The organism is Nocardia spongicola (assembly GCF_047200775.1).
In the GTDB taxonomy this organism is placed as follows: Bacteria; Actinomycetota; Actinomycetes; order Mycobacteriales; family Mycobacteriaceae; genus Nocardia.
The window spans coordinates 1-56,089 of the sequence record NZ_JBJZOO010000022.1 but is presented as its reverse complement, the minus strand read 5'-3'; the positions used below and the strand labels follow the sequence as shown (position 1 = coordinate 56,089).

Sequence of the window (56,089 nt, the reverse complement as noted above, 5' to 3'; positions counted from 1 at the left end):
TATCCGGACCGCGGAAGCGGCCGCCGAGTTGATCGCGGCGGGCGCGACCAGGCTCGGATTGTCGAGGCCTCGTGCCGTGCTGGACGGTTTTCCGGACTGACCACCGGCCGCGACCATGCTGCGGGCTTACGGACCGGCAGGTGGGGCGCGGAAATTCGATCAGGATGTGATGCGGAAGAACAGCTTTCAGCAAAGCACTGCCGTATCTCCCTGGGCGGGCTCCAGTTGGGTGCGACCGCCTGCGAGCTTGACCTCGATACCGGAATCGGTGACCCGTACGTCGGTTGCCTTCATATCGAGCGGGTAGTTCTCCAAGCTCTGCGTGAAGGTGTCCAGAATGCTCTGCGCCAGATCGGAGGGCAGGCCGATGCCGAGCAGTCGCGCCGATGTCGTCTCCATCCGCACCGCGCCATCCTGAATCCGGGGCTTCAGCTGGAGTTGACCGATACCACCGAGTACCGACAGGGTGAGCGTGCCGGAGGCAGCGGAAGAGCTCACATCGCTGACCAATCCGCCGAGTGTCTCCTTGATGCCCTCATTGCTCCAGTCGACATCGGCGGAGGAGCTGCCGACCGAGCCGCCGTTCTGCTCGTCGACCTCGACATCGTGCAGTACAGCGTGGACCTCCATCCCGATGGCCGGACCGAACTTGGTGTCATCACTGTTCACCCGTACCGAGGAAACCTTGCCATCGATCAAAGTGATCAGCAGTGGCTTGGGACCGAAGCGTACGGTGATCTTCGATCCCATCTCCTTTTCGAATTGGGAACTGATACAGCTCGCCACCGAGTGCCTGGCGTACAGCTCTCCGCCGACAAGGAGGGTGGCGAGCAGGGTTACTACTACCGCTAGTGCGATCAGCAGCGTGCGCCGGCTGATCGTCGAGGTGGACGGAACTGTTGTACCCATAGGGCCGATTCTTCCCGACCTTTCTGTGTTGTCTCTGTGGAGGCATTGAGGGGTTCGAACGTGATATGTAACACAGGAGCCGAGCGTAGTCTGGTGCGCATGGCCGGTGATACGGCGAGTCGCGTAACCGGATCCGCGGAACAAGGGTGGCGGGTGCTGCGGAGGTGGGCCGGTCGGCACGCCGGTTTCTTCACTATCGAGCAGGTATCCCGCACCGGGTGCACGGCATACGTGCGGGCCGGTCTCAGCGATGGTTCGGTGATCAGGGTCGGGGTGGGCGTGCTCCGATTATCCGGGTGGCCGGAGGGACCGTTCGACGAATACGCGATGTGGGCGGCATGGTTCAACGGTGCCGCGGTGTTCTCGCATCAGAGCGCGGCGGAATTGCATGGACTCGGCAGACTGCGCCCACGGTTCCTGCATCTGTCGGTGGCCGCCGATCGTATGCCTGCGACATCCCGGTTGGTGGTGCTGCGCCGCGTGCCGAGCGGTGCCGATGTGGAATCGGCCGGCTCGTTCCTGGTGACGACACCGGTACGCACCGTACTCGACCTGGCCGAATCCGATATCGGACAAGCAGCCTTGAACGAGGTGGTAGCCGACGCGGTCGCCATCCATCGCTGCGCGGGCACGGAGATCGCCGCTGCCGGGACGCGATTGTCGCCGCGCGCTGCGAAAAGAATGTATTCGGCGCTCACCGCGGCATAACCGGAGCGGTCAGGAATCGGTGCGGTGGCCGGGGTGAACCATCACGGAGGGGACCACGGCCGACCATGGCACGGACAACACATTGTCGCGTAGCCTGCGGCGGTAATGACGGATCGGGAAACCGTCCTCGCGTAGCAACCGCGCGGCCGCCCGCCAACGGATTCGGGGACCGAAGGGCGCCAGCGGCGCGGCCCTGGCCCAGGCGAGGTCCGCGGCGGCGAGCAGGGTGTGAATCGGCTCACCGGGGATATTGCGGTGAATCAATGCTTTGGGCAGCCGTTCGGCCAGATCGGATGGCCGCTCGACGGTGAACGGATCCCAGGCGAGGGTGAGTGAACGCGGGCCGTCTTTGTCGAGCAGCACCCATGCGCATCGCCTGCCCAGTTCGTCGCAGGTACCGTCGACCAGCAACCCGTCGGGTGCCAGCCCGGACCGGATGGTCGACCATGCCTCGGGGACCGCTGATTCCGGATACTGCCGCAAGACATTGAATGCGCGCACCAGGACCGGCCGCAGCCCGGCCAGCTCGAATCCGCCGCGAGCGAAGGTGACACCGTCCCGGCCTGGCACCACGCGCTGCGGGTCGATCTCCAGTCCGACCACTTGTATGTCGGCGCGGATTGCACGCAGCCGAGTGGCCAGTTCGAAGGTGGTCCATGGGCTCGCGCCGTACCCGAGGTCTACTACCAGCGGCTCGGTCGCATCGCGCAGGCGTGCGGCAACGAACTCGTCGTTGATCAGCCAGCGGTCACTGCGACGGAGGCGATTGACGGCAGTGGTGCCGCGGGTGATGGTGCCGACCGGCTTGGTCAGCGGGTGGGGTGGTTTTCTTCCAGCCACTGTGCCGTGAACTCGGCCTCTGCCCGGAACAGGTCGATCACGTTGATCAGCATCAGCTGTTCCAAGCGCGGTCCGACCATGGGGATGAATACCTTGGCTTCCGAGGAGAAGCGCATGGTGCAACCGGTTTCGGTGGGGAAAAGGCGCATGGTGCCGCCGAGGCTGCCCGGACCGGCCGGAATGGACGCCGAGTACTTGCCGGTGGTCTCGTCCAACCCATAGGCGCTGTAGCGCTCCTTGCGCGTGATCACCATATCCTTGCGGATGATCGTCTGCGCGATCTCGGGAAGCATGTCACGGGGGAGAATATGCAGCAGTTCGATTTCGATGCCGCTATCGCCTGCCTCCAGCCGGTTCACCTCGTTGCGTGGTGTGTGCTTCCGCATTTCCGTCATCCGTGCTTCCCAGTAGTCACGACTCGACAGCGCCCCGTACAGCTCTTTCGTGGTGTGCAGCGGGTAGCGAGCGGAGTAGTCCAGTCGGCGTGCCATGGGCCAACACGTTACTGGGTCCGGAGCGGGTACTCCGACGGGTGGCGGTATGCGGCGGCGGGAACCCGGCGTATGGCTGTCGGGGCGCATACGCCGGGTTCGGATCAGCGCGCCGCGAGCCAGCCCGCGGTGAATTCCGCCTCGTTCTTCAGCAGCGCGGTGAGGTGCTCGGCGATCGCTTTCTCGATCTTGCCGCCGAACAGCGGGATCTTCACCTCGATGGTGCCTTCGGCGGTGACGGTGGCACTGTCGCCGCCTGTCAGCGTGAGGGTGCCACGTACCTCGGCGGGCGCGCCATCGACGCGTGCTTCGAAGGTGCCCGTATCACCGGTCCACTGTTCGACGCGCGGAATGATCAGGTCGCCGGGGCGCACCGCGGTGATCGCGGCAGGCAACAGTTCGGCGGCGATGGACTGCACCATCTCGGCGCGCACCTGCTCACCGCTGATGGTGAGTGATTCCAGGCGGGCGTCGAGGCCGCCGACCTGCGCGAGGCGATCCTTCCAGTACTGGTCGTCGGCGAGGGCCGCGCGCACAGCGGCGGGGGAGTGGGAATAGCGGGCCGTGTACGCCAGCGGTGTAGCCATGAGCCGACACGCTACCGTCTGGTCGTGCGAAGTTCACAAGTAGTGCTGTCGGATCTCCTCGCAGGTACCGGCGCGCGGCTGGGTGCCGATGCGCGGCTGGCGGAGCTGACCACACTGCGGGTGGGTGGGCCCGCTGTGCTGGCTGAGTGCACGACGACCGAAGCGCTGGTCGCGACGGTGCGTGCGCTGGACGCGGCGGGTGTGCCGCTGCTGCTGCTCGCAGGCGGTTCCAATCTGCTCATCGGTGATGACGGCTTCGACGGTGTGGTGGTCCGGATCGCCACTACCGGTATCGAAATCGGCGCGGATGGCGTGGTCGCCGAGGCCGGCGCGAACTGGGACGAGGTGGTCCGCGCGACGGTCGATGCCGGGTTCGGCGGGCTGGAGTGTCTATCGGGCATCCCTGGTTCGGCGGGAGCGACACCGGTGCAGAATGTCGGCGCCTATGGCGCCGAAGTGGCGAACCTGCTGCGCGGGGTGCGGCTGCTGGACCGGGCCAGTGGTGAGATCCGCTGGGTGAAGCCGGCGGAACTCGGGTTCGGTTACCGCACCAGTGTGCTGAAGCAGCATGCCGGTGCGGTGGTGCTCGCGGTCGAATTCGCACTGCGCACCGACGGTTCCAGCGTGCCGCTGCGCTTCGGTGAACTCGCTACCGCGCTGGGTGCGGAGGTCGGTGAAACCCGCCCGGCCGCACAGGTCAGGGCGGAGGTGTTGCGATTGCGGGCGGGTAAGGGCATGGTGCTCGACCCGGCCGATCACGACACCTGGAGCGCGGGTTCGTTCTTCACCAACCCGGTGCTCACCCCGGACCAGGCGGAGCGGGCTTTGGCAGCGATCGCCGCCCATATCGGTGAGGTTTCGGTGCCTGCCTACCCGGTTGCGGACGGGATCAAGTTCTCCGCGGGCTGGCTGATCGAACGCGCGGGTTTCGGTAAGGGTTTCCCCGGGGACGAGGCGCAGGCCCGGCTGTCGACAAAGCACGCATTGGCATTGACCAATCGTGGCGGTGCCAGTGCGGCCGATCTGGTGGCACTGGCCAGGACAGTGCGGGACGGGGTCGCCGAACGTTTCGGCATCCGATTGGAGCCGGAACCGGTGATTGTCGGCGTCACGCTCTGAAGCACCGGCATCGGCGCTATCAGCTGCGGCAACAGACCAGGCGGCATATTCCGCGTAGATTCGACCAGATGAGCAACCGTCTGATGATCGGCCGACCGGTTGCGGTGCTATCGGCTGTGCTACTGGCTGCGGTCATCGTCCTGACCGCGGGCTGTACGGCTGATCGCGGTCAGGACCGGTCGCCGCGGGAAACCGGTCCGATCGCCGTGGCCGAGTTCCATCCAGGCGATAACGCCACCGATGTCAACCCGACCGCGCCGATTTCGGTGACGATCAGTCACGGCACGATCGATCAGATCGCGCTGACCAACGCCGCGGGTAAGCAGGTCCGCGGTGAACTCGCGCCGGATAAGCGCAGCTATACCATCACAGAACCGCTCGGATACGACGCCACCTACACCTGGTCGGGGACCGCGGTGGGAACCGACAGCAAGCCGATCCCGATCGAGGGTTCCTTCCACACCCTGGCACCGGAAAGCACCGTCCCCGCGACGATCAATATCGGCGACGGTCAGGAAGTCGGTATCGCGGCACCGATCATCCTGCAGTTCAAATCCACCGTAACGAACAAGGCGGCGGTCGAGCAGGCGCTGACCGTCACCACTGATCCGCCGACCGAGGGTGCGTGGGCCTGGTTCCCGGACGACGGCGGCTCACGGGTGCACTGGCGGCCGAAGAATTACTGGATGCCGGGCACTGGGGTGCATGTCTCGGCGCGGCTGTACGGCCTCGATCTCGGTGACGGCGCATGGGGCTACTCCGATCTGACCTCGGACTTCCGTATCGGTCGCAGCCAGATCGTCGAGGCGAATGCCCCGAGCCACCGTATTCAGGTGGTCCGGGACGGACAGACCGTCTTCGATTTCGCGGCCAGCTACGGGGAGGGGAACGAGCCGCGCAATGTCACCCGGTCCGGCATTCATGTGGTCACCGAGAAATACGAAGACTTCATGATGTCGAATCCGCCGTACTACACCGATGTCAGGGAACGGTGGGCGGTGCGCATCTCCGATAACGGCGAATTCATCCACGCCAATCCGGCGTCGTTGGCGGCGCAGGGCTCGGCGAATGTCACCAATGGCTGTATCAATCTGTCGCCTGCCGATGCCAAGGCGTATTTCCCCACTGCGCTTTACGGCGATCCGGTCGAAGTGACCGGTACTTCGATTCCGCTTTCAGCCGCGGACGGCGACCTCTACGACTGGGCCATCGATTGGCCGACCTGGCAGAGTATGTCGGCGTTGCCGAGCACACCTGTGGCGTCGACTATGCCGGTGCCACCGGGCGGCAACTGAACAGGTCGCGGTTGAACAGGTGGTGCTCGGACCGGTCGAGAGTGGCTAGCCGCGCCGGGCGAATCGGGACGCAGCCGCCTGATCGCGCGGTTGGATGATGATCTGGTCCAGGTTGACATGCGCGGGCCGGGACGCCACGAAGCCGACTACTTCCGCGATGTCCTCGGCGACCAGCGGGTCGATGCCCTCGTACACCTTCGCCGCCCGTTCGGCATCGCCGCCGAAGCGAACCAGGGAGAACTCGGTTTCCACTGCCCCCGGTGCGATTTCGGTCAATCGCACCGGCTTTCCCAGCAGCTCGCCGCGCAGCGTGCGGTGCAACACCGCTTGTGCGTGTTTGGCCGAGGTGTAGCCGGAGCCGTTGTCATAGGCACTGAACGCGGCGACCGACGTGATGGTGACGATCAATCCGTCTCCGGAGGCGATCAACGCGGGCAGCAGGGCTTTGGTGACGCGCAGGGTGCCGAGCACATTGGTTTCCCACATCCAGCGCCAGTCGTCCAGGTCTGCCTCGGTGACCGGAGCCAGGCCCTTGGCGCCGCCCGCGTTGTTGACCAGTACGTCGGCGCGTTCGATCGCCTCGGTGAACGAGCGCACCGACTCATCCGAGGTGACATCGAGTTCCAGTGCGGTGCCGCCGATTTCGTCGGCAAGACGACGAAGGCGGTCGAGCCTGCGCGCACCGACATACACGTGGTAGCCCTGTGCGGCCAGTTCCCTGGCGGTGGCTTCCCCGATACCCGAGCTGGCTCCGGTGACGACGGCGATACGAGTGCTCATGGCCTCGATCGTAGGTGTGCGGTTTCTGTCGCATCCGAGAGCTATCACGCTACGTCCGGTTAGCCTGATCGGCATGGCTATTCGGGATGTGGTCAGCGCGGACGGTACGACCATCGTTTATCAGGTGAGCGGCAAGGCCGACGCGAGGCCGCTGGTACTGCTGCACGGCTGGTCGGCGAATCTGCGCTGCTGGGGAGCCGCCGCCGATGACTTCGCCACGCGCTTCCGGGTGATCGCGATCGACCTGCGCGGCCACGGTTACTCGGACGCGCCTGCCGCGGGGTACGACGATCCGAAGAACTGGGCCGCCGACGTCGAGGCGGTGCTGACCGCGGAGGGCATCACATCGGGCGCGCTGTTACTCGGCTGGTCTTATGGCGGGATCGTATTGTCGGACTATCTGACTGCGTGCGGCACCGGTGCGGTCGCAGGCGTGGTCTATACCGGCTCGATGGCGAATATCGGCCCCCATATGCCTGGCGCGGCGACCGGAAGCTTGATGCAGGCGGCGATTCCTGGTGTCTTCGCCGAGAGCGCGGGCCACGCGGTACGCGCCTTCAGCGTATTCGGCAACGCCAACACCGGACCGGGTCCGGATAAAGGGCCGGATGCGCAGCGCCTGTTCGGGGTGAGCCTCGCCACTGCGCCCTCGGTGCGCAAGGCGCTGTTCTACCGGAGCGTCGACAACACCGACATGCTGCGCGCACTGGATATCCCGGTGCTGGTCTTGCACGGCACCGCCGACCGGGTCGTCCCGGTCGAGAACGGCCGCTACATCGCCGATATCGCCCCGAACGCGCACGCCTCGTTCTGGGAAGGCGCTCAGCACGGTTTGTTCATCGAGGATCGTTCCCGGTTCGTCGCCGAGGTGAGTGCGTTCGCCGAGCGTCTGTGATCTGCCGCACTTCTGCAATGTGATAGCCCTCACTCGATCAGGTCGGGGTGTCTGGGTCCGGTAAGTCGCCATGCACTATGGAGTGCGTGAGTCAGCGCCTGGATCTGCGGCCGAACCGTATTGCCGTGTTATCGGTGCACACCTCACCACTGGCCCAGCCGGGAACCGGCGATGCGGGTGGCATGAATGTCTACATCGTGCAAACGGCTATCGAGCTGGCTCGCCGTGGTATCGAGGTGGAGATTTTCACTCGGGCCACCGCCTCGGACATCCCCCCGGTACAGGAGGCGGCGCCCGGCGTGCTGGTGCGCAATGTGGTGGCCGGTCCGTTCGAAGGGTTGGACAAGTACGACCTGCCGACCCAGCTGTGCCCGTTCGCGGCGGAAGTGTTACGACAAGAAGCCAGGCAGTCTCCCGGTTACTACGATTTGGTGCATTCGCATTACTGGCTGTCCGGCCAGGTCGGCTGGCTGGCCAGGGACCGCTGGCGGGTTCCGCTTGTGCATACGGCCCATACGCTGGCGGCGGTGAAGAACGCCGCCCTGGCCGATGGCGATAGTCCTGAACCGGTGACCAGGGAGATCGGTGAGAAACAAGTGATCACCGAGGCCGATCGGCTGGTTGCCAACACCGCGGAGGAAGCGGGCCAGCTGGTCGGGCTCTATGGCGCTGCCGCTGAGCGCATCGATGTTGTACCACCCGGTGCGGACCTGGCCCGCTACTGTCCCGGAGACAAGAGCGCGGCGCGCGCGGCACTCGGTGTGCCTGCCGGTGAGCAGATCGTCGCATTCGTCGGCCGTATCCAGCCGCTGAAGGCGCCCGATGTGCTGATCCGCGCTGCCGCCGAGGTCGTGCGTATGGATCCGGCGAGCACACTGCGCGTGCTGATCGTCGGAGGTCCATCAGGTAGCGGGCTACAGCGCCCCGACGCATTGATCGAGCTGGCCGCCGAGCTCGGCATCACCGAGCGGGTCAGCTTTCTCCCTCCGCAGCCACCGCAGCGGCTGGCCTTGGTCTATCGTGCCGCCGATCTGGTCGCGGTACCGAGCTATAGCGAGTCCTTCGGGCTGGTCGCGATCGAAGCGCAGGCCAGCGGCACACCGGTGATCGCGGCCGAGGTCGGTGGGCTCGGCACGGCCGTGCGGCACGAGGTCTCTGGTCTGCTCGTACCCGGACATCGGATTACGGACTGGGCGAGCGCGCTGCGTTATCTGCTCGCCGATTCCGACCGGCTGTCTCGGATGAGCGAAAATGCCGTCGAGCATGCCGGGAACTTCTCCTGGGCGCATACCGCCGATGGGTTGGTTGCCAGTTACCGCGCGGCGCTGACCGGTTATCGCGAGGATCATAGGGGACTCGGCGGATACGGTCTCGCGCGCAGCCCGGTGCGCGCCGATGCTTACGGCGCTGTCTCCGGAGAACGCACTAATCTGGCTGAAGAACGGGCTGCCGATCTCCTCGGCGAGAGCAGCCAGGTCAGATCGCGGGCGCTGTGGCGGCGCCGGATGGGAGTACGCCGGTGAACGAGGCGCAGGCAACCGCGCACCTCATTGACGCGACGCTGCGGGAACGCGAGATCGAGTACACCAAACCCGGTGAGACGACTTTTGTCGTCGTTCTGCCCGGTGAGCGGAAGTTGCAGACCACGGTGATGCTCACGGTGGGTAAGCATGGGGTCAGGGTCGAATCGTTCGTCTGTCGTAAGCCGGACGAGAACTTCGAGGGTGTCTACAAGTACCTGCTTCGCCGTAATCGCAAGCTCTACGCGGTTGCCTACACTCTGGATCGGGTCGGCGATATCTACTTGGTCGGCAGGATGGCCGCTCATGCGGTCACCGCGGATGAGCTGGACCGGGTATTCGGTCAGATTCTCGAGGCCGTCGACGCCGATTTCAACGTGCTATTGGAATTGGGTTTCGCCGAATCCATTCGGCGAGAATGGAAATGGCGGATCTCGCGTGGCGAGTCGTTGCAGAATCTGCGTGCCTTCGAGCATTTGGTCGATTCCGCCGACGGATCGTGAACCGGGCGGAGGGGCCCGCCCGCTCGGTCCTGGTCCGGTGTGTGGATCGCTGTCGCTGCCGGTGATGCCGACCCCGATGACCCGGAGTGGTGGAGGAGTACGGCAGTGACGGTGCTCGCTGTGGACATCGGTGCGACGAAGTTCGCGGCTGGTGTGGTGCACCCCGGTCCGGTGGTTGGTGATGTGCGCCGCGTCGAGGTGCCTTCGGCCGGGGTGTGGGAGGCCTGCCGGAAGCTGCTGCTGGAGGTTGCCGGGGCAGAGCCGGTCACCGCGATCGGTATCGGTGCGGCCGGACCGGTGGATATACGTACCGGGGTCACCGGACCGTTGAATATCCCCGAGTGGAAATCGGGTTTCCCGATTGTCTCCGCCGTGCGGGAAGTATTTCCCTCCGCCGCGATTCGTTTCGCTGTCGACGGTGCCTGTCTCGCATTGGCCGAACAGCGTGTCGGAGCATTGCGCGGGGTATCGGACGCGCTCGCCATGACCGTGTCATCGGGTATCGGCGGTGGGCTCATCGCAGGCGGTGTTGTGCTGTTGGGGCGCACCGGGAATGCCGGGCATATCGGGCATATTGTCGTGCCGGGCTGGGATACTCCCTGTGCGTGCGGTGGTACCGGGTGCGTCGAGGCGGTCGCAGGCGGTATGGCGTCGGTGCGGTGGGCGCGTGCGCAGGGCTGGTCCGGTACCACCGGTGCGCAATTGGCCGAGGCCGCCGAGCGGGGGGAGGAGATCGCCGTCGCCGCCCTGCATCGGGCGGGCACCGCGCTCGGCACGGCAATCGCTTCCGCCGCGGCCTTGCTCGACATCGACAGGGTGGTGATCGGCGGTGGCTTCGCGCAATCCGGTGCGCCGCTGTGGGATCCGTTGCTTGCCGCGGTGCGCGAGCATGCTCGGCTCGGATTTCTGCGGCAGCTTGGCGTTGAGCAGTCCGGGATCACGCACGGTGCCACCCTGGTCGGTGCCGGCGTGCTCGCCACGGACGAAACGGTGCGCTCGGTGTAGCGCTGCGGGGAGCGAGCAGGTCCGGTAGCGGGAACCGCTGAGCTCCGGTCGAGGCCGCATGGAAGGATGGCGAGTATGACGTACACCCTCGTGCTGCTGCGCCACGGCGAAAGCGAATGGAACGCTCTGAACCTGTTCACCGGCTGGGTGGACGTGCACCTGACCGATAAGGGCATCGCCGAGGGCAAGCGCGCTGGGGAGTTGCTGGCCGAGCACGGCATTCTGCCGGATATCGTGTACACCTCGCTGCTGCGTCGCGCGATCTCCACGGCGAACATCGCATTGGATGCGGCGGACCGGCACTGGATTCCCGTGGTCCGTGACTGGCGGCTCAATGAGCGGCACTACGGCGAATTGCAGGGCAAGAACAAGGCGCAGATCCGGGACAAGTACGGCGAAGATCAGTTCATGCTGTGGCGCCGCAGCTATGACACCCCGCCGCCGTCGATCGACCCGACCAACGAGTACAGCCAGGAAGGCGACCCGCGCTACGCGGGTATCGAGGTCCCGGAGACCGAGTGCCTGCTCGATGTGGTGAACCGGATGGTCCCGTACTGGGAATCGACCATCTCCAAGGATCTGCTGTCCGGGCGGACGGTGCTGGTCGCCGCGCACGGCAATTCGCTGCGCGCGCTGGTCAAGCATCTCGACCAGATCTCCGATGAAGATATCGCCGGCCTGAACATCCCCACCGGTATCCCGCTGCGTTACGAGCTCGACGAGAATCTCCGTCCGGTGCGGCCGCGTGAATACCTCGACCCGGAAGCGGCCGCCGCGGGTGCCGCCGCTGTCGCCGGGCAGGGTGGTAAGTAGCCGTCGGTAAACGATCTCACCGCGCCGTCGCCCCTGTGGGTGGCGGCGCGGTGTTTTCCGGTCCTGCGCATCGCGCGATATGACACATGCGATATGACATATATCGTCCTGCGATATGCCCTATGCGACTACGGATTGATATTCGCGATTACTACCACTGCACGGTGCAATAATTCTGTGGATCGGTGTGCCGTGATCGACCTGACCAGCTCGCTGGATATGCACAGGGGAATGAAGTGCAGTTGATGTTACCCATTGTTCTAGTCCGGGGTCGGATATGTACACTCGGCTGACCCGAACAGCCGAGAGGTGGATCACGTCCGATGAAGCACGCGTTGCGGTTCGTGGTGGCGGTGGTGGCCATCACGGTGCTTGCCCCCTTTTTCACCGGTGGTGCCGTGGCCGCACCGCTGCCGACCGGCCCTGATGGTGGTGCCGCAGGCGCGGCGTGGGCGGCGACACACGACGCCCCGCAGGAGTATCCGAACATCCACATCCAGTGGGACGTCCCCATCACGATGAGTGACGGCACCGTCTTGAAGGGCAATATCTATCGGCCCGCGGATGTCTCCGGCCTGCCGATAGCCACTCCGACACCGACGATCGTCAATCTCACGCCCTATACCAAGCTGGTGTCGAATCTGTCCGATCACGCGCAGGCCGTTCCCGGCCTGTCCGACGCGCTGCTCGAGGCGTTCCGGCAGAACGATTTGAGCGGTACCCCGCTGTCCGGTGTCACCGACCTGACCAAGGCGTTCGGCGGTGGCGAGTTGCGCAGTTTCTCCGTCGACCGCCAGTTGATCAAGAGCGGTTACACCCAGATGGTCGTCGATGTGCGCGGTACCGGGTTCTCGCAGGGCACCTGGGATATGTTGCGCGGGCGCGAGCAGCAGGACACCGTCGAGGTGATCGAGTGGGCGGCACGGCAGCCATGGTCCAACGGGCGCGTCGGCATGAGCGGAATCTCTTACTCCGGGATCAACCAGGTGCAGGCGGCTCAGAAGCGTCCGCCCGCGCTGGAAGCGATCTTCCCGATCGTGCCGGGTGACGATCTGGTCAACGATGTGCTGGTACCCGGCGGTGGCTTCGGCCTCACCTTCATTCCGGTGTGGCTCACCGCGGTCAACGGGCTCAAGCACATTCCCGATCTGGCCTCGATCCTGAACGGGCAGCTCGACACCACGCTGCTGGCCGATCGCGCGCGAGACCCATGGACCTATATGGACGTTCTGCTCAATGTCTTGTCCACCGTGCGGATGGAGGATCTCCATCCGCAAGCCAAGCAGTTGCTCACCGACAGTTCCCAGTCACGTAAGGACTGGCTCGGGGATCCGAGCCTGATCCAGGTACCGACCTTCATCACCGGCGGATGGCACGATCTGTTCGCCTATTCGCAATCGAAGATCTACAACGAGATTCCGTTGCCCGCGGGGCAGAAGCAGTTGCTTATGGGCAATACCTATCACCTCAACTCGGGTAATGAGTACGGCAAACCGGGATTGCCGCCGCGGTTGGACATCCTGCAGCGAGCGTGGTTCGACAAGTGGCTCAAGGACATCGATAACGGTATCGAGCAGTATGGTCCGATCACATTGCGCCAGCAGGGCGGTGGCTGGATCACCACCGATTCCTTCGCTGCCCCTGGAGGCGAAACAGGGCCGGGACAGGCGGAGCATCGCAGGATGTACCTGTCGGCGGCGCCGAGTGGTACCGCGGCGCACAGCGTCTACGACGGCACACTCAGCCCGCAGGCCCCTGGTGAGCTCGCGCGCCTGACCGTCGCACCGGGGGTGAGCGGTCTGTGTTCCAATGACGCCGCGCAGGGCAGCGGCGGTGTGCTGTCGGTGATCGATGGCTGCGCCAAGGACTCGAGGATCCAGGAACTGAACGGCCTGACCTTCACCAGCGCTCCGGTGGCCGAGCCGACCACGATCTCGGGTCAGATCGCGGTGCGGCTGAACACCGTTCAGGATGCCGTCGACGGGTACTGGTCGGTCACCGTGAACGATGTCGCGCCGGACGGACAGTCGACGGTGCTGTCGTCCGGGCAGCTCATGGCCTCGCTGCGTGAGATCGATGACACCAAGAGCAGTAAGTCGGCCAATGGCGACTACACCGATCCGCGTCCGTTCACCTCGCTGGACCGGCGACAGCTGACGGTCCCTGGAGAGGCGACCACACTGGATATCGCGCTGCCTGCCACGGAGGCGATCCTGAAGCCGGGCCATCGGCTGCGCGTGGATGTATACGCGGGCAATTTCCCCAAGGGGTTGCCGATCCTTCCGATGCTCGTCGACACCGGCCTGCGGCCCCAGCACCTGCAGCTGGATCCGAACCGGCCGAGTTTCGTCAATATCCCGGTGCGCGGAAATCCGGGCTGGTAGCCCAAAGGCGTGGTCCAGGCGTGTGCCGCGTACTTTCCGCTGTCTCGGTGGCGGAGGTGGTACGGGCACACGCCGTGCCTGGTCGGTTGCCAGGCATGCTGTGCTATAGCGGGATGCTTATAGCGGGATAGCGAATACAGTGGATGGCACACCGGCACCTCCGATGCGGCACGGCGATATCGAACATTGCGTGAACATGTGGCCAACGGGGTCGGAAGGCGTTGTGACCTGCGCGGAACTTTATGCACCCGGAGTCGGTCGGTCGGTCGGCGACCGTACGATTCAAGTGTGAGTGTTCCGCAGGCCGTGCTGTTCGCAGTCCTCGCGGCTGTTGTCGGCTTGGCGGTAGGCGGATTGCTGATCCCGTATATGAATGCCAGGCAGGCCGCACGGCGGCAGGCCGAGTCGGGCCTCACCACCTCGCAGGTGCTCGATCTGATCGTGCTCGCTTCGGAAAGCGGGATCGCGGTCGTCGACGAGTATCGCGATGTAGTGCTGGCCAATCCTCGTGCGGAAGAGCTCGGTCTGGTCCGCGAACGCCTGCTCGACGAGCGTGCCTGGGCGGCGGTGGAGAAAGCCAGGGCTACCGGTGAGTCCGCCGAATTCGATCTCACTGCCAAGAACCCGGTGCCAGGCCGCGGCCGTATCGCCGTGCGGGGTATCGCCAGGCAGTTGTCGCGTGAAGAAACCACCTTCACCGTGCTGTTCGCCGACGACGATTCCGAGCAGGCTCGGATGGAGGCCACCCGGCGGGATTTCGTCGCCAATGTCAGCCATGAGCTCAAAACACCGGTCGGTGCGATGAGCCTGCTGGCCGAGGCGTTGCTGGAATCGGCGGAGGACCCGGAGGCCGTGCGTCATTTCGGACAGCGGGTGCTCGGCGAATCACGTCGGCTCGGGAAGATGGTGACCGAACTCATCGCGCTCTCGCGCCTACAGGGTGCGGAGAAGCTGCCCGAGCTCGAAGTGGTGGACGTGGACACTGTGGTGGCACAGGCGGTCGACCGGTCGCGTACCGCTGCCGAAGCCGTGGGTATCACGGTCAGCACCGACCGCCCGAGCGGGCTTGAGGTGCTCGGTGACGAAACCCTGCTGATCACCGCGTTATCCAATCTGGTTGAGAACGCGATCGCCTACTCACCACGCGGCTCGCATGTGTCGGTGAGCCGATCGCTGCGCGGCGAGCAGGTCGCGATGGCGGTCACCGATCGTGGTATCGGCATCGCCAAGGAAGATCAGGAGCGGGTATTCGAGCGGTTCTTCCGCTCCGATAAGGCGCGCTCGCGGGCTACCGGAGGCACCGGGCTCGGCCTGGCTATCGTCAAGCACGTCGCCGCCAATCACAACGGGGAAATCACCCTGTGGAGCAAGCTCGGTACCGGATCGACATTCACATTGCGCATACCCGCGCACCACGAAGCAAGCGCTGAGGACAGCGGTGCTGTGGTGCGCACGAAAGAAACCAGCCCGCGCCCCCTTGGCCCGGGCCGACCGAATGGTGTGGAGGCACGCAGATGACCAGTGTTCTGATCGTCGAGGATGAGGAGTCGTTGGCCGATCCGCTTGCGTTCCTGCTGCGTAAAGAGGGTTTCGAGGTCACGGTGGTCGGTGACGGGCCATCGGCGCTCGCCGAGTTCGACAGGTCCGGTGCGGATATCGTCTTGCTCGACCTCATGCTGCCCGGTATGAGCGGTACCGATGTGTGTAAGCAACTACGCACCCGCAGTGGCGTTCCGGTGATCATGGTCACCGCGCGTGACAGTGAGATCGACAAGGTGGTCGGCCTGGAACTCGGTGCTGACGACTATGTCACCAAACCGTATTCCGCGCGGGAGCTCATCGCGCGTATCCGCGCGGTACTGCGCCGCGGTGCCGGCGACGAATTGGACGGCGCCGGCGAAAATGGGGTGCTGGAAGCCGGTCCGGTCCGGATGGACGTCGATCGGCATACCGTCATGGTGAACGGCAAGTCGGTGACCCTGCCGCTCAAAGAATTCGATCTGCTCGAATACCTGTTGCGCAATTCCGGGCGGGTACTCACCCGCGGTCAGTTGATCGATCGGGTGTGGGGTGCCGACTATGTCGGTGATACCAAAACCTTGGATGTGCACGTCAAGCGGCTGCGCTCGAAGATAGAGGCGGATCCGGCCAAACCGGAGCATCTGGTTACCGTTCGCGGTCTCGGCTACAAACTGGAGGCATGACCGCCGCCTGTCGGTGGGTGAACCATCAGGTGGGCGGGTCGGTGGGGGTACGCATCCGCTCGGCATGCACAGTGGCGGGGTGGATGGCGATGAGGCCGAGCCCAGCACGGCGTTCGCAGTGCCTGGCCAGCTCGGCATAGGCGGGTGCGCCGAGTAGTTCGGTCAGTTCCGGCGCGTAGGTCTGCCAGACCGGCTTGCTGCCGACGTGCGCATCGGGGGAGCCGGAGCAGTACCAGTCCAGGTCGGCTCCGCCGGGACCCCAACCGCGACGGTCGTATTCGGTGATCACGGTGCGCAGGATCTCCACGCCGTCGGGCCGGTCCACCCATTCCTGGGTACGCCGGATCGGTAGTTGCCAGCACACATCCGGCTTCACCTCCAGCGGTTCGATACCACGGCGCAGCGCCATGGTGTGCAATGCGCAGCCGACACCGCCCGCGAAGCCGGGACGGTTGAGGAAGATGCAGGCACCGTCTACACGGCGGGTGCGAAGCGCGGGTTCGTCGTCCAGCTCATCGGATTCCAGATAGCCCTTTTTGGTGATTTTGCCCTCCGCATCGGTGGCCTCGTCCATGAGCTGCCAATCCTTGGGTGTGAGCATTTTCACAGCACGTTGTAGTCGCTTGCGATCATCGTCATCGGAGAGGAACGCACCGTGTGAGCAGCAACCGTCCGCCGGGCGGTCGGACAGGATGCCTTGACAGGCCGGTGTGCCGAATACACACGTCCATCTCGATAAAAGCCAGGTCAGATCGGCGACGATGAGATGCTCATCGTTTGCGGGATCGAGAAATTCGATCCATTCGCGAGGAAAGTCGGGATCGACCTCGGGGGCTGGAACAAGCTTTCCCGCTGGTATGGGCCTGGCCGGGCCGTTCGCGGATGCGCCTACCGTCACAGTTGAGGACGCTAACAGTTCGGTCGCCTGGGCTGAAGTGCCACGGCACCCAGTACCGTATTGATGTGCGGCTTGGGGTACTGGATGTCGGAAGCAATACGGTCCATCTGCTGGTGGTGGATGCGCATCGCGGTGGTCACCCCTTGCCTATGAGTTCCACGAAGGCCACGCTCCGGCTTTCGGAGAACATCGACGAAGCCGGTCGTATCACCGAGGCGGGCGCGCGGCGGCTGATCGACACCGTCGCCGAATTCGCCAGCATCGCCGAGACCTCCCGTTGTGTCGAGCTGATGCCGTTCGCCACCTCGGCGCTGCGTGAGGCGACCAATTCCGATGCGGTCCTCGCCGAGGTGCGCAAGTCGACCGGTGTCGACTTGCAGGTGCTTTCCGGCGTCGACGAGGCGCGGCTGACGTTCCTCGCGGTGCGCCGATGGTTCGGTTGGAGTGCGGGCCGCATTCTCGATCTGGATATCGGTGGCGGATCGCTGGAAATGAGCAATGGCGGTGACGAAGAACCCGACGTAGCGCTTTCGCTGCAACTCGGCGCCGGTCGGCTGACGCGGGAGTGGTTGCGTGAGGACCCGCCTGGTAAGCGCCGGGTGGCCGTGCTGCGCGATTGGCTCGACGCCGAGCTGGTGGTTCCGGCGAAAAAGTTGATCGAGCCGGGCAGGCCTGATCTGGCTGTCGGTACCTCGAAGACATTTCGTTCACTCGCGCGGTTGACCGGCGCCGCGCCTTCGGGGGCGGGGCTGCGGGTACGTCGCACACTCACCAGTTCCAGTCTGCGCCAACTGATTGCGTTCATCTCACGGATGACGGCGGCCGACCGTGCAGAATTGGAAGGCGTAAGTTCCGATCGGTCACAGCAATTGGTGGCCGGTGCACTGGTCGCGGAGGCGAGTATGCGGGCGCTGTCGCTGGATACCTTGGAGATCTGTCCGTGGGCGCTGCGCGAGGGGCTCATTCTGCGCAAACTGGATACCGAGATGAATGGTGGACCCGAAGCGACCTGCTCAGCGGAGCCCGAGGCCGGAGAGGGCACACAGGCAGGCGGTAGCACACGATTGTCGGGCTCGATCGGGACGGTGTCGTCATGAGCGAGGATTCCAAACAACTATCGGTGGCGGAGCTGCTGGCGCGTAACGGCAGGCAGGGGGGCGCGGCGACCAGCGGGGGCAGGCGCCGCCGCAATGGACGGGGTATCTCCGTCGCCGAATTGACCGGCGATCTGCCGATCGTCCGGGAGAACGGTCATTCCGCGCATGCCGCGCCGGATTCCGAGGCGGAAGAGCCCGCGTATCCGGCGCCCGCGCCCGATCCGTCTGCTCCTGAACCGGTTTCCATCACGCCGGAGCCGTCGTCCTACGGTGGTGCCGAGCTGCCACCGCCTTCCGGCGGTAGACGCAGGCGAGCCGAGCCCGCTGTCGTGGACGCGGAAGTCGTGGACCAGGAAGCCGCAGAGGCACGCCGCCTGCACGAGATCGAGCCGCTCGGCCAGGGGGGGATATCCGGCCCCGCTACTGTCGGCTCGGGCACTGACAGTGACGAGGGACGCGCTGATCCCGGTGCAGGTGGGCCGGAGCGCGAGCCTCCGCTCCGGCTTTCCGAGTACATCGGTATTCGGGGTGGTCGTGCGGCCAGGCGCAGAGCCGCTGAGGCGGCGGCTGAGGAATCCGGCCCGTCCACTGCGGCGTGGACACCGGCTACCGGCGATGACGATGCTCCTGATCCGGAAACACCGCTCGGCCGGGAATCCGGCGTTGCCACCGATATCGAGCAGCGGGCGCCCGGGAGATCGTCTCGGCGCAACGGTACAGGTGGGGACGGTCTTCCTGCCTGGTCCGCTCGACGAAACCAGAACTGGGAACCGTCACGTGATATGGCACAGGTATCCGGCGGTATTCCGACCGCCGCGTTATCCCTGGCCAGCCAGGATCAGCAACTGGTCTCCGGTCAGACGGTTGCGGGCGACTTGTTGCGCGACGGTGTCGAGCGGGCTGAGCGTGCCGGGGGGAGTGGTGGTGAGCGCGATGGCAGATCTTCCCCTGCCGATATCACGGAAGCCGACGGTGCCACCGATGTGCACGAGCCGATCGAAGCGGATGACGAGCAGCGGCCTGGGCCTGCCCGTGCGGTATCGTCGCGCCGGTCGCGTGCGACGAAGAAGTCGGCCGACGATGCCAACCGGCGTCAGTGGTTGATCCTGGGTGGTCAGAGTGTCGGTGCGGCCATCGCTGGGATGTTGCTGTTCAAGGGGTTCGAGCGTATGTGGGAGGTGCTTCCCTTGGGAGCGCTGGCCTTGGCGACGATCGTAATTCTCGGTTTGGTGGCTCTCGTTCGAATTCTGCGTAGGACCGACGACATCCTCAGCATTGTGATCGCCGTCGTCGTGGGCACCTTTGTCACGTTGGGGCCGCTAGCCTTTCTTCTCAGTACGAGCTGAGCAGGGAGCGGTTGTGGGGAATATCAGGCAGGCGAGCGAGACCGGGCAACAGTACGCACCCGGTCCAGGGGCGCGGCAGGGAACTGTCGCATCGAGTGCCCTGGGTGGGGCGATCAAACGCAAGCCCATCCAGGTCGGCCTGTCCACCGCGTCGGTGTATCCACAGAATGCCGAGGCCGCGTTCTACTATGCGGCCGAGCTCGGCTATGACGGTGTCGAACTGATGGTGTGGGCCGAACCGGCCAGCCAGAGCATCGACGCAGTACAGGCTTATTCCCGTAAGTACGGTGTTCCGGTGCTCGCGGTACACGCGCCGTGTCTGCTCATCTCGCAGCGGGTGTGGGGCGCGGACCCGGTTGCCAAGCTCGCGCGCAGTGTGCGCACCGCGGAGGCGCTCGGTGCGCACACCGTAGTGGTGCATCCACCGTTCCGCTGGCAGCGTCGCTATGCGGCGGGGTTCGTCGCGCAGGTCGCCGAACTGGAAGAGACCAGCCCGGTGATCGTCGCGGTGGAGAATATGTTCCCGATGCGCGCGGACACACTGTTCGGCCGAGGGGGCGGAGCGGTGCGAAGACTGGAACGGCGCGGTGGCCCCGGCCCCGCGCTCACGGCGTTCAGCCCGTCCTACGATCCGACCGACACCGGTTTCCGGCACTACACTCTCGATCTGTCGCATACGGCTACCGCGGGTGCCGATCCGCTGGCTATGGCGGCCCGTATGGGTTCGGGTCTGGCGCATCTGCACTTGGCCGACGGTCGCGGTGCCGCCCATGACGAGCACCTCGTTCCCGGTACGGGCACTCAGCCCTGTGCGCAGGTGTGTGCGCATCTGGTCCGCACGGGCTTCTCCGGCCAGGCGGTGGCAGAGATCAACACCCAGAACGCGCGTACCGTCGGAGAGCGGGCGGCCATGCTGCACCAGACGCTGATCTTCGCGCGCAGGCACTTGGATACTTCCCCTGCCCCAGCGTCGGCACCTCCCGACCAGGGTCGAGTCCCGGCCGATCCGCCGATGTGACTCTCATCCCATCCCGGATAGGGAGAACTGATTCTCCGATTCTCGCTGTTGTACGTTGTACGAATTCTGGTCGCCGATCTGTGACCGGAGCTGTGCGAGACCCCGCAACCCCATCGGCGCGGTCCATGGAGGACAGGAGTGAGGATGACGACGGAGCTGGCAGCCGACTTAGGCCCTGCGCTAACCATCGATGCGCCGTTCAGCCGAGTATGTGCGTTGACCGAGCTGCAGGCGGCAAACCAGGACATCGGCCGTTACGCGGGTGTTATCGACGAGATCTGGACCGTCGGAACGAAGGTGCACGGCGGCACTATGGTCGCGGCGAGTGCGGCAGCGGCGACCAAGTGGTTGCGGTCCCGCGATCCGGCTCTGGCCGAAATGGCCCCACTTGCCGCGAGTTCCGATTTCCTCGGTGCGCCCAACCCCGGTGCGGTGGTGTATGAGGTGCACATCCGTAAGGTAGGTCGCCAGATCTGTCTTGCCGATACCGAACTCATTCAGGACGGGCGTGTGTTGGTGCGCACGGCGTTCACTTTCGGTCGGCTGGACGACACCGATCCGATGTATGTGGCGGAAGGCCCTGATATGCCGGTGCAGCCGCCTGCCGATGCGATCGGTTATGAGCCGGGTTCACCGATGGGCGAGGCGGTGCACGTGGGTCGCGGCGCTGAGGTCTATCTCGACCGTGCGTGGGCTCGCTTCGCCGAAGGTGAGCAGGGGCAGCCGCGTCTGCGGATGTGGATGCGTCCGCGACCCGGTGACGAGCAGGATTCCGACGTCGCCATGTTCTTCGCGATGATGTGTGCCGATATGAGTCCGCCGGTACCGTTCAATCTCGGTCGCTTGGGTTGGGCGCCCACGGTGCAGATGACCACCTATTTGCGGCGCAGGCCCGCACCGGGCTGGCTGCGGATCATCGCTACCGCGAATGAGGTCGGTGACCGCATGTTCGACGAGGACCAGCTGGTGCTCGATTCCAGCGGGGCCATTGTCGCACAGAGCCGTCAGCTGGGCTTGGTTCCCCAGGTTCCCCAGCGCGGTAGGTGAGCCGCGCGCCGTCTAGCCTTGAGGCCCATGACGAGAATTGCGGTGATCGGTGGCGGTCGTATCGGGGAGGCGTTGATCGCCGGGCTGCTGGAGTCCGGGTGGATGACCAAGGATTTGGTCATTGTGGAGACGCACCGGGAGCGGGCAGATCTGATCGTCGATCGTTTCGGTATCCGGGTTACCGATGATGTGGCCGATGCGGTTGTCGGCGCGGATTTGCTGGTGATCGCGGTGAAGCCGGGTGATGTGGACGGTGTGCTCACTGCGCTCGGCAAAGCCGAGTTGAGCAGTGATCGCGATCAAGTGCTGGTCTCTCTGGCTGCCGGGGTGTCCACCTCCCGGCTGGAGAGCAAACTGCCCGCAGGCTTCCCCGTGGTACGGGGGATGTCGAATACGCCGATGCTGGTAGGCCAGGGCATGAACGTGATCGCACCAGGTCGTTACGCGCGGGAGCAACATCTGGAATTGGTGACCGAGGTGCTCGGTGCGGTGGGCAAGGTAACGGCCGTCGTGGAGACCCAGATGGACGCGGTCACCGCGGTATCCGGGTCGGGGCCCGCGTATTTCTTCCTGGTCGCCGAGGCCATGGCGGATGCGGGTGTCGGGCTCGGGCTACCGAGGGATGTCGCCACCGAACTCGTGGTGCAGACCATGATCGGCTCGGCGGCGTTACTGGATAGTTCCGGCCAGTCCGCGGCGGATCTGCGCGCCGCGGTCACCTCGCCTGCGGGTACTACCGCGGCCGCGCTGCGCGAACTGGAGCGCGGTGGATTGCGCTCGTTGTTCTTGGAAGCACTGCACGCGGCTAAACAGAGGTCGGTCGAGCAGGGCAATTCAGCCGAGTGATCGGTCCGTTTCCGCTGGGAAACGCTGATTTCTCACTCTCGTCGCAGTAACACCACTGGTCCCGCTAAGCTGCAAGGAGCACGTGCGTGTCTGTTCCGCCGGTGGGGAAGCCGGCGGCGCGGACGTGCCGGAGGTCGATGGTGCAATGATGTCTTCGATGTCTTCGAACAAGATGTCTGCAGATTCCGGCGGCTCCGGACCCGCGGGTGACCCGGGGAATCCCCGGGTACAGCGGGAGGCGGTGTCGCAGGGGCAACCTGTGCTCGGTGGTGGTACCCAGTTCCTCACCGTCGCGGAAGTGGCGACTCTGATGCGGGTATCCAAGATGACGGTATATCGCCTCGTGCATTCGGGTGAGTTGCCCGCTGTGCGAGTCGGTCGATCGTTCCGGGTGCATGCCAAGGCGGTGCACGACTATCTGGAAGCGTCCTATTTCGACGCCGGTTGAGGCGGTTTCGGGACCAGAGCGGAGTGCCGGTACGATAGCTCCTCGGTTCGTGCTCGCCCGCCGGCGGCATCGCTGTTGGTTGCCCGGTGGTATCCGGCGGCGCGGACACGGGGCGTGAAGCTTGCCGAGCAACCCCGGCCGTCCGGCCGGGGATCTCGGTGGACGGACGTCCGGCAATCGCGCACGGTGAGCGTGCGCGCCGAGTAGAGAGAACGCGAGGACACCCTATGGGTTCTGTGATCAAGAAGCGCCGCAAGCGCATGTCGAAGAAGAAGCATCGTAAGCTGCTTCGCCGCACGCGTGTTCAGCGTCGCAAACTCGGCAAGTAAATCATCGCTGCGCGGTAGCCGAAAGGGTCCGTCACCAATTGGTGACGGACCCTTTTTTGTGAAATTTCAAATTTTGAAATCTTCCGCTCAATCACGTGACTGAAGTCATCGTTAGATCCTGGTTAATAATCCCGGTGATCGGGTAGACAACCGCTACGCTAGGGGCTGGGAATAAACGCTCTGGCGGCTGGCAACGGGAAGCGGGTGCCGTGGTTTCTGAGGGTCGGGAAGGGCATGTGCCGAGGGTCGTACTGGTCACTGGAGCCAGCAGATACTTCGGCGGCACAGTTGTCTCTCGGCTGGCCCAGGATCCCGGGATCGAACGCATTCTCGCCGTAGATACGATGACGCCGGGCAGGGAGGCGTTGCGGCGCATAGGTCGTGCCGAGTTCGTCCGCGCGGATATCCGAAACCCATTGATTCGTAAAGTAATCGATGGTGGTGGCGTGGATACCGTGGTGCATGCGGCGGTGATGTCGCGTCCACCTGCCGGTGGCGGACGGACGGTGATGAAGGATCACAACGTCCTCGGTGCGATGCAGCTGTTCGCGGTGTGTCAGAAGGCGCCATCGGTGCGGCGAGTCGTGCTGCGTTCCTCATCGGCGGTATATGGGTGCAGTGCGAAGGACCCCGCGAAATTCAGCGAGGAAATGAGCGCACGCAGGCCGCCGCGTGGCGGGTTCGCCCACGATATGATCGAGATCGAGGGTTATGTTCGAGGGCTCGCCCGGAGGCGTCCCGATATCGCCACGTCAATTCTCCGATTCGCTCCGATCGTGGGGCCTCGATTGGCCGCACACGGAACGCAATATTTCGGTTGGCCGATAGCACCCACCGTATTCGGCCGGGACGCCCGGATACAGCTGCTGCACGAAGAAGACGCGGTAGCGGCCTTGACCGCGGCGGCACAGACCGCGGCGAGCGGCACGTACAACATCGCGGGCGACGGCGCGCTGACACTGTCGCAAGCGGTCAGGCGGGCGGGCCGGATCGAATTACCACTGCCCTTCACGCTGTTCCGTACCGCGGGGCGGCTGCTGATGGGCCCGGTGATGCACCAGTTCTCCACAGAGCAACTCGACTATTTCCACTTCGGTTGTGGCCTCGACACCACACGGATGCGTGCCGAACTCGGGTTCGAGCCACGCTGGACAACGGTGCAGGCGTTCGACGATTTCATCGGGGGCGCAGCGTTGCGGCCCGTGGTCGATCCCGCATGGATCGACGCCGCAGAACACAAACTGCTCGGCCTGCTCGGGGCCGGTACGGGAGCACATCAATGAGTGACGTAGCAAAGGTCATCCAACTGCACGACTCCCAGCTAGAGGCGCGCCATCGGCCCGCCCAGCGGAGCTTGCCCACCCCGAGACCGGTGACATCGCTCCTGGAGCGACGGGCAGCGGTGGAGCCATCCCCACCGCCGTCGCTGTCGGAAATGGTGCGCGGTGCGCTGGGCAAACGGATCAGCAAGACCGCCGATTTCGCACGGCGCAGGCTCGCAGGCGATTACCAAGTCGATGAGTTCGGTTTCGACGAACATTTCCTCTCCTCGGTTTTCCTGCCCGCACTGCGCCCGCTGTCAGATCTGTGGTTCCGGGTGGAGGTCAACGGGATGGAGAACATCCCGGAAACAGGCGGGGCCCTCATCGTGTCGAACCACGCGGGCACCGTGCCGATGGATGGCTTGATGCTGCAAGTGGCCGTGCACGACCGCCACCCCAAAGAACGCTTGGTGCGCTTGCTCGCCGCCGACCTGATGTTCGAGGTGCCGGTACTCGGCGTACTGGCCCGCCGGGCCGGACACACTCTGGCCTGCCCGGAAGACGCCGAGCGACTGTTGCGCTCCGGTGAGCTGACCGGCGTGTTCCCCGAAGGCTTCAAAGGCGTCGGCAAAAAGTACACCGACCGCTACAAACTGCAGCGTTTCGGCCGCGGCGGTTTCGTTGCCGCGGCGGTACGTACCGGCGTACCGATCATCCCGTGCTCCATCGTCGGCTCCGAGGAGATCTACCCGAAGCTCGCCGACATCAAGCCGCTGGCCCGACTACTCGGGATGCCGTACTTTCCGGTGACGCCGCTGTTCCCGCATCTCGGCGCGCTCGGGGCGCTGCCGCTGCCCTCGAAGTGGTACATCGAGTTCGGTGCCCCCATCCAGACCAACGCCTACGAACCGGAAGCGGCCGATGACCCGATGACCATGTTCGAGGTCACCGACCAGGTGCGCGAAACCATCCAGCAGACGCTCTACAAACTGCTCACCAAGCGCCGCAACGTTTTCATGGGTTGAGCTGTGTTGTCGGCCGCGCGGGCGCGGCGGGTTCGCGGCCCCTGGAGGGCTTGCGTCCGAGCGGCCGAGACTCGCGCCTGCGGCGCATGCGCTTCGGCCGCTCGGACGCAAGCCGGGCCGCGAACGCGCTCGTAAGACTCGCGCTGGGCGGGGCTGGATGGGTGGGGATCGGGTGGTTTTGTTTCGGGTGAGCGTTGTTGTGGTTGGACTTTGTCTCGGTTGGGGCCCTGTTTTGGTTGGGCGCTGTTTCGGCGGTTAGGCGCTGTCGCGGTGGCGGGTGACTGCGGCGGCGACGGCGCCGCCTGCCGCGCCTAGGGCGAGGGCGGTAGGTACGCCGATTTTGGCTGCTTTGCGTCCGGTGCGGAAGTCGCGGATCTCCCAGCCGCGATTCTTGGCTACTTCACGGAGATCCGAATCCGGATTGATCGCCACCGCGGTACCGACCAGCGAAAGCATCGGCACATCGTTGTGGCTGTCGGAATACGCGGTGCATCGCCTGAGGTTCAGGCCTTCGCGAATCGCGAGTGTGCGCACCGCGTGTGCTTTGCCTAGGCCGTGCAGGATGTCGCCTACCAAGCGGCCGGTGAATTTCCCGTCCGTGCTCTCGGCGACGGTGCCGAGCGCGCCGGTCAACCCGAGCCGCTTGGCGATCACCTGGGCCAGCTCTACTGGTGTCGCGGTCACCAGCCATACTTGCTGGCCCGCGTCCAGGTGCATCTGCGCCAGTGCACGGGTGCCCGGCCAGATTTTATCGGCGATGATCTCGTCGTAGATTTCCTCGCCGAGCGCGGCCAACTCGGCGGTCGAGCGCCCAGCGATGAATGCCAGTGCTTTTTCTTTGCCGCTGGCCATATCGGTGCTGCTCTCTCTGCCGGTGACCCGGAACTTCACTTGTTTCCAGGCGACATCCAGCAGATCGGAGGTCTTGAAGTACTTACGCGCAGCCAGGCCGCGGGCGAAATGCACGATCGACGCACCCTGCACCATGGTGTTGTCCACATCGAAGAATGCCGCAGCGGTCAGATCTCGTGGTATTTCCGGGTACGTGGTATCCGGTTCGCCCGCAGCCAGTTCCGCGTCGTGCAGCGTCAGCGCGGCATCCGCGCTCGCCTCACCGGCCAGGTTGGCGCGTAATTCCTCTTCGCTCGGGCCGAAAGGACTACGCGAGATGCGGGCGAGCTGGTCCTGCAGCCCCTGGCCCATCTGGCTCAGGTTCCATCGCACCGGAAACTCACCGAAGCGTCCTGCGATGAATCCGGTTCTCACCAACTTCGATCGTTCCGGCACCCGTACCTCCGCCCTTCGCACGAACCATGTCAACACTAGTCGGATCGGGTGGCAGTCACCGCATAAGTCGGTGTGCGACACAACTGTGTGCGGGGTACCGGCTCGCGGAGAGGGTCTGGACCTCGATGTAATATCCGCCATGACCACTCCCACGCATTCGGTGATATTGCTTACTCGGGCGGGCTGCGGCCTATGCGCGACGGCGCTGGAGCAGCTGCGCGTAATCTGCGCGGAATTCGGTATCGAACCGGGGACCATCGATGTCGATGTCGCCGCCGCGACCGACCCTGGCCTGCGCGCGGAGTACGGCGATCGGCTTCCTGTCGTCCTGTTGGACGGTCGTGAGCACAGCTATTTCGATGTCGATGAACGACGATTGCGCGCGGATCTGCTGCACTGAGCGGCGCTGCGGCATGCTTATCTCGGCGCGGGTTGGTCGCTGTGCTGGTCGCGGCGGAAAATGAGGCCAATTTCACCGACTTTGTGCAGGGCTTCACAAGCAGTTACGGTGGTGGCACGCGACCCGCACGCCGAGGCCTGCGGGTCCGCCCCGAAATCCGAAACTTCGACACTACGGCACCGGTCCGCCCCGGGTCAGTGGGTCGAGCGACGAACCGGTTGCCCGAAAGGCCGGGACGAGGAGCCGAAGACGTGACAGAGCAGCATGAGGCGCCGAGTGGCGTCTCCGGCAGGGCTCTGCAGAAGGAAATCCCGCAGGCCACGGTCGCGCGACTGGCTACCTATCTTCGTGTCCTCGCTGTATTGGCCGATGACGATGTTGCCATCGTATCGAGCGAGGAACTGGCTGTCGCGGCGGGTGTCAATTCGGCGAAATTACGCAAGGACTTGTCGTTCCTCGGCCCCAACGGCGTTCGTGGCGTCGGTTATGACGTGGCCAAGTTGCGCTCTCGTATCGAGAGTGTGCTCGGTCTGGCGCAGGGACATCGTGTGGTGCTGGTCGGTGCGGGAAATCTGGGCCGGGCGCTGGTCGGCTACGGCGGGTTTCGACGGCGCGGTTTCACCGTGGTCGGCATGTTCGACAGCCACCCCGAAGTCATCGGTATGCCGGTCGCCGGTCTTGTGGTGCGTGCTGTCGCCGAGCTGGCCGCCGCGGTCGCCGAGTTGAAGCCGACCATCGCGGTCATCGCTGTTCCGGAAGCCGCGGCCCAAGAAGTATGCGACCGGCTCGTCGCCGCCGGATTGCAATCTATTCTGAGCTTCGCCCCGTGTGAGTTGATCGCGCCGGCGACGGTCGAGGTGCGTCGGGTGGATCTGGCTGTCGAAATGCAGATGCTGTCGTTCGAGCGGGTACGCAATGCGGAGCAGGCGCCACTGCCGGAGGTCGCGCACGCTGGGCCTGGTCACATCGCCCACTGTCTGCCCGCGCCGCATCCGGCGCTCCAGAACTCGGCGACTTCGCATACGGCAACGGAGCCAAGTAGCAAGGGATCGGTGGTTACACCATGAGTGTTCTCCTCGTCGGCATATCGCACCGCAGCGCTCCGGTATCGGTGCTGGAGAAAGTAGCCATCACCGATACCGATAGGCCGAAGCTGATCGATCGCTTACTCGCCTCGGGCCGGGTGTCCGAAGCCATGATCGTTTCCACCTGCAACCGGGTGGAGATCTACGCGGTGGTCGACGCCTTCCACGGTGGTCTCGCCGAGATCAGCGATCTGCTGACCAAGCACTCCCAGCTGCCATTGGCCGAGCTGACCAAGCACGCCTACGTCCGTTATTCCGAGGCCGCTACCGAGCATCTGTTCGCGGTGGCCAGCGGTCTGGACTCGATGGTGATCGGCGAGCAGCAGGTGCTCAGCCAGATCCGTGGCGCCTACGCCGCCGCCGATGCACAGCAGGCGGTCGGACGAACCTTGCACGAGCTGGCGCAGCACGCATTGCGGGTCGGTAAGCGAGTGCATGCCGAAACCGGTATCGATCGCGCGGGTGCCTCGGTGGTGTCGGTAGCACTGGATCGGGCACAGCAGGTGCTCGGGCCATTGGCAGGCCGGACTGCCGCGGTGGTCGGCGCTGGTGCGATGGGTGGCCTTGCGGTCGCGCATCTTTCGCGCGCCGGGATCGAGCGGATCATCGTGGTGAACCGCACCATCGAGCGGGCACACCGGCTCGCCGAGACCGCGGGCACCTATGGCGTCACATCGGATGCGAGGGAATTGTCCAGGCTCACCCAGGCATTGGCGGAAGCCGATGTGGTGGTCACCTGCACCGGTGCTGTCGGTGCGGTCATTACCCTCGCCGACACCTATCGCGCGCTCACCGAACGCGAGCGCGACAAGGAATCCGCCGCGGTGGAAAGACCTCTGGTGTTCTGCGATCTTGGCCTGCCCCGTGATGTCGAGCACACGGTGGCCGGACTCCCCGGTGTCGCGCTCGTCGATATCGAGACACTGCAGCGTGATCCCGCGGCGGGCGCCGCGGCCACCGATACCGTGGCCGCTCGTTCGATCATCGCCGAAGAGCTGACCAAATACTTTGCCGGCCAGCGGATGGCTGAGGTCACTCCGACGGTCGCCGCGCTGCGACAGCGGGCGGCCGAGGTGGTCGAGGCGGAATTGCTCCGCCTGGATTCGCGGCTACCCGGGCTCGCCGATCCGGAACGTGACGAGGTGGCGCGCACGGTGCGCCGAGTGGTCGACAAGCTGCTGCACGCACCGACGGTACGGGTCAAACAGCTGGCGTCCACACCGGGTGGCGACAGTTATGCCGAGGCATTGCGCGAGCTGTTCGAATTGAAACCTGGTGCCGCGCAAGCGGTGGCCGCACCGATGGAGCTCACCGCGCTCAGCGGCGAGCATGCCGAAATCGTATCGGCCGACGGAAAAAAGATCACGCTGGCCGACGATTTCACCGTGGGACACCGCGGCGAGGAACAGGGGCAGACAACATGACCATGGTGTACCGAGCAGGCGAAGCGGCTACCGATGGGACGCGCTCGCCGTGGCGAATCGGCACCAGGGGGAGTCTGCTAGCGCTGACCCAGGCGGGTACGGTGCGGGATGCGCTGATCGCGGCGGGGCACCCGGCCGAGCTGGTCATCGTCAAATCCGCCGGTGATCTGTCCGCGGACCCCGTGCAGAAGATCGGCGTCGGTGTGTTCACCACCGCGTTGCGCGATGAGCTGGCCGCTGGTGCCATCGATATCGCGGTGCACTCCTACAAGGATCTGCCGACTGCGCCGGACCCACGCTTCACCATCGCCGCTATCCCGGCAAGGGAAGATCCGCGGGATGCCTTGGTCGCGCGCGACGGCGCGGTGCTCGGTGAATTGCCGGTAGGCGCCAAGATCGGCACCTCGGCGCCGCGTCGGATGGCGCAGTTACGGGCGCTCGGTCTCGGTCTGGATGTCGTCCCGCTGCGCGGCAACCTGGATACCCGGATACGCAAGGTCCACGAGGGAGAACTGGACGCCGTTGTGGTGGCCAGGGCCGGTTTGGCTCGTATCGAGCGGTTGGACGAGGTTACCGAGGCGCTGGAACCGGTGCAGATGCTGCCCGCTCCTGCCCAAGGTGCGCTAGCGGTGGAATGTCGTAGCGATGACGCTGCCCTTGTGCAGATCTTGGCCGGCTTGGACGATCCGGTTGCCCGAGCGACGGTACTGGCCGAGCGGTCACTGCTGGCCGAGCTGGAGGCAGGCTGTACCGCTCCGATCGGTGCGCTCGCTGAGGTGGTCGAGTCGCTCGACGACGAAGGGCGAGTCGTGGATGAGCTATCGCTGCGGGCGTGTGCGGCAGCCATCGACGGATCCGATGTCTTGCGTGCTTCGGTGATCGGCGCCCCCGCGGACGCGGCGGAACTCGGTCGTTCGCTGGCCCGTGAGTTACTCGACCTGGGCGCACGCGAGCTACTCGTCATCGAACCGGACGATGGTTCACCCAGCGAGGCGACGACTTCGCCCGCGACAGACTCGACCAATCCCAGTCCAATGGAGAACAGCCAATGAGCGAGCGCATCGAGCGAACCACAGGCGCCAAGCCTTCGGACCTGCCCGAGCCGGGCGCTAGCGAGGTGCAGGCATGAGCGGTCAGGCTCGGAGGAGGCAGTGCAGCGTGACCACGCAGGGGCCCGCTCGTGCCGGAAAGGACGCGTCATGAGCCGAGTTACGAAGAAGAACCCAGGCCGGATTCTTTTCGTCGGATCGGGTCCAGGTGACCCGGCGTTGCTCACGGTGCGGGCCCGTGCGGCGATCGGGCGGGCGACCTTGGCGTTCACCGACCCCGATGTCGACAAAGGCGTGCTCGCTCTGATCGGTACCGAAGTAGAGCCAGGCCCCGACGGTGAACGCCCGGTCGATGTGCGGCCCGCGCTCGGTGAACCAGCCGAGGTGGCCAAGACGCTGATCGCGGAGGCGCGTGCCGGGCACAATGTGGTCCGTGTTGTCGCGGGTGATCCGCTGACGACCGACTCGGTGATCGCCGAGGTCAATGCCGTCACCCGGTCACATATGGTCTTCGAGGTGCTGCCCGGTCTGCCCAACGGTTCGGCGGTACCCAGTTATGCGGGCATCGCGCTCGGCTCCGGACACACCGAGGCCGATGTACGCGGTGAGGTCGACTGGGCCGCATTGGCCGCCGCGCCGGGTCCGCTCGTACTGCACGCGACATCCGGGCATCTGGCCGAGACCGCGAGTGCGTTGGTCGAGCATGGTATGGCGCCACAGACTCCGGTCGCGGTGACCGTGCGCGGTACCACCCGCCAGCAGCGCACCATCGAGGCCACCCTGGCTACGTTGAACAGCGCGGCATCGGAGTTGGTCGGTCCGCTGGTGGTCACCATCGGCAAGGTGGTCGGGCACCGGGCGAAGATGTCGTGGTGGGAGTCGCGTGCGCTGTACGGCTGGACTGTGCTCGTGCCGCGCACCAAGGACCAGGCTGCCGAGATGAGCGAGCGTCTGGTCACGCATGGTGCCATTCCGATGGAAGTCCCCACCATCGCGGTCGAGCCGCCACGTAGCCCGGCCCAGATGGAGCGCGCGGTCAAAGGCCTGGTCGATGGTCGTTACCAGTGGGTGGTGTTCACTTCGACCAACGCGGTGCGCGCGGTGTGGGAGAAGTTCGCCGAGTTCGGCCTGGACGCGCGGGCATTCTCCGGTGTGAAGATCGCTTGTGTCGGTGAGGCCACCGCGGACAAGGTGCGCTCGTTCGGCATCAACCCCGAGCTGGTGCCGAGCGGGGAACAGTCCTCAGAGGGATTGCTGGCCGACTTCCCGCCTTATGACGATGTTTTCGACCCGGTGAACCGGGTGCTGTTACCCCGCGCGGATATCGCCACCGAGACGTTGGCCGAGGGGCTGCGCGACCGTGGCTGGGAGATCGACGATGTGACGGCCTACCGCACGGTGCGCGCCTCACCGCCGCCCGCGGAGACGCGCGAGATGATCAAGACCGGCGGGTTCGACGCGGTCCTGTTCACTTCGTCCTCCACGGTGCGCAATCTGGTGGGTATCGCGGGCAAGCCGCATGCGCGCACGATCGTTGCCTGCATCGGTCCCAAGACCGCGGAAACGGCCATCGAGTTCGGTCTCCGGGTGGACGTGCAGCCGGAGGTGGCCCAGGTCGGTCCTCTGGTCGAGGCATTGGCCGAGCACGCGGCTCGCCTGCGTGCCGAGGGACTGTTGCCGCCGCCGCGCAAGAAGAGCCGCCGTAGCCGCTGATCCGTCGGGGTTTCGGGTGGTACGCGGCGTCGAGTACCACCCGAAGGAGAGGCTCAGTACCGCTTGCGCATCAGCGTGCGAACCAGCGCACAGGTGGCGTCGGAGGGTGGCCGGACGCCGATTGCCTCGGCGGTATGCCTGATCCGTTTATTCGTCGCGTAGCTCGGTGCGTAGACGCCCGAGTCGAGCAGAGCGATCGCCAACCGCATCGCCTTCAGTTGCCGGTTGTGCATGATGTACCACGCCCGGGGACGGCCCGGCGGCAGCGGACGCTTCTGCACGGGGGTGTAGGGGTGATCGATGAGAACGGTGTGTGGTGTGCGCACTGGCATCCCTCCCGTGACGACCAGGGGTAGCCGACCCCTCGAACATATCTTCGATTCTACCGTGCGGTACCGACACTTCTGCTGGACAAAGGGCGCAGAAATCGCGCTATCCGATCAGCGTGACCCCCCTACTGGGGTCGGATAGCCGTATTCACGCGCGTAGGCGGTCAGTTGTGCGTCGTAGTTACCGAGGCTGTCCAGTAACCAGGCATGCCCGGTGTCCTTCACCACGACGATCGGTCCCCGGCTACCCGGCGGGAGCATGGGCACCGCGCCGCCGGTATACCAGGACACGGTCGACCACGGGAAAATGAAGGCCCAGCCGATGTCGGTAACCCGCTCCGGGGGGCCCAGTTGCATGGGGTCGTCCGGAGGAGCATGCCGTGCACTGTGCTCGGCGAGCAGATGCCGGGCGCTGTTGCGGGCCACGCGCACATCCAGCGGTCCTGTCATGGTGTTCGGGAACGGCAGAGTCGCTTCGGCCCCGGCGAGCAGTCGCAGGCCCGCCTCTGGAACCACCTGGCAGGTGCGGCTGCGCAGCCGCACGAAAACGGAGTGCTCGGTATCGGAGAACCACAACTCGACAGCGGAATTTGCGGTGCTGCCCAGCAGGTGTGTGCCACAACTGTCCGCCCATTCGCGTTCATCGGTCCGGATGCCGAGCGTGGTGAAGGCAGCGTGTGCGCTCGGCAGCACTCGCGGCTCGGTGTGCTGCTCGGCGAGAAGTTCTACCTGGAAGTTCTGCCCTGTGGTGTCGGCGGTGTGCCACTCTCTCCGGAGGGTCGCGGGTGGTGGCAGATCGCCGGTCAGTGTCGGCCACCAGTCCGCCAGCAGTACCGCCACCCATGATTCGAAGTCGGCGGCTGTGGCCAGCGAGATATCGATATGCGGATCGGGCATGCTATCCCCCAAGGGGTCTCGCCTAGTCGAAGTATTACCCGCCGAACTTCGCCACGGGTGATATTGCACACACTGTTATCCGACGGAGTTCATCCGCTCCACATACCGGCCGTCGGTTGCTCACCCCCGTTGTCGGATGCTCGGATCGTGATCGGGGTCGTTGCATGCCGAAGCGTGTGGCGGTGGCGGTGCGGACCGGGTTGTCCAGAGCGGATTCGGTGCACCAGTACTGCTTGCGACGACCGATCGGACCGGGCGTATCGTGCGGTTCATGACCGGAATGGACCGCCCGCGGCGATTGCGCCGGACCCCGGCCTTGCGTCGACTCGTGGCTGAGACAACCCTGCAACCAAGGCAACTGGTATTGCCGATGTTCGTGGCCGACGGTCTGGAAGAGCCGCGCCCGATCAGTTCGATGCCAGGAGTTACACAGCATTCGCTCGATTCACTGCGCAAAACGGCTGTCGAAGCGGTAACCGCTGGTGTCGGTGGGATCATGCTGTTCGGTGTACCCCGCCCGGAGGACAAGGACGCCGTCGGCAGCCGAGCGGATGACCCGCAGGGCATACTCAATCGAGGTCTGCGCGCGCTCGCCGATGAAGTAGGCGATTCGACCGTGCTCATGGCAGACACCTGCTTGGACGAGTTCACCGACCACGGTCACTGCGGTGTGCTCGCCGCCGATGGTTCTGTCGACAACGACGCGACTCTCGACCGTTATGTCGAGATGGCGCTCGCCCAGGCCGATGCCGGCGCCGATCTGCTCGGTACCAGCGGCATGATGGACGGACAGGTAGGTGCGATCCGGCGCGGGCTGGACGCGGTGGGGCGCACCGACATCGGCATCCTGGCCTACTCCGCGAAATATGCCTCGGCGTTCTACGGCCCGTTCCGTGAGGCCGTTGGTTCCTCGTTGAACGGTGATCGGCGTACTTATCAGCAGGACCCGGCCAATCGTCGCGAGGCGATCCGCGAACTGGAACTGGATCTGGCCGAGGGCGCGGATATCGTCATGGTGAAGCCGGCGATGTCGTACCTGGATATTCTGCGCGATGTCGCCGATCGATCGACTGTCCCGGTCGCCGCCTATCAGATCTCCGGTGAGTACGCGATGATCACGGCGGCAGCTGAGCGGGGGTGGATCGATCGCCGCGGCGCCATTCTCGAATCAATACTCGGCATCCGGCGGGCAGGCGCGGATATCGTGCTCACCTACTGGGCGACCGAGGTCGCGCACTGGCTGTCGTGACGAACATGGTGCGACCATCGGATGCTCGACCCGGCCGGGCTCCGATGCCGGAAGATGTGGGTACCGCACGGCAATTATGGTGGGGTGTCATCTGTTTCGGCGTTGTGCAGTTGTTAGCATCGGTCATCGCCGCGCTGCCGCAGCGGCATACCTTCGCCGAGGAGGTGCTCGAGCGGGCCCGTGAGCAGGGCTCGGAGGTCAGCATGGCTGGCGCCGAACTGGCGGTGGCGTTGGTGTACGTGGTCATCGTGCTGGCCGGGCTGGGTTTCTCGGCGCTCGTGCTGGTGATCGTGCACCAGTTCGGCCGAGGCAAGCCATGGGCGCGGACCGTGCTGACGGTATTGGGTGTGTGGGCTGTGCTGGCCGGGTTCGGTTCGCTGCTGGCGATCGATGAGGTGACCGGAATGGCCTCGCTGGTGGCCGGTGGTGCCTCGATCGTACAAGCCGTACTCGCGATCGGCGCGATCTATCTGGCTCATCGCGCGGAGTCCACTGCGTACTTTCAGCTGGGCGGGCGCTGAACCAGAGTTGGAACAGGTTTTCAGTTTGTCCGGGGCGATTCGGCATGTATGGTGAGGGTTGTCACAGTGGACATGGAAACCGGCAGTCGTTTGTCATATCTGATCGTGCGTTGCGTGCGGAAAATAGGCAGAGGGCTCTGGATGATCGGAGGCAACGATGCGAGTGGTGATCCAGCAGCCGCACAGCATTCGGCGAGATCTGGCCGTATGGACTCTGCTCATCCTGTTCGCGGTGCTGACCATCGCTGTGCTGTTGCTGCCCAGCTCGACGCACTGATCGCGTTTCCTGTGCTTTCGCCGTATCCCGCGGTGCCGGCCTCGGCGTGACCGACGAGGCCATCCTGTTCGCCGAACCGGGCGCCCGTTGGCGTGCGGTGTCTTATGGTCCGATCCTGTGCGCGGCCATTCTTGCCTTCGAACTCGGTACCGAAGGAACCGCGCACTGGTTCGCGCTGACGTTCTGTGCCGCACTGATCGCGGGTTTCGTCGCCTTACAAGTGGTCGCGGGTAAGCGACATATCAGTGTCGAACTGACTCCGACAGCGTTGCGCTCGGGGACGGAGTCGTTATCGCTGAATTCGATCGCCGAGGTCTTCCCGGAACGGGACGAACACTCTCGCCGTGAGGAACCGTGGGAATCGGCCAGGGCGCTCGGCGAATTGACTGGTGTACCGCGTCGCCGTACGGGTATCGGATTGCGGCTGGCCGATGGAGCCACGGTGCAGGCGTGGGCCAAGGACCACCGGGCGTTACGGGAGGCATTGACCGAAGCCATATCCCGCAGTGAGAACGGAGCGGACCGTTGAAGCGCTGGCTCATCGCGGTGTTCGTCGAATTGGATCTGATCGCGCTTGCTTTGGTCGGAGCGGTGCTGTGCTGGCGGAACAGTGTGCACACCACCACCTTCCGGCCTTCCGGTGATGTACCTGGGTTCACCGCGACCCGTTATGCCGCGCCATGGCAACTGCTGGCCGCGGTACTTGTCGCGGCTGCCGGGCTGCTCGCGATCGACACAACGGCCCGGCTTGTACGTGGTATCCGTGGTCAGGTACGGACCGAGCGCTGAGCGCTGGTTTCGCAGGCTGTGCTCGGTTGACCGCGTAAACCGCGGTCGTCTTCTATTTGCATCGTTACCGTACGCGCCGTTGCCGGTACGGGCGTGCTATCGCCGATAGTGCTCTTTTAGTGATCTTCGCCAGGAATTCTGCTGTGGCCACTAGTATTTCGGCTGCATTCGGAATACGCGTCGATGAAAGAAGTGCCTGATGAACCGGTTTACCGTGAAGATTTGTATCGTGTTGGCCGCGGCGGCCCTTGGGGCTCCGGCCGTGCAGGCCAATGCCGATCCCGGCCTGCCGCCTGCGGCTCCAGCCGTTATCGACGGGCCGAGCTACGCGCCGGAATCGGGCTCGGCGGGCGCGTACAACTCGTTCATGTGCCTGCTGCACACCATGTCGGCACAGGTGCCCTGCATGTATACCTGAGCGCGGGAGCGTGCTGTCGCCTGCTCAGTTCCAGTGCTGGTAGATGTCGAGTATGCGCCCGTCGCGAGTGCCGGGCGCATTCAGGTAGACGGTGACCGTCCCATCCGGACGGTTGGCCGCTTCCAGTACTACTTGGCGCAACGAGGCGTGCACCGCACCGTATTCGTCCCGGTAGATCGCGGAGTCGTCCTTCAGTCCGGCGCCGATTCGATTGGGCGGAATGACCATGGTGATCACGGCGGGAATCGGTCCATCGGCCAATGTGGTGGTCGCGTTGTGGTCCAGGTGAATGCCGATACGTCCCTGCCCGAGTTGATCGAGCGGCTCCGCGTGGGCGGAACCGGTGCCGAATGCCACCGTGCTGGCGGCGCCCGCGGCAAGCGCACTGATGATGCCGATCCGCATACAGACCCTCCCGGCCGATAGGTGATATCCCCGACACTACGCACTGGCAACTGCTCAGCCATCGAAATCCGCGCTAACCGCCACTTCGGCGTGTTGCCCGTCGGATGCGGCATACATCACTGCGTTATACCCTGTCGTCGAGCTATTTCCCGTGGGCTGAGACACTGGAGCACGTGAGTTCTTCTCCACGTGTGGCCGGTACGGCGGTGTCGGTTTCCACCCAGCTCTTCGACCGGGCAAGTTCGGTAATCCCCGGTGGCGTCAACTCGCCGGTGCGAGCTTTCCGATCCGTCGGCGGTACGCCGAGGTTCATCGCCTCGGCCGATGGGTACACGCTCATCGATGCCGATGGCAACCACTATGTCGATCTGGTCTGTTCCTGGGGTCCGATGATTCTCGGACACGCACACCCTGCGGTCGTCGAGGCGGTACAGCGGGTGGCGGGCGGCGGACTGTCGTTCGGTGCGCCGACCGAGGCCGAGATCGAACTGGCCGAAGCGATCGTACAGCGAGTCGAGCCGGTGGAACGGGTGCGCTTGGTGAACTCGGGAACCGAGGCCACTATGAGCGCGGTCCGGCTGGCCCGCGGCTACACCGGGCGTAGCAAGATCATCAAATTCGCCGGTTGTTATCACGGCCACGTGGACGCGCTGCTCGCCGACGCGGGCTCCGGCGTGGCCACACTAGGATTGCCGACCTCGCCGGGTGTGACCGGCGCACAAGCGGCCGACACCATTGTGCTGCCCTATAACGACCTGGATGCGGTTACCGCCGCATTCGCCGCGAACCCTGGCCAGATCGCGTGCGTGATCACCGAAGCCGCGGCAGGCAACATGGGTGCGGTCGCCCCGCTGCCCGGGTTCAACGCAGGCTTGCGCGCGCTGACCGCCGAGCACGGCGCACTGCTGATCATGGACGAGGTGATGACCGGATTCCGGGTCAGCCGTGCGGGCTGGTTCGGCCGGGACGGCGTTGCGGGTGATCTGTACACCTTCGGCAAGGTGATGAGCGGTGGGCTGCCCGCCGCCGCGTTCGGCGGGCGCGCCGACATCATGAACCACCTCGCCCCGCTCGGGCCGGTCTATCAAGCGGGCACCTTGTCGGGTAATCCGGTGGCAGTGGCAGCGGGCCTGGCCACCCTGCGAGCGGCCGATGAGCAGGTCTATGCCGCACTGGATCGCAATGCCGAACGGCTCGGCGATATGCTCAGCGCGGCACTGACCGCCGCGGGGGTGGGGCATCAGGTTCAGTTCGCGGGCAATATGGTGAGCGTGTTCTTCACCGAACGCCCGGTCACCGGCTATGCCGCCGCCAAGGCAAGCGAGACTTGGCGCTACCCAGCGTTTTTCCATGCTTTGCTCCGCGATGGCGTGTACGCGCCACCGAGCGCGTTCGAGGCATGGTTCGTCTCCGCCGCGCTCGATGAGAATGCATTCGACCGTATCGCTGCCGCCCTGCCCGCTGCCGCGCACGCGGCGGCGGCCGCCACCCCCGAAGGATCCCGCGCGTGAGCTTCGATCTCGATCAGCCCGATGCCGACCGGCTCGAGCTAGCCAAGCCCACTGGCGCTACCGCCGAAGCGGTCGCTGCCGACCCGAATGCCGCTGACCCCGATTCCGCCGACGCGGGTATCGATTCCGCTGATTCCGATGCCATCGCGGAGGCTGATACTGCGCAGGTCGATACTACGGAGGCGACTGTGATCGATGCCGGGGAACAGTTCGCCGCCGCCGCGCTCGAGTCCGTGTCCATCGACAGTGAAAACACCGGTATCGAGACCGATGACGCCGAGACCACGGTATCGAGTGTGGTCGATGCGGGGGCGCACTTCGCAGCGGCGGCCGCGCAGCTCACCGCCGCGGGCGAGGAGCGTGGCGCCGTTTCGGCCGCCGACGAGGTCTCCTCCGGTGAGCACGCCGAATCGGTCGAGTCCGCCGGTCACCGGACCGGGGCCGGCGACCGGTCGCGCGGTGGTGGTACCACGGCGGTCGAGACGATCGTGCACGTGCTGCGACACGGCGAAGTACACAATCCCAACGGCATTCTCTACGGTCGTTTGCCCGGTTTCAGCCTTTCGGTAACGGGTCGGGCGCAAGCGGGTGCGGTTGCCCGGACGTTGGCCGATCACGACATCGCGCTGGTGATCGCCTCTCCGCTGCAGCGGGCGCAGGAGACCGCCGAGCCGATCGCCGTACGCCACCAGCTGGCCGTGCATACCGATGAGAACCTCATCGAGGCGGGTAACACCTTCGAGGGCCTGCGCGTTTCGGTCGGTGATGGGGCGCTGCGCAAGCCACGGCACTGGTGGAAGTTGCGTGACCCGTTCACCCCGTCCTGGGGGGAGCCCTACTTACAGATCGCGCACCGCATGCTTGCCGTGGTGAACAAGGCGAGGGTCGAAGCGGCGGGGCGTGAGGCGGTGCTCGTATCACATCAGCTACCCGTGTGGACGTTGCGTCGGTTCCTCCAGGGGCAGCGGCTCTGGCACGACCCGCGTAACCGGCAGTGTTCGCTCGCCTCGTTGACCTCGTTGGTCTACCAGGGGGACACCCTCGTGGACATCGTCTACTCCGAGCCCGCGGGTGGTTCGGATCCAGCGGTACACGGCGCATGACCCGCCGCACCGTGTTCGCTTCGCGCACAACCGGCGCGGGCCGGGGGTTGCAGGTTCTGCTCGTATGCGCGGCACTGGTTGTCGCGCTCGCGGGATGTTCGACCGGTTCGGACGCGGTGGCTTCTGGCGGTACTTTCGAGTTCGTCTCGCCCGGAGGCAAGACCGACATCTTCTACGATCCGCCCGCCACCCGTGGCACTATCGGCGAGCTATTCGGTCCGGATCTGATGCGGCCGGAGAAGACCATCTCGGTCGACGATTACCCTGGCAAGGTCGTGGTGCTCAACACATGGGGCCAGTGGTGCGGTCCGTGCCGCGCCGAGGCGCCCGCACTGGAGCAGGTCTACGAGGCGACCAAGGATATGGGCGTCGAGTTCCTCGGCATCAATGTCCGCGACGATAACCGGGACAAGGCCCAAGACTTCGTTGTCAGCAACAAGGTGGGCTATCCATCCATCTATGACCCACCGATGCGCACTCTGCTCGCGCTCGGCGGCAATTTCCCCACCAGTGTCATCCCAACCACCCTCGTCCTGGATCGGCACCATCGGGTCGCCGCGGTCTTCCTGCGGTCCCTGCTCGCCGAAGATTTGCAACCGGTGGTCGAACGCATCGCCGAGGAGGAATTTCAGTGAATCGCGACCGTCGTACCCGCAACCCACGTGCCTGTAGGCCACGCCAGGGCCCTCGACGCGTCGGCGGTGGATGGGCCGTCGATGATCGGTGGGCGGGGATCGCCACCGTGCCACGCAGCGCGGCTGCCGACTCCCTGCTGGAGTTCATCGTGGTCGACGCGGTCGAGCACGAGGTAGCGCAGGAGCACACCGTGTCAGGGCGACGGGCGTCGTTATGCGGTGATGCGGGGCGATCAGCCGAGGACGCACAGGAGGAATCGGTGTGAGACCTGCGCCAACCACACCGCGTAACGAGGAGATCAGGTGGTAGTGCTCGCCGGGGTCGGTGAGTCGTTCCAGCAGACCGCGGCTTCCGGGCCGCTGTTGCTGGCGCTCGGCGCCTGTCTGCTCGCGGGTCTGGTGTCGTTCGCCTCGCCGTGTGTGGTGCCGCTGGTGCCTGGATATCTGTCGTATCTCGCCGGACTGGTCGGTGCGGAGGCGCCGCCTGCCACCGTCGCGGAAGCCGCCGGAGCCCGTGCTGTCCCCGCTGGGTCGGCAGGCGCCACCCAACCGATGCCGGACAGCGCCGCATCGTCGGCACGCTCCGGACGGATACGGGTCGCTGGTGCGGCCGGGCTGTTCGTCGCCGGCTTCACCGTGGTCTTCGTGCTGGCCACTGCCACAGTCTTCGGGTTCATCCAGACACTCAATATGAATCGGGAGTTGTTGCAGCGGGTCGGTGGCGTGGTGACGATTCTGATGGGGTTGGTGTTCATCGGCTTGGTGCCCGTGTTGCAGCGCGACACCAGGATGGCCCCGCGCAGGCTCACCAGCATCATGGGCGCACCGTTGCTCGGCGGGGTCTTCGCACTCGGTTGGACGCCATGTCTCGGCCCGACTCTTTCCGGTGTCATGGCGGTGGCCGCGGGCACCGAAGGGATGACAGCGGTGCGTGGTGTCGTGCTGATCGTGGCCTACTGCCTCGGGCTCGGCCTGCCGTTCGTCGTGCTGGCCTTCGGATCGGCCAGTGCGCTGCGCGGGGTCGGCTGGCTGCGCCGTAATTCCCGTATCATCCAGGTCATCGGGGGCATGCTGCTCGTAACGGTTGGCATCGCGCTGGTCACCGGAATGTGGGAGCAGTTCATCGCCTGGGTGCGTGACGCATTCGTCTCCGAGGTGACTTTGCCGATATGACCGCGACCGATATGACCACGACCGACCAGCAGAAGACCGAAACTTCCGCGCCGCCGCCGCGTCAATCAACGGTGGGCCGGGCTTGGGCGTTGCTGCGCAATACCTGGCGCGGGCTCACCAGTATGCGCACTGCCTTGGTGCTGCTGTTCTTGCTCGCGCTGGCCGCGATCCCAGGTGCGCTCCTGCCGCAGCGCAGTCTCAACGAGCAGAAGGTCGCGCAGTACATCGCCAACCGGCCGACGCTCGGTCCGTGGATGGATCGTTTCGAGCTGTTCGACGTGTTCTCCAGCTTCTGGTTCACGGCTGTCTACGCGCTGCTGTTCATCTCCTTGGTCGGTTGTATCTTGCCGAGGACCTTCGACCACTACCGTGCCCTGCGCACGCCACCAGTGCGGGCGCCGCGCAATTTGGGCAGGTTGCCGCACCATTACGCGGGTCGCGTCACGCAATCACCGAACGAAGTGATCGACTACGCCCGGGCGCAGTTGCGTGGCTGGCGCCTCGAGGTCCGACCCGGTTCCCGCGAAGGTGAGCTGGCGCTGTCCGCGGAGAAAGGCTATACCCGCGAACTCGGCAATCTGGTGTTCCATCTCGCGCTTGTCGGTTTGCTGATCGCCATCGCGCTGGGCAAGTTGTTCGGCTACGAAGGCAATGTCATCGTGCTGGCGAACAACGGCCCCGGTTTCTGCACCACTTCGCCCGCCGTGTTCGACTCGTTCAAGGCAGGCAACGTCAACGACGGCACCGGCATGACCCCGATCTGTGTGCGGGTCAAAAATTTCAAGGCCGACTACCTGCCCAATGGGCAGGCCGAGATGTTCACCGCGGATATCTCCTACCAGGCGGGCGAGGACCTGAGCAGCAACACCTGGCGCGATACTCGGCTGCAGGTGAATCATCCACTGCGTGTCGCAGGTGATCGGATCTACCTGCAGGGCCATGGTTACGCTCCGACCTTCACAGTCACCTTTCCCGATGGCCGGACCCGCACGGAAACGATCCAGTGGCGCCCCGATGACGCCTCCACCTTCTTGTCCAGCGGTGTGTTCCGGATCGACCCTCCCGGTGATATGTACGCCACCGATACGGAGCGCCGTAAGAACCAGATCGCCATCGAGGGCCTGTTCGCACCCACCGCTATGTTCCAGGGAACGCTGCTGACCTCAGTGTTCCCCGAGATGAACGATCCAGCTGTTGCCGTGGACATCTATCGGGGCGATACCGGACTCGACACCGGAAAACCGCAGTCGCTGTTCGCGCTGGACCCAGAACAGATCAAACAGGGCCGGTTGACCAAGGAGGCCAGAGTCAATTTGCGCCCCGGTGAGTCGACCACGCTGCCCAATGGCACCGAGGTCACCTTCGATGGTGCGCAGGAGTTCGTGAATCTGCAGGTTTCGCACGATCCCGCGCAGCAGTGGGTGCTGGTGAGTTCATTGCTGATGATGGCGGGTCTGCTGGTCTCGTTGCTGATCAAGCGCAGGCGGATCTGGGTGCGGGCCTACCCAGCCGGGGACGAGGGTGAAGCCGGTACCGTTGATAAACGACGCACTGTCGTAGAGATGGGTGGGCTCGCCAGGACCGATCAGGCGGGTTGGGGCGGCGAGTTCGATCGGCTGTGCGCGCGCCTGCTCGACGAGCAGCAGGACGCTGGAACCACGGGAGAGTGACCATGCCGATCGAAGAAACCTTCGCCAGATACAGCGATCTCGCCTTCAAGACGACGATCGTGGTGTACGGGCTGGTGCTGGTGCTGCTGATCTGGCAGTACGCGACGGCACGCAGCCGTCAGGTCGTCGAGCGTGAATTGGTGTCGGTTGGCGGCGGAGTGCCGCCGCAGGCGCCGGGCCGGATCGCTGAATCCACCCGCCCTCCGCTGTCGGAACGACTCGGCAATATGGCGTTCTCGGTGTTGCTGGTAGCCATCGGGCTGCATATCGCCGCGATCGTATTACGTGGCTTCGCGACCCAGCGCTTCCCGCTGGGGAACATGTACGAGTTCGTCACCATGGCGACCGCCGCCGCGGTGCTCGTCGGCCTGCTGTTCCTCCGTGGCAGCCGGTATCGAGCGATGTGGGTGTTCCTGCTGGTGCCGGTGCTTATCCTGCTGTTCCTCGCAGGCACCGTGCTCTATGCCGACGCCGCGCCGGTCGTGCCGGCGTTGAAGTCGTTCTGGTTACCGGTGCACGTCACCATCGTCAGCGTCGGTAGTGGGGTGTTCCTGTTCGCGGGGGTGGCGAGCGTACTGTTCCTGTACCGGCTGCGGCAGCCAGACGGACAGGAATCGAGCAATATCTTCGGCCTCGTCGCCCGGCGTCTGCCCGATGCCCGCACGTTGGACCGCCTGGCGTACAAGGCCACCATCATCGGTTTCCCGCTGTTCGGTGCGGGCGTCATCTTGGGCGCCATCTGGGCCGAGGCCGCCTGGGGCCGCTTCTGGGGCTGGGATCCCAAGGAGACCTGCTCCTTCATCGCCTGGGTCCTCTATGCCGCCTACTTGCACGCCCGCGCGACCTCCGGCTGGCGCGATACCAAAGCCGCCTGGATCAATATCGCCGGTTTCGTCGCCATGCTGTTCAACTTGTTCATCATCAACATCGTGATCAGCGGGTTGCACTCCTACGCGGGGCTGAACTGAGCCGAACGCGGGCTTGCACCGTCTTGATGTCCGCGCCCTAGCGGACATCAAGAGTCAGGCGTAGTAGTGCCATAGCTCATCGTCTCCGCCGAACCCGACCTTGCGGAACGGGCAAAGCAGATCCTTCGGGACGAACTCGACCGGGACACGGCCGAGTGATAGTTGGCGATAAAAGCGCCGAGGAGCACACGAGTCACCGCATGCCACCCGGCGCGTGATTATCGCGCGAATCGCCGGACGCGCTGGGTCAACGTTCGGTGGAACCGGACTCGCCGTCGCGATGCTGGCGGGATAGCCGCCAGAGAAACTCCGGGTCGTCGTCGGGTCCGATAACGCGTCTGCGCTGTGGTGAACGCTCTTGCGGGGCAGTGGGCCCAGTCCGCTCAGGACTGAATGCCTTCCAGCACAACACCGCGATTGTCACCACTGCGATGAGTGCCAACAGGTACGTCACGTCGCTCACCTCCTACCTACGAGGGTAGCTGTGGACGTGACTCCAGCGCACCGCAGGCATGAAATTCGCCTACGAGTGAGCGTGGGCCCGAGTGCGTCGGGCCCACGTGCCCTGCGATCAGCTTGCGGTCGCCTCGGTGGTCAGCGACTCGAGCAGTTGGAGTACTTCCGATTCGCGGAACCGGCGGTGTCCGCCCGGTGTGCGCAATGACCCGAGACGCCCGGCATGGGCCCAGCGCGTCACGGTTTTGGGATCGACGTGGAACAGGGCCGCAACCTGGCCTGGAGTCAGCAGGGTGTCCTGGCCGCCGACGGTGATCGCAGTCATAGCAAACCTCTCCGTTCTCGACAGTTCCCTCATCAGATGGCGCCATCGTCGCACTGAAACCCCTAGGTACTCGAACCATCTACAGTTGGTAAAGCGGAGGTAATAGACAAAACGGATGTGCGCCTGCCCTCGGTTTTCGGGGGTACACCGGGGTGGGCAACAGCTTCGCATAGGCTGGTGGTTGTGCGTGAGGTAACTCCACCAGAAAGTGGTTCGGGACGGCAAAATGCCGGTGTAGGTCGTCGGTTGGTCCGGAATCTGGTGCTTTATACGGTCGCCAGGTTGGGAATGATAGTCGCGCTTACCGCGGTGATCGTGTTGGTCGCCCAGGTGGTGTCGGTGGACGTCCCCCTAGTGGTCGCGGCGCTGTTCGCACTGATCATCGCGATGCCGCTCTCGCTGACCTTGTTCAAGCGGCTGCGCGTCAAGGTCAACGAGGACATCGCCCTGGTCGACGAGCGCCGCCGTCAGGACAAAGCCCAGTTACGGGCCAGGCTGCGCGGTGACGACCAGCAGAGTCCACCGGACGACCGGGCATCACCGTGAAGTCCTGCGATCGCGCCACACCGCGTGCCTGGGTCGACAACGCGGTGCGGCTGATCGATGCGGACGCTCAGCGCAGCGCGGATACCCATCTGCTGCGCTATCCGCTGCCCGTCGAGTGGAACGTGCAGCTGTACCTCAAGGACGAGTCCACGCACATCACCGGCAGTCTCAAGCACCGTTTGGCTCGTTCGCTGTTCCTGTACGCGATCTGCAATGGCTGGATCACCGAAGGCACCACGGTGGTTGAGGCTTCTTCCGGTTCGACCGCGGTCAGTGAGGCGTACTTCGCGAAGCTGCTCGGCCTCGATTTCATCGCGGTGATGCCTGCCAGTACTTCCCCGCAGAAGATCGCATTGATCGAGGCACATGGCGGCCGTTGTCATTTCGTACGGTGCCCGCCGGATATGTACACCGAGGCGGCCAGGCTGGCAGCCGAATGCGGTGGTCACTACATGGATCAGTTCACCCACGCCGAACGTGCCACCGATTGGCGTGGCAACAACAACATCGCCGAGTCCGTTTTCCAGCAGATGGCATTGGAGACCAACCCGGTGCCGGAATGGATCGTTGTCGGCGCGGGAACCGGTGGCACCAGTGCCACCATCGGCCGCTACATCCGATATCGCAGGCACGCGACGAAATTGGCCGTGGTCGATCCGGAGAACTCCGCCTTCTACGGTGGTTATGAGCTCGGCGATGCGTCATATCAGACCGGTATGTCCTCGCGTATCGAAGGAATCGGCAGGCCAAGGGTGGAACCGTCGTTCGTCGGACAGGTTGTCGACCGCATGCTCGAGGTGCCGGACGCGGCCTCTATCGCCACCGCCAGGCATGCGAGTGCGCGGCTCGGCCGCCGGGTCGGCGGGTCGACCGGAACCAATCTGTGGGGTGTGTTCGCCCTCATCGCCGAGATGATCGCCGCAGGCCGCGGCGGAAGTGTGGTCACGTTGCTCTGCGATGGCGGGGATCGTTACGCGGGAACCTATTTCGATGACGAGTGGGTCGCTTCTCAAGGGTTGAGTCTTGCCGAACCCGCCGCGATCCTGGACAAATTCCTCGCGACCGGAAACTGGGAAGCCTGAGCGGTTCCCAGCTTTCTTCGGCCGGCGCTCTGGTGCGCCATACGGGTGAGCGGATAGGTATCGGCGCAGTTCACATTGTGTGGCAACATATGTCCACTCGCGGGCCTACCATGGGCCCATGCAGCTCCTGATTCGGTTGATCATCAATGCGGTGGCGATTTGGCTGGCCGCTGTCTGGGTCGACAAAATCGATATCATCACCCCCGATGAGGGCAATGGCGCGAAGATCGTCGTCCTGCTCGCCGTGGCCGCGGTGTTCACCGCGGTGAACGCACTGGTCAAACCGATCGTCAAGCTGCTTTCGCTACCGTTGGTGATCGTCACGCTCGGCTTGTTCCTGCTCGTGGTCAACGCGCTCATGCTGTGGCTCACCGCGGAGCTCACGGCGTTGACCGACTACGGTCTGCGTGTCGAGGGTTTCTGGACAGCGGTGCTCGGCGGCGTCATCGTCTCGATCGTCAACTGGGTGCTCGGCGTCCTCGTTCCCGACGGTGACTAGGCGCGGGGGTATTCGCTGACCGTGGCTAGCCGAGGCCGAGCGCGAGGGCGGTGATCGCCGACCAGACCAGCAGGGCCAAGCCCGAATCCCGCAGCGCGGGAATCAGCTCCAGACCGCCTTTGCCGCCACGTACCGGAGCGTTGGCGCGCACGGCCAGGGGAATGGCGAGCAAGCCTGCCAGCGCCAACGGGGTGCGGACAACAAGTACCAGCGTCGTGACGAATGGCACAGTGAGCAGGGCGAGGTGCAGTGTGCGGGTGCGGGCGTCACCGAGTTTCACAGCGAGCGTGACTTTTCCAGCGGTGGTATCGGTCGGGATATCGCGCAAGTTGTTCGCGACGAGTACCGCGCTGGAGAACGCGCCCACCGAGACCGCGAGCAGCGCACCCACCCAGTCGATTCGGTTCGCCTGTACGAATTGGGTGCCGAGCACGCCGATCAGACCGAAGAAGACGAATACCGCGAGTTCGCCGAATCCGCTGTAGCCATAAGGCTTGTTTCCCCCGGTGTAATACCAGGCTCCGGCCAGGCAGGCCGCACCGATGAGCAGTAGCCACCACGCGCTGGTGGCGACGAGTACCAGTCCGAAGAACGCGCCGACGGCGAGGCTGGCCACCGCGGCACTCTTCACCGCCGCAGGCGGAGCCAGTTGTTGTCCGACCAGCCGCAACGGGCCGACCCGGACATCGTCGGTGCCACGGATACCGTCGGAGTAGTCATTGGCGTAGTTCACGCCGATGATCAGCGCCAGCGAGACCAGGAGGGCGAGAATCGCTTTCCACCACACCGCGCCGTCGATGGACATGGCGGCGCCGGTACCGGCGAGGACGGGGGCGATCGCGTTCGGCAGAGTGCGCGGACGCGCGCCCTCGATCCATTGCGCTGCAGTAGCCATATCCGCAGCCTAATGCGCGTGTACCGATCAGGCCGGTTCGGCGGTGGCGGCTTCCTGCAGCCGGGCGAGTCCGGCCTCGAAGTCCCGGCCGATCAAGGTATCCATCGGTACGAGTTTGCCGATCAATCCCATCAGGCCGGACCGCTGTCCGGTCATCTGCCAGGTCACTTCGGTACCGGTTTCGACGGGGTCCAGAATGAAGGTCACCTGGTTGGTGGCCTTGACGGGCTTCAGGAATTCCAGGCGCAGCTCGATCTTGCGCTGGGTGCTTTCGGTGATCTCGATGCTGCCTGCCCCGGCCTTGCGGTTGCCGCTCCAGGCGTAGCACGCACCGACACCGGAATCCGCACCGGAATAGCTGCGCTGCATCTGTGGATCACTGTTTTCCCATGGCGACCATTTGACCCACTCGTGGAAGTTATGGATCAGCGCGTGCACTCGCGCGGGTTCTGCCGTGATGACGGCCGAACGGACCACCTCGAACTCACTCATGGCGTCAGCCTATGCGACCGATCACCGGCAATCGCGGTAAAGAAACCGTGTCTGCCCGCCCCGGCTCGCTCGCTTACCATGAGCACAGGATGTCTTCCGAACGTAGCGGCCCACCCGGCCACAGTCGAGTATTGACGACGCCCGCAGGCGAATTGGTTGTGGTGGCCTTGCTGGGCGAGATCGCACTGCGACGCGACGGCGTATTGACCCCGTTGCCAGGTGCGCGCGCTCGACTGCTGCTCGCCGCTCTCGCTCTGCGCCCTGGGCGCAGCCGCAGTGTACAAGCGCTCATCGAGGACATCTGGGCGCAACAGCCGCCACGGGCGCCGATAAACGCCCTGCACACTCAGGTTTCCCGGCTGCGGTCAGCGCTGCCGGAGGGAGTGCTCGAGATCGGCCCTGCGGGCTACCGGCTGGCCTTGACTGCCGAACAAGTCGATGTGACTTCGGTCGGTGCGCAGATAAGGCTGGCGCGCCGCTGCCGTGATACCGGCGATCTCGCCGGTTGTCTGGCGGCGGTCGAGCGGGCACGGGCGCTGTGGCGTGGTGAAGCAGGCGCGGATCTGCCCCAAGGCGGCTTGGCCGACGATCTGCATGCGGTTGCCGGGCGGCATCTCGCCGAACTCGACGAGATCGAGCTATCCGCGCGTGCGGATAGCGGCGATATCGATGGTGCGTTGCGCGTGGCGCATCGTCGCGCAGCTGCCGATCCGTTGGACGAATGCGCACAGCAGACCCTGATGCGGCTGTTCACCGCGGCAGGCCGGGCCAACGAAGCGTTGGCCTCCTTCGCGGACTTCCGTTCCCGGCTGGTCGAGCGACTCGGCACCGATCCGGGGCCCGCGCTCACCGCGACGCATACCGCGATCTTGCGGGGGGAGCCGCTGCACCATACGGGCACTGTGCCGCGATCCGATCCAGGAGGCGCCGTAGCGGTGGCCACTGCTACCGGCTTCGGCAGCGGTTTCCCGGTGCGCTCGGACGATGATATCGCCGCGGCGCAACCGCAGGCTATGGCGATCGGCCTGCGCGCCGCACCCAACGCGCTACTCGGCCGGGTGGCCGATCTGGCCGCGCTCACCGACCTGTTGTCCGAGTCAAGGGTAGTGACCGTGCTCGGGCCAGGCGGGGTGGGAAAAACCAGGGTCGCCAATGAGATCGGCGCTCGGGTGGCGGGCTCGCGTCCGGTGGCGCTGGTCGAACTGGCCTCGGTGCGCGCAGAAAGCGGCGAGGCCAGAGTCGAGGTGGAGGCGGTGATCGCCGCGACACTCGGGCTGCGTGAGGTGACCCTCGATTCCGCGACATTGCGCTCCGGGCAGACCAGCGATATCCGCCGCAGGCTGCACGACGCGGTGTCGGCGCGCTCGATGGTGCTGATCCTGGACAATTGCGAGCATCTGATCGATGCGGTCGCGGTAGTGGTCGCCGACTTGATCAGCGTCGCGAGCAGGCTGACCGTGCTCACCACGAGCCGCTCGCCGCTGGAAATCACCGCGGAGACCGTGTATCCGTTGCTGCCGTTGACCATCGACTCGGCGGATTCACCCGCGACCGAGCTGTTCACCGCGCGCGCCAGGGCGGTGCGACCCGGCGTCCGGTTGAATCCAGCTGTGGTAGACCAGCTCTGTCACACCCTGGACGGGCTTCCGCTGGCCATCGAGCTGGCCGCCGCCCGGGTACGGGTTATGAGCGTCGAGGAGATCAACGCGGGGTTGTCCGACCGGTTCGCGCTGCTGCGCCATGGCGACCGCAGTTCCCCCGATCGGCATCGCACGCTGCACGCGGTGATCGATTGGAGCTGGCACCTGCTCGATTACCAGCAGCAAGTGGCACTGCGTCGCCTATGCCGTTTCCCGGCGGGTTTCACGTTGTCTGCTGCCGAGGTCATGATGGGTGGCGGCGGTACGGCTGTCGACGGCCTGGTCAACCAATCGCTGCTCACCATGCTCGACGATGAGGCGCTCGGTACCCGCTACCGCATGCTGGAGACGGTACGGGAGTTCGGTGAAGAGCAACTGGCCGCCGTGGGCGAGTCCGAACTATCCGATACCCGGATAATGCGATGGGCCGAGGATTACGCCGCCGACGCGGTGCGCAGATATCGGACCGGTGATCAGCTCCACCTCGCGCTCTCGGTGGCGGCGGAGCTGGACAACCTGGTCGCGGCCTTGCGTTGTGCGGTCGAACGACCGGACGCGGCAACGGCGTACACGGTGTTCCCTGTGGTCGCGATGTTGTGGTTGATGCGCGGCTCGCATCTGGAGGTAGTCGCTTGGGCCGAGCGGGTGATCGCACTGGATCCGGCCGGTTCCGGGCCCGCTCGGCCGCACTCCGAATCTGTGCTCATCACCTATCAGATGACTTTCATTCATTTCGCTTTCGGCAGCAGAGGTGTAGGTGAACTCGCCCGGTTGCGTTCCAAGGTGCGTCGATTGCTCCGCAGTCGCACCGATCTCACCGAAAGTGGCCGTTTCCTCGGCCGGGTCATGCTCAGCCGACCCGATGGGCGCGGACTCGCCAGATTGATCGCCGAGGCGATTCGCTCCACCGATCCGGAGACCAGGGCGACCGCGCTGACGCTGCGCGCCAATATTCGGGAGAACCTTGGCGATGTACACGGTGCGACTGTCGATGCGACCGAAGCGCTGGCAGGCTTCGGATCCGACAGCGTCTGGAGCCAGGCCATGGTGAGCAGGCACCTCGGCCAGATCTGTGGTCAGACCGCCAGGTATGCGGAATCAGTGGCGCACTACCGGCAGGCACTCGAACTGTTGCAGCGGCTCGGCGCCTACGAAGACATTGTGGAGACCCGTAGCATGCTGGTCGCTTCGCTGGTCGGCAGCGGCGAGCTGGAACAGGCCCTGGATGAACTCGACCTCGCTTCGGTCGCGGCGGATATGGACGGCTCGATCGACGGACAGAATCGATTGCTCGGTGTTGTCATGCTGAGCTCGGCCGAAGTGGCGTTGGCTACCGGCGACATCACAGGTGGTTTCGCTCGTTATCAGCGCGCGCTGGAGCTGTTCGGCTGGCCGGACGATGCACTAGGGCCTGGGTTCAGCGCCTTAGCGCTCGCTGCGGCGGCGCTGGATGCGAAAGTGCTCTACGGCGCCGCCGATGCCGGCGCGACGCTGGCCGCGCAGCTGGCCGAGCGCGCGGTGCCGGTATTGACGCAGTACCGAGATCTTCCGCAGATCGGCACCATCGCCTGTGCGCTCGGCTCCTATCTCGTTGCCGCCGATCGAGATATCGCACGCGGCCTGGAACTGCTCGCATTGGCCCCGAACGTGTTCTGCCGTCAGGACTTTCCTTCGATGCGTTGGGAGCGGCATCTGGATATCGCCAGGGCGACGCTCGGCGCCGACCGTGTCGCCGAAGTGCTGGATCGGGTCGGCCGCCTGCGTCGAAGGGCATCCGCCGATCGCATCATGGAGATGATCCGGGAACTGAACGATTGTTGATCCTGTGCCACAGCGCATGTGGGTGACCGCATGTGTGGTCATCCACATGCCGAGCTACCCGCGGCGCCACCGACCGTCATTACGCAGAGCGGACCGACCCTGACGTAATGACGTTCGGTTCTCACGCCCGGCGCATGTACGCCATGACGGTCAGCGGCGCGAAGATCGCGAGTACGACCAGCGAGCCGATCAGCAGCGAGACGAGATCACCGCCGACCGCAGTGCCGTTCATCAGTCCACGGCATACATTCACCATGTGGTAGGCCGGGTTGGCGTGGTTGAGGCCCTGCATCCAGCCCGGCATGGTGCTCACCGGCGCGAAGGCGCCGGACATGAAGGTCAGCGGGAACATGATCATCATCGAGATGCCCTGCACGCCTGCCGCGCTTCTCCCGGTGACTCCGACCAGCGCCCAGATCCAGCTGATTGCGAACGAACAGGCCACGATGACCAGGCCTGCCGCGACGACGCCGAGTACGCCGCCCGCAGGCCGGTAGCCGATGCTCAAGCCGACGACGACGGTAAGCACCGTAGCGATGACATAGCGCACCATATCCGCCAGCAGTGCGCCGGCCAGAACCGAGATACGCGCGATCGGAAGGGATTTGAACCGGTAGAAGACGCCCTTATCCATATCCTCCCGCAACTGGGTGCCGGTGACGACCGAGGTGAGCACCACCGTCTGCACCAGAATGCCTGGGATCAGGATCGGCAGGTAATCCTGCACGCTGCCGCCGATGGCGCCGCCGAAGATGTAGGCGAACAAGGCGGTGAACAGGATCGGCTGCACGGTTACGTCGAACAACTGCTCGGGCTTGTGCTTGATCTTCAGTAGACCGCGGTAGGCCAGGGTGCACGAATTCGCCACTGCTTGTCTGATCGGAATTCGGTTGGTCACCTGCGGAATCGCTACCGGAACCGGATGGTGCACTTGGCTCTCGGTGGTGATGGTGGTGGTCATATTGTGCCTTTCTCCGGCAAGTGCAGGCCTTTGTGATTATGTGAGCTGTCGTCTGCGGGCTTGGTGCTCATGCTGTGTTGTTTGTCGGCATGAGCGGGGCCCTTCGTGGTCACGCGAGCTACCGCCTACGGGCCCGACGCTCATGCCGGGATCAGGTCGGGTTTGTTGGTGTCGTCTTCGGCTTGGTGGCCGGTGATGGTGAGGAAGACTTCGTCCAGGCTCGGTTTGTGCACGGTGATCTCCTCGATCTCGATCGACCGCTCCCGCAGGCGGATCAACAGATCGGTGGTGATCCCGGCATCGGGGAGCGGCGCGGTGAGCCGACCGGCCTCCGGGGTGATCTGCGCCGCGACGCCGAGGAAATCGCTGACGATGCGGCGTGCCTCCGTCAGCTGGCCTCGATCGGCCAGAGCCAGGTGCAAGGAGGAGCCGCCGATCGAGGCCTTGAGCTCATCAGCGGTGCCATCGGCGATCACCTTGCCGCGGTCGATCACCGCGATTCGGTCGGCCAGCTGATCGGCCTCGTCCAGGTATTGCGTGGTGAGCAACACGGTTGTGCCCGCTCGGACCAGGCGGCGGATGGTCTCCCACACCTGTGCGCGCGTGCGCGGGTCGAGGCCGGTGGTCGGTTCGTCAAGGAACAGCAGCGGTGGAGTCGCGATCAGACTGGCCGCTAGGTCGAGCCTGCGGCGCATACCGCCGGAGAAGTTCCGTAGTGGCTTGTTCGCCGCCTCGGTGAGGTCGAATTCCTCTAGCAGCTCGGCTGCTCTGCGCCGGGCATCGATCCGACTCAAGCCGTGCAGCCGGGAGAAGATGAACAGATTCTCGGCGGCGGTGAGATCCTCGTCGACCGAGGCGTACTGTCCGGTCACACCGATCAGCGAACGGACCGCTGTCGGTTCGGTGACCACGTCGTGGCCGAAGATCCGGCCACTGCCCGCATCGGGTCGCAGCAGGGTCGCCAGCATGCGGATGGTCGTGGTTTTACCCGCACCGTTCGGTCCGAGTACCCCGTATACCGACCCACGCGGCACCGCCAGATGCACACCGTCGACGGCTCGTTGTTCGCCGAACACTTTGACGAGGCCATCCGCCTCGACAGCGAGTGCGGTAGCTGGTGAGAAAGGAGTCATACCGATGACTGTGGCGGTGCGGACTTACACCGCACTCACATCGCACTTGCGTCGCACTGTCGGAGCCGATCTCCTGGCTGTCAACAGTGGTTCCGAACCTACGGCCGCGGTGCCGGCCGGTTCAGCGGGCCGAGTCGGCGAGCAGGTACTCGCGTAGTCTGGCGCGATCCGGCTTACCCGGTCCGCGCAGCGGGAACTCGTCGAGTACGGCGAGCTCGCGCGGGGCGGCAACAGCGTCGAGCTGGGCTACCACATGCTCGCGCAATTCGGCCAGGCACGGCGTCGCGCCCGCGGCGGGTATCACGGCGACGGCGACACGTTGTCCCAGCCGATCGTCCGGCAATCCGAGCACCACTACCTCGCTGATCGTGGGATGGTCGCTCAGTACCGCTTCGACCACCTGTGGGATCACCAGCAGGCCACCGGTCAGGATCGCCTCGTCGAGCCGTCCGGTGACGGTCAGCACGCCATCGTCGAGCGTGCCCGCGTCTTCGGTGCGGAACCAGCCCGGTTCGGCGAAAGCGGGGTGGTCCGGTTGATTGCGGTAGCCCGTGGCGACCATGTCACCGCCGAGAACTACCCGGCCGTCCTCGATGCGCACCGTCGTGCCGTCCAATGGCACGCCGTCGTATACGCAGCCGCCGCAGGTCTCGCTCATGCCATAGGTGCGAACCACGGTGATGCCTGCGGCGCGCGCTCGCTCGTACACCGGCTGCGGAGTCGCCGCGCCACCGATGAGCACACCGTCGAGTTCGGCCAGTGCCGCGGTGGCGATCGGCGCATCGAGCGCTTTGATCAATTGAGTCGGGACCAGCGAGGTATAACGGCGTTCGCCTCGCATGCCCGCGATGGCGCCTGCCAGCGCTTCCGGCAGGAATCCACCGGACACATCGAGCACAGTCGGTTCGGTGCCTGCCAGGATGCTGCGCAGCAATACTTGGATGCCCGCGATGTGATGGGTGGGCAGGGCCAGCAACCAGGTGCCGGGCCCACCGAGCCGGTCGTGCGTCGCGGCGCCGCTGGCATGCAGGGCCGCAGCGCTGAGCATGGCGCCTTTCGGTACGCCTGTGGTACCAGATGTGGTTACCACCAAGGCGACTTCGTCATCGATCGGCTCGCCCGGCGACAGGGCGTCGCTCAGCCGCCGGGCTTCGCGGCGATCACTGGTTGGAATCGGCAGCCATGCGGCACCGTGCCCGTCCAGAGCCTCGCGCAAGTGCGGCATGACATCCCCGACGCCGGATCCCGTCGGCATCGGCAAGGTGCGCAGTGTCTTACTCATGCTGTGCCCACGGTTCGTTGCGCTCCCTCACGACAGGGATCGTGTCATGTTCGTGCCGCCGTGTGCGGAACGGGGCGATGTGCCGCGGTGGCGCCTGCGGGGAGCGACCATCGGGACAGACTTGAGTTCAGGTACGACAGGCATCGAGACTGCGATTCACTCGTCGGACGGTATATGGACATGGACAACCCGGACATCGATGGTCGGGTAGCAGCCCGAGCGTTATCGTGCTCGCCAGCGTGCGCGTTGGCAACTCGGCGAGCCGTGCCCGGTTATCGAACGATACTGATATTACGCCGGTGACCAGCGTGAATCCCGGCGCATCGGATGTGCGGGCGGGACCTGGACGAAGACGATCGGCACACCGTCCGGATCATGTATCCACATTTCGAGCAGGCCCCATGGCTCTTCGACCGGGGCACGGTCGATTGCGATACCTTTGCTGGACAGTTCCGCCGCGGTCTCGGACAGATCGCGGACCTGAAGCCAGAGGGCGCCTTCGAACGAGGCCGATCCGCCCGATCCGCCGTGGCCCGTCACCTCGATCAGCGACTGGCCCGCGAAGAAAACGGTTCCGCCGGGGTACTCCCGCGCTATGGCCAGACCGAGCCCATCGCGGTAGAACGCGAGGGTGATCGCATAGTCGGCGGGGCGCAGGATGATCCGGCTGCTGAGGATGTCCATA

General features: G+C 65.0%; 60 protein-coding genes (1 of these 60 cut by a window edge). 42 read left to right on the top strand and 18 right to left on the bottom strand.

Annotation, left to right across the window (positions count from 1 at the left end; genetic code table 11):
• Positions 1–100: the 3' end of a deoxyribose-phosphate aldolase gene (gene deoC, locus ACL02S_RS22635; RefSeq protein ID WP_412804496.1), read on the top strand. Its footprint begins 569 nt before the window's first position; the window shows 100 of its 669 coding nt (coding positions 570–669); the start codon falls outside the window, past its left edge; it ends in the stop codon at positions 98–100.
• 86 nt (positions 101–186) lie between these two features.
• Here deoC and ACL02S_RS22630 read toward each other — a convergent pair whose 3' ends face one another.
• The gene (locus ACL02S_RS22630; protein ID WP_412804495.1) at positions 187–909 is read right to left on the bottom strand and encodes an LmeA family phospholipid-binding protein; all 723 of its coding nucleotides are present in this window, start codon (positions 907–909) and stop codon (positions 187–189) included.
• 99 nt (positions 910–1,008) lie between these two features.
• On the opposite strand from ACL02S_RS22630, the gene ACL02S_RS22625 reads away from it, so the two are divergent.
• Positions 1,009–1,617 carry a type IV toxin-antitoxin system AbiEi family antitoxin gene (locus ACL02S_RS22625; RefSeq protein WP_412804494.1) on the top strand — a complete coding sequence of 203 codons (609 nt, stop codon included), beginning with the start codon at positions 1,009–1,011 and terminating at the stop codon, positions 1,615–1,617.
• A 9-nt stretch (positions 1,618–1,626) separates the two neighbouring features.
• On the opposite strand, the gene ACL02S_RS22620 is transcribed toward ACL02S_RS22625, so the two are convergent.
• From ACL02S_RS22620 to ACL02S_RS22610, 3 genes are all read right to left on the bottom strand, one after another.
• Positions 1,627–2,457: a class I SAM-dependent methyltransferase gene (locus tag ACL02S_RS22620; protein WP_412804493.1), complete on the bottom strand. Its 831-nt coding sequence runs from the start codon at positions 2,455–2,457 to the stop codon at positions 1,627–1,629.
• On the bottom strand, positions 2,427–2,948 hold the full coding sequence (locus ACL02S_RS22615) for a DUF2505 domain-containing protein (RefSeq protein WP_412804492.1): 522 nt from the start codon (positions 2,946–2,948) through the stop codon (positions 2,427–2,429). The genes ACL02S_RS22620 and ACL02S_RS22615 overlap by 31 nt, the downstream gene beginning before the upstream one ends.
• A gap of 104 nt (positions 2,949–3,052) precedes the next feature.
• A complete protein-coding gene (locus ACL02S_RS22610) occupies positions 3,053–3,535 on the bottom strand; it encodes a DUF2505 domain-containing protein (protein ID WP_412804491.1) in 483 nt (160 codons plus the stop codon).
• 78 nt (positions 3,536–3,613) lie between these two features.
• Between ACL02S_RS22610 and ACL02S_RS22605 the strand changes: the two genes are divergently transcribed.
• Both ACL02S_RS22605 and ACL02S_RS22600 read left to right on the top strand, forming a co-directional pair.
• Positions 3,614–4,654 (top strand): UDP-N-acetylmuramate dehydrogenase, encoded by a 1,041-nt coding sequence (locus ACL02S_RS22605; RefSeq protein WP_412804507.1) that lies wholly within the window; start codon positions 3,614–3,616, stop codon positions 4,652–4,654.
• Between the two features lie 68 nt (positions 4,655–4,722).
• Entirely contained in the window at positions 4,723–5,949 is a 1,227-nt protein-coding gene (locus ACL02S_RS22600; RefSeq protein WP_412804490.1) for a L,D-transpeptidase, read from the top strand.
• 45 nt (positions 5,950–5,994) lie between these two features.
• On the opposite strand, the gene ACL02S_RS22595 is transcribed toward ACL02S_RS22600, so the two are convergent.
• A complete protein-coding gene (locus tag ACL02S_RS22595; protein ID WP_412804489.1) occupies positions 5,995–6,729 on the bottom strand; it encodes an SDR family NAD(P)-dependent oxidoreductase in 735 nt (244 codons plus the stop codon).
• A 73-nt stretch (positions 6,730–6,802) separates the two neighbouring features.
• Here ACL02S_RS22595 and ACL02S_RS22590 point away from each other — a divergent pair, with 73 nt between their 5' ends.
• The 8 genes from ACL02S_RS22590 (at position 6,803) to ACL02S_RS22555 (ending at position 16,053) form a co-directional block, all read left to right on the top strand.
• The gene (locus ACL02S_RS22590; RefSeq protein WP_412804488.1) at positions 6,803–7,624 is read left to right on the top strand and encodes an alpha/beta fold hydrolase; all 822 of its coding nucleotides are present in this window, start codon (positions 6,803–6,805) and stop codon (positions 7,622–7,624) included.
• A 77-nt stretch (positions 7,625–7,701) separates the two neighbouring features.
• The gene (gene mshA, locus ACL02S_RS22585) at positions 7,702–9,147 is read left to right on the top strand and encodes a D-inositol-3-phosphate glycosyltransferase (RefSeq protein WP_412804487.1); all 1,446 of its coding nucleotides are present in this window, start codon (positions 7,702–7,704) and stop codon (positions 9,145–9,147) included.
• Positions 9,144–9,647: a type III secretion system chaperone family protein gene (locus ACL02S_RS22580; protein ID WP_412804486.1), complete on the top strand. Its 504-nt coding sequence runs from the start codon at positions 9,144–9,146 to the stop codon at positions 9,645–9,647. Before mshA ends, ACL02S_RS22580 begins: the two co-directional genes overlap by 4 nt.
• 105 nt (positions 9,648–9,752) lie before the next feature.
• Positions 9,753–10,652: an ROK family protein gene (locus ACL02S_RS22575; RefSeq protein WP_412804485.1), complete on the top strand. Its 900-nt coding sequence runs from the start codon at positions 9,753–9,755 to the stop codon at positions 10,650–10,652.
• Between the two features lie 75 nt (positions 10,653–10,727).
• Positions 10,728–11,465, top strand: a complete 738-nt coding sequence (locus tag ACL02S_RS22570) for a phosphoglyceromutase (RefSeq protein ID WP_412804484.1) — start codon at positions 10,728–10,730, stop codon at positions 11,463–11,465.
• A gap of 323 nt (positions 11,466–11,788) precedes the next feature.
• The gene (locus ACL02S_RS22565; RefSeq protein ID WP_412804483.1) at positions 11,789–13,849 is read left to right on the top strand and encodes a CocE/NonD family hydrolase; all 2,061 of its coding nucleotides are present in this window, start codon (positions 11,789–11,791) and stop codon (positions 13,847–13,849) included.
• Between the two features lie 288 nt (positions 13,850–14,137).
• Entirely contained in the window at positions 14,138–15,367 is a 1,230-nt protein-coding gene (locus ACL02S_RS22560) for a sensor histidine kinase (RefSeq protein WP_412804482.1), read from the top strand.
• Positions 15,364–16,053, top strand: a complete 690-nt coding sequence (locus tag ACL02S_RS22555) for a response regulator (protein ID WP_412804481.1) — start codon at positions 15,364–15,366, stop codon at positions 16,051–16,053. Before ACL02S_RS22560 ends, ACL02S_RS22555 begins: the two co-directional genes overlap by 4 nt.
• Before the next feature lie 25 nt (positions 16,054–16,078).
• Here ACL02S_RS22555 and ACL02S_RS22550 read toward each other — a convergent pair whose 3' ends face one another.
• Entirely contained in the window at positions 16,079–16,951 is an 873-nt protein-coding gene (locus ACL02S_RS22550) for a DUF3109 family protein (protein WP_412804480.1), read from the bottom strand.
• Between the two features lie 65 nt (positions 16,952–17,016).
• Between ACL02S_RS22550 and ACL02S_RS22545 the strand changes: the two genes are divergently transcribed.
• From ACL02S_RS22545 to ACL02S_RS22505, 9 genes are all read left to right on the top strand, one after another.
• Positions 17,017–18,048, top strand: coding sequence for a Ppx/GppA family phosphatase (locus ACL02S_RS22545; protein ID WP_412804479.1), 1,032 nt, complete (start codon positions 17,017–17,019; stop codon positions 18,046–18,048).
• Positions 18,045–19,394 carry an Rv0497 family membrane protein gene (locus tag ACL02S_RS22540; RefSeq protein WP_412804478.1) on the top strand — a complete coding sequence of 450 codons (1,350 nt, stop codon included), beginning with the start codon at positions 18,045–18,047 and terminating at the stop codon, positions 19,392–19,394. Before ACL02S_RS22545 ends, ACL02S_RS22540 begins: the two co-directional genes overlap by 4 nt.
• Positions 19,395–19,494: 100 nt before the next feature.
• Positions 19,495–20,412 carry a sugar phosphate isomerase/epimerase family protein gene (locus ACL02S_RS22535; RefSeq protein ID WP_412804506.1) on the top strand — a complete coding sequence of 306 codons (918 nt, stop codon included), beginning with the start codon at positions 19,495–19,497 and terminating at the stop codon, positions 20,410–20,412.
• 144 nt (positions 20,413–20,556) lie between these two features.
• The gene (locus ACL02S_RS22530; RefSeq protein WP_412804477.1) at positions 20,557–21,459 is read left to right on the top strand and encodes a thioesterase family protein; all 903 of its coding nucleotides are present in this window, start codon (positions 20,557–20,559) and stop codon (positions 21,457–21,459) included.
• Positions 21,460–21,486: 27 nt separating this feature from the next.
• Positions 21,487–22,305, top strand: coding sequence for a pyrroline-5-carboxylate reductase (gene proC / locus ACL02S_RS22525; RefSeq protein WP_412804476.1), 819 nt, complete (start codon positions 21,487–21,489; stop codon positions 22,303–22,305).
• 148 nt (positions 22,306–22,453) lie between these two features.
• On the top strand, positions 22,454–22,753 hold the full coding sequence (locus tag ACL02S_RS22520; RefSeq protein WP_412804475.1) for a helix-turn-helix domain-containing protein: 300 nt from the start codon (positions 22,454–22,456) through the stop codon (positions 22,751–22,753).
• 227 nt (positions 22,754–22,980) lie between these two features.
• Positions 22,981–23,082 carry a 30S ribosomal protein bS22 gene (locus ACL02S_RS22515; protein ID WP_003402602.1) on the top strand — a complete coding sequence of 34 codons (102 nt, stop codon included), beginning with the start codon at positions 22,981–22,983 and terminating at the stop codon, positions 23,080–23,082.
• Between the two features lie 209 nt (positions 23,083–23,291).
• Positions 23,292–24,365 (top strand): NAD-dependent epimerase/dehydratase family protein, encoded by a 1,074-nt coding sequence (locus ACL02S_RS22510; RefSeq protein ID WP_412804474.1) that lies wholly within the window; start codon positions 23,292–23,294, stop codon positions 24,363–24,365.
• Positions 24,362–25,369 carry a lysophospholipid acyltransferase family protein gene (locus ACL02S_RS22505; protein ID WP_412804473.1) on the top strand — a complete coding sequence of 336 codons (1,008 nt, stop codon included), beginning with the start codon at positions 24,362–24,364 and terminating at the stop codon, positions 25,367–25,369. The genes ACL02S_RS22510 and ACL02S_RS22505 overlap by 4 nt, the downstream gene beginning before the upstream one ends.
• A 255-nt stretch (positions 25,370–25,624) precedes the next feature.
• Here the strand turns inward: ACL02S_RS22505 and ACL02S_RS22500 are convergent, their stop codons facing one another.
• Positions 25,625–26,572, bottom strand: a complete 948-nt coding sequence (locus tag ACL02S_RS22500) for an HAD family hydrolase (protein ID WP_412804505.1) — start codon at positions 26,570–26,572, stop codon at positions 25,625–25,627.
• Positions 26,573–26,795: 223 nt separating this feature from the next.
• Here ACL02S_RS22500 and ACL02S_RS22495 point away from each other — a divergent pair, with 223 nt between their 5' ends.
• From ACL02S_RS22495 to ACL02S_RS22475, 5 genes are all read left to right on the top strand, one after another.
• Positions 26,796–27,056 carry a glutaredoxin family protein gene (locus tag ACL02S_RS22495; protein ID WP_412804472.1) on the top strand — a complete coding sequence of 87 codons (261 nt, stop codon included), beginning with the start codon at positions 26,796–26,798 and terminating at the stop codon, positions 27,054–27,056.
• Positions 27,057–27,307: 251 nt separating this feature from the next.
• Positions 27,308–28,123 (top strand): redox-sensing transcriptional repressor Rex, encoded by an 816-nt coding sequence (locus ACL02S_RS22490; protein WP_412804471.1) that lies wholly within the window; start codon positions 27,308–27,310, stop codon positions 28,121–28,123.
• A complete protein-coding gene (locus ACL02S_RS22485; RefSeq protein ID WP_412804470.1) occupies positions 28,120–29,565 on the top strand; it encodes a glutamyl-tRNA reductase in 1,446 nt (481 codons plus the stop codon). The genes ACL02S_RS22490 and ACL02S_RS22485 overlap by 4 nt, the downstream gene beginning before the upstream one ends.
• Positions 29,562–30,617, top strand: a complete 1,056-nt coding sequence (gene hemC, locus ACL02S_RS22480; protein WP_412804469.1) for a hydroxymethylbilane synthase — start codon at positions 29,562–29,564, stop codon at positions 30,615–30,617. Before ACL02S_RS22485 ends, hemC begins: the two co-directional genes overlap by 4 nt.
• A 147-nt stretch (positions 30,618–30,764) precedes the next feature.
• Complete coding sequence (locus tag ACL02S_RS22475) at positions 30,765–32,327, top strand: bifunctional uroporphyrinogen-III C-methyltransferase/uroporphyrinogen-III synthase (RefSeq protein ID WP_412804468.1); 1,563 nt, start codon at positions 30,765–30,767, stop codon at positions 32,325–32,327.
• 53 nt (positions 32,328–32,380) lie between these two features.
• On the opposite strand, the gene ACL02S_RS22470 is transcribed toward ACL02S_RS22475, so the two are convergent.
• Together ACL02S_RS22470 and ACL02S_RS22465 are read right to left on the bottom strand one after the other, a co-directional pair.
• The gene (locus ACL02S_RS22470) at positions 32,381–32,653 is read right to left on the bottom strand and encodes a hypothetical protein (RefSeq protein WP_412804467.1); all 273 of its coding nucleotides are present in this window, start codon (positions 32,651–32,653) and stop codon (positions 32,381–32,383) included.
• Positions 32,654–32,767: 114 nt separating this feature from the next.
• Positions 32,768–33,553, bottom strand: a complete 786-nt coding sequence (locus tag ACL02S_RS22465; RefSeq protein WP_412804466.1) for a hypothetical protein — start codon at positions 33,551–33,553, stop codon at positions 32,768–32,770.
• Positions 33,554–33,824: 271 nt separating this feature from the next.
• Between ACL02S_RS22465 and hemB the strand changes: the two genes are divergently transcribed.
• From hemB to ACL02S_RS22440, 5 genes are all read left to right on the top strand, one after another.
• The gene (hemB, locus tag ACL02S_RS22460; protein WP_412804465.1) at positions 33,825–34,802 is read left to right on the top strand and encodes a porphobilinogen synthase; all 978 of its coding nucleotides are present in this window, start codon (positions 33,825–33,827) and stop codon (positions 34,800–34,802) included.
• Positions 34,803–34,906: 104 nt separating this feature from the next.
• Entirely contained in the window at positions 34,907–35,323 is a 417-nt protein-coding gene (locus ACL02S_RS22455) for a hypothetical protein (RefSeq protein ID WP_412804464.1), read from the top strand.
• Positions 35,324–35,646: 323 nt separating this feature from the next.
• The gene (gene mce1N, locus ACL02S_RS22450) at positions 35,647–36,129 is read left to right on the top strand and encodes a transport-regulating membrane protein Mce1N (RefSeq protein WP_412804463.1); all 483 of its coding nucleotides are present in this window, start codon (positions 35,647–35,649) and stop codon (positions 36,127–36,129) included.
• Positions 36,126–36,389 (top strand): hypothetical protein, encoded by a 264-nt coding sequence (locus ACL02S_RS22445; RefSeq protein ID WP_412804462.1) that lies wholly within the window; start codon positions 36,126–36,128, stop codon positions 36,387–36,389. Before mce1N ends, ACL02S_RS22445 begins: the two co-directional genes overlap by 4 nt.
• 199 nt (positions 36,390–36,588) lie before the next feature.
• On the top strand, positions 36,589–36,807 hold the full coding sequence (locus tag ACL02S_RS22440) for a hypothetical protein (RefSeq protein ID WP_412804461.1): 219 nt from the start codon (positions 36,589–36,591) through the stop codon (positions 36,805–36,807).
• A 24-nt stretch (positions 36,808–36,831) separates the two neighbouring features.
• Here ACL02S_RS22440 and ACL02S_RS22435 read toward each other — a convergent pair whose 3' ends face one another.
• The gene (locus tag ACL02S_RS22435; protein ID WP_412804460.1) at positions 36,832–37,212 is read right to left on the bottom strand and encodes a hypothetical protein; all 381 of its coding nucleotides are present in this window, start codon (positions 37,210–37,212) and stop codon (positions 36,832–36,834) included.
• 173 nt (positions 37,213–37,385) lie between these two features.
• Between ACL02S_RS22435 and hemL the strand changes: the two genes are divergently transcribed.
• From hemL to ccsB, 7 genes are all read left to right on the top strand, one after another.
• Positions 37,386–38,723, top strand: coding sequence for a glutamate-1-semialdehyde 2,1-aminomutase (gene hemL / locus ACL02S_RS22430; protein WP_412804459.1), 1,338 nt, complete (start codon positions 37,386–37,388; stop codon positions 38,721–38,723).
• Positions 38,724–39,208: 485 nt separating this feature from the next.
• On the top strand, positions 39,209–39,826 hold the full coding sequence (locus tag ACL02S_RS22425; protein ID WP_412804504.1) for a histidine phosphatase family protein: 618 nt from the start codon (positions 39,209–39,211) through the stop codon (positions 39,824–39,826).
• A complete protein-coding gene (locus ACL02S_RS22420; protein WP_412804458.1) occupies positions 39,823–40,461 on the top strand; it encodes a TlpA disulfide reductase family protein in 639 nt (212 codons plus the stop codon). The genes ACL02S_RS22425 and ACL02S_RS22420 overlap by 4 nt, the downstream gene beginning before the upstream one ends.
• Positions 40,458–40,727, top strand: coding sequence for a hypothetical protein (locus ACL02S_RS22415; RefSeq protein ID WP_412804457.1), 270 nt, complete (start codon positions 40,458–40,460; stop codon positions 40,725–40,727). Before ACL02S_RS22420 ends, ACL02S_RS22415 begins: the two co-directional genes overlap by 4 nt.
• Before the next feature lie 37 nt (positions 40,728–40,764).
• Complete coding sequence (locus tag ACL02S_RS22410; RefSeq protein ID WP_412804456.1) at positions 40,765–41,634, top strand: cytochrome c biogenesis CcdA family protein; 870 nt, start codon at positions 40,765–40,767, stop codon at positions 41,632–41,634.
• Between the two features lie 11 nt (positions 41,635–41,645).
• The gene (gene resB / locus ACL02S_RS22405) at positions 41,646–43,304 is read left to right on the top strand and encodes a cytochrome c biogenesis protein ResB (RefSeq protein ID WP_412804503.1); all 1,659 of its coding nucleotides are present in this window, start codon (positions 41,646–41,648) and stop codon (positions 43,302–43,304) included.
• Positions 43,305–43,306: 2 nt separating this feature from the next.
• Positions 43,307–44,272, top strand: a complete 966-nt coding sequence (gene ccsB, locus ACL02S_RS22400) for a c-type cytochrome biogenesis protein CcsB (RefSeq protein ID WP_412804455.1) — start codon at positions 43,307–43,309, stop codon at positions 44,270–44,272.
• A gap of 247 nt (positions 44,273–44,519) precedes the next feature.
• Here the strand turns inward: ccsB and ACL02S_RS22395 are convergent, their stop codons facing one another.
• Positions 44,520–44,726 carry a hypothetical protein gene (locus ACL02S_RS22395; RefSeq protein WP_412804454.1) on the bottom strand — a complete coding sequence of 69 codons (207 nt, stop codon included), beginning with the start codon at positions 44,724–44,726 and terminating at the stop codon, positions 44,520–44,522.
• A gap of 117 nt (positions 44,727–44,843) precedes the next feature.
• Positions 44,844–45,053, bottom strand: a complete 210-nt coding sequence (locus ACL02S_RS22390) for a BldC family transcriptional regulator (RefSeq protein WP_412804453.1) — start codon at positions 45,051–45,053, stop codon at positions 44,844–44,846.
• 261 nt (positions 45,054–45,314) lie between these two features.
• Between ACL02S_RS22390 and ACL02S_RS22385 the strand changes: the two genes are divergently transcribed.
• From ACL02S_RS22385 to ACL02S_RS22375, 3 genes are all read left to right on the top strand, one after another.
• Positions 45,315–45,599: a DUF4229 domain-containing protein gene (locus ACL02S_RS22385; protein WP_412804452.1), complete on the top strand. Its 285-nt coding sequence runs from the start codon at positions 45,315–45,317 to the stop codon at positions 45,597–45,599.
• Complete coding sequence (gene cds1, locus ACL02S_RS22380) at positions 45,596–46,681, top strand: L-cysteine desulfhydrase Cds1 (protein ID WP_412804451.1); 1,086 nt, start codon at positions 45,596–45,598, stop codon at positions 46,679–46,681. The genes ACL02S_RS22385 and cds1 overlap by 4 nt, the downstream gene beginning before the upstream one ends.
• Positions 46,682–46,799: 118 nt before the next feature.
• Positions 46,800–47,180, top strand: coding sequence for a phage holin family protein (locus ACL02S_RS22375; RefSeq protein WP_412804450.1), 381 nt, complete (start codon positions 46,800–46,802; stop codon positions 47,178–47,180).
• A 25-nt stretch (positions 47,181–47,205) separates the two neighbouring features.
• Here ACL02S_RS22375 and ACL02S_RS22370 read toward each other — a convergent pair whose 3' ends face one another.
• Positions 47,206–48,075: a 1,4-dihydroxy-2-naphthoate polyprenyltransferase gene (locus ACL02S_RS22370; RefSeq protein WP_412804449.1), complete on the bottom strand. Its 870-nt coding sequence runs from the start codon at positions 48,073–48,075 to the stop codon at positions 47,206–47,208.
• A gap of 27 nt (positions 48,076–48,102) precedes the next feature.
• On the bottom strand, positions 48,103–48,567 hold the full coding sequence (locus ACL02S_RS22365) for an SRPBCC family protein (protein WP_412804448.1): 465 nt from the start codon (positions 48,565–48,567) through the stop codon (positions 48,103–48,105).
• A gap of 89 nt (positions 48,568–48,656) precedes the next feature.
• On the opposite strand from ACL02S_RS22365, the gene ACL02S_RS22360 reads away from it, so the two are divergent.
• Complete coding sequence (locus tag ACL02S_RS22360) at positions 48,657–52,028, top strand: ATP-binding protein (RefSeq protein ID WP_412804447.1); 3,372 nt, start codon at positions 48,657–48,659, stop codon at positions 52,026–52,028.
• 121 nt (positions 52,029–52,149) lie between these two features.
• Here the strand turns inward: ACL02S_RS22360 and ACL02S_RS22355 are convergent, their stop codons facing one another.
• The 4 genes from ACL02S_RS22355 to ACL02S_RS22340 all read right to left on the bottom strand — a co-directional run bounded on the left by ACL02S_RS22355 (position 52,150) and on the right by ACL02S_RS22340 (position 56,088).
• Positions 52,150–52,989, bottom strand: a complete 840-nt coding sequence (locus ACL02S_RS22355) for an ABC transporter permease (RefSeq protein ID WP_412804446.1) — start codon at positions 52,987–52,989, stop codon at positions 52,150–52,152.
• A 140-nt stretch (positions 52,990–53,129) separates the two neighbouring features.
• Positions 53,130–54,122, bottom strand: coding sequence for an ATP-binding cassette domain-containing protein (locus ACL02S_RS22350; RefSeq protein ID WP_412804445.1), 993 nt, complete (start codon positions 54,120–54,122; stop codon positions 53,130–53,132).
• Between the two features lie 121 nt (positions 54,123–54,243).
• The gene (menE, locus tag ACL02S_RS22345; protein WP_412804444.1) at positions 54,244–55,404 is read right to left on the bottom strand and encodes an o-succinylbenzoate--CoA ligase; all 1,161 of its coding nucleotides are present in this window, start codon (positions 55,402–55,404) and stop codon (positions 54,244–54,246) included.
• 291 nt (positions 55,405–55,695) lie between these two features.
• Positions 55,696–56,088 carry a VOC family protein gene (locus tag ACL02S_RS22340; protein ID WP_412804443.1) on the bottom strand — a complete coding sequence of 131 codons (393 nt, stop codon included), beginning with the start codon at positions 56,086–56,088 and terminating at the stop codon, positions 55,696–55,698.
• Between the last annotated feature and the right edge of the window lies 1 nt (position 56,089).

Bases quoted from the DNA above. Each gene is read 5' to 3' on its own strand.
- ACL02S_RS22630 (WP_412804495.1), bottom strand. From the start codon at position 909: ATGGGTACAACAGTTCCGTCCACCTCGACGATCAGCCGGCGCACGCTG.
- ACL02S_RS22625 (WP_412804494.1), top strand. From the start codon at position 1,009: ATGGCCGGTGATACGGCGAGTCGCGTAACCGGATCCGCGGAACAAGGG.
- ACL02S_RS22615 (WP_412804492.1), bottom strand. From the start codon at position 2,948: ATGGCACGCCGACTGGACTACTCCGCTCGCTACCCGCTGCACACCACG.
- ACL02S_RS22610 (WP_412804491.1), bottom strand. From the start codon at position 3,535: ATGGCTACACCGCTGGCGTACACGGCCCGCTATTCCCACTCCCCCGCC.
- ACL02S_RS22600 (WP_412804490.1), top strand. From the start codon at position 4,723: ATGAGCAACCGTCTGATGATCGGCCGACCGGTTGCGGTGCTATCGGCT.
- ACL02S_RS22595 (WP_412804489.1), bottom strand. From the start codon at position 6,729: ATGAGCACTCGTATCGCCGTCGTCACCGGAGCCAGCTCGGGTATCGGG.
- ACL02S_RS22590 (WP_412804488.1), top strand. From the start codon at position 6,803: ATGGCTATTCGGGATGTGGTCAGCGCGGACGGTACGACCATCGTTTAT.
- mshA (WP_412804487.1), top strand. From the start codon at position 7,702: ATGGAGTGCGTGAGTCAGCGCCTGGATCTGCGGCCGAACCGTATTGCC.
- ACL02S_RS22570 (WP_412804484.1), top strand. From the start codon at position 10,728: ATGACGTACACCCTCGTGCTGCTGCGCCACGGCGAAAGCGAATGGAAC.
- ACL02S_RS22565 (WP_412804483.1), top strand. From the start codon at position 11,789: ATGAAGCACGCGTTGCGGTTCGTGGTGGCGGTGGTGGCCATCACGGTG.
- ACL02S_RS22555 (WP_412804481.1), top strand. From the start codon at position 15,364: ATGACCAGTGTTCTGATCGTCGAGGATGAGGAGTCGTTGGCCGATCCG.
- ACL02S_RS22540 (WP_412804478.1), top strand. From the start codon at position 18,045: ATGAGCGAGGATTCCAAACAACTATCGGTGGCGGAGCTGCTGGCGCGT.
- ACL02S_RS22530 (WP_412804477.1), top strand. From the start codon at position 20,557: ATGACGACGGAGCTGGCAGCCGACTTAGGCCCTGCGCTAACCATCGAT.
- proC (WP_412804476.1), top strand. From the start codon at position 21,487: ATGACGAGAATTGCGGTGATCGGTGGCGGTCGTATCGGGGAGGCGTTG.
- ACL02S_RS22520 (WP_412804475.1), top strand. From the start codon at position 22,454: ATGTCTTCGATGTCTTCGAACAAGATGTCTGCAGATTCCGGCGGCTCC.
- ACL02S_RS22515 (WP_003402602.1), top strand. From the start codon at position 22,981: ATGGGTTCTGTGATCAAGAAGCGCCGCAAGCGCATGTCGAAGAAGAAG.
- ACL02S_RS22505 (WP_412804473.1), top strand. From the start codon at position 24,362: ATGAGTGACGTAGCAAAGGTCATCCAACTGCACGACTCCCAGCTAGAG.
- ACL02S_RS22500 (WP_412804505.1), bottom strand. From the start codon at position 26,572: ATGGGCCAGGGGCTGCAGGACCAGCTCGCCCGCATCTCGCGTAGTCCT.
- ACL02S_RS22495 (WP_412804472.1), top strand. From the start codon at position 26,796: ATGACCACTCCCACGCATTCGGTGATATTGCTTACTCGGGCGGGCTGC.
- ACL02S_RS22485 (WP_412804470.1), top strand. From the start codon at position 28,120: ATGAGTGTTCTCCTCGTCGGCATATCGCACCGCAGCGCTCCGGTATCG.
- hemC (WP_412804469.1), top strand. From the start codon at position 29,562: ATGACCATGGTGTACCGAGCAGGCGAAGCGGCTACCGATGGGACGCGC.
- ACL02S_RS22475 (WP_412804468.1), top strand. From the start codon at position 30,765: ATGAGCCGAGTTACGAAGAAGAACCCAGGCCGGATTCTTTTCGTCGGA.
- ACL02S_RS22465 (WP_412804466.1), bottom strand. From the start codon at position 33,553: ATGCCCGATCCGCATATCGATATCTCGCTGGCCACAGCCGCCGACTTC.
- hemB (WP_412804465.1), top strand. From the start codon at position 33,825: ATGACCGGAATGGACCGCCCGCGGCGATTGCGCCGGACCCCGGCCTTG.
- ACL02S_RS22440 (WP_412804461.1), top strand. From the start codon at position 36,589: ATGAACCGGTTTACCGTGAAGATTTGTATCGTGTTGGCCGCGGCGGCC.
- ACL02S_RS22435 (WP_412804460.1), bottom strand. From the start codon at position 37,212: ATGCGGATCGGCATCATCAGTGCGCTTGCCGCGGGCGCCGCCAGCACG.
- ACL02S_RS22420 (WP_412804458.1), top strand. From the start codon at position 39,823: ATGACCCGCCGCACCGTGTTCGCTTCGCGCACAACCGGCGCGGGCCGG.
- resB (WP_412804503.1), top strand. From the start codon at position 41,646: ATGACCACGACCGACCAGCAGAAGACCGAAACTTCCGCGCCGCCGCCG.
- ccsB (WP_412804455.1), top strand. From the start codon at position 43,307: ATGCCGATCGAAGAAACCTTCGCCAGATACAGCGATCTCGCCTTCAAG.
- ACL02S_RS22390 (WP_412804453.1), bottom strand. From the start codon at position 45,053: ATGACTGCGATCACCGTCGGCGGCCAGGACACCCTGCTGACTCCAGGC.
- ACL02S_RS22375 (WP_412804450.1), top strand. From the start codon at position 46,800: ATGCAGCTCCTGATTCGGTTGATCATCAATGCGGTGGCGATTTGGCTG.
- ACL02S_RS22370 (WP_412804449.1), bottom strand. From the start codon at position 48,075: ATGGCTACTGCAGCGCAATGGATCGAGGGCGCGCGTCCGCGCACTCTG.
- ACL02S_RS22365 (WP_412804448.1), bottom strand. From the start codon at position 48,567: ATGAGTGAGTTCGAGGTGGTCCGTTCGGCCGTCATCACGGCAGAACCC.
- ACL02S_RS22360 (WP_412804447.1), top strand. From the start codon at position 48,657: ATGTCTTCCGAACGTAGCGGCCCACCCGGCCACAGTCGAGTATTGACG.
- ACL02S_RS22355 (WP_412804446.1), bottom strand. From the start codon at position 52,989: ATGACCACCACCATCACCACCGAGAGCCAAGTGCACCATCCGGTTCCG.
- ACL02S_RS22350 (WP_412804445.1), bottom strand. From the start codon at position 54,122: ATGACTCCTTTCTCACCAGCTACCGCACTCGCTGTCGAGGCGGATGGC.
- menE (WP_412804444.1), bottom strand. From the start codon at position 55,404: ATGAGTAAGACACTGCGCACCTTGCCGATGCCGACGGGATCCGGCGTC.
- ACL02S_RS22340 (WP_412804443.1), bottom strand. From the start codon at position 56,088: ATGGACATCCTCAGCAGCCGGATCATCCTGCGCCCCGCCGACTATGCG.